58 protein-coding genes (1 of these 58 running past the window's edge) are annotated in these 56,594 nt (G+C 56.8%); 6 read left to right on the forward strand and 52 right to left on the reverse strand.

Annotated features, from left to right (window positions below):
* The 5 genes from IDH41_RS21110 to zwf all read right to left on the reverse strand — a co-directional run.
* On the reverse strand, positions 1-104 hold a 104-nt coding region (locus IDH41_RS21110), incomplete at its 3' end, for an NAD(P)-binding domain-containing protein (protein ID WP_190864562.1).
* A 16-nt stretch (positions 105-120) separates the two neighbouring features.
* On the reverse strand, positions 121-1,470 hold the full coding sequence (locus IDH41_RS21115; RefSeq protein WP_190864564.1) for a glucose-6-phosphate isomerase: 1,350 nt from the start codon (positions 1,468-1,470) through the stop codon (positions 121-123).
* A 46-nt stretch (positions 1,471-1,516) separates the two neighbouring features.
* Positions 1,517-2,182 (reverse strand): fructose-6-phosphate aldolase, encoded by a 666-nt coding sequence (gene fsa / locus IDH41_RS21120; protein WP_190864566.1) that lies wholly within the window; start codon positions 2,180-2,182, stop codon positions 1,517-1,519.
* A gap of 50 nt (positions 2,183-2,232) precedes the next feature.
* Entirely contained in the window at positions 2,233-4,227 is a 1,995-nt protein-coding gene (gene tkt, locus IDH41_RS21125) for a transketolase (RefSeq protein ID WP_190864568.1), read from the reverse strand.
* Positions 4,205-5,737, reverse strand: coding sequence for a glucose-6-phosphate dehydrogenase (gene zwf, locus IDH41_RS21130; protein ID WP_190864569.1), 1,533 nt, complete (start codon positions 5,735-5,737; stop codon positions 4,205-4,207). Before zwf ends, tkt begins: the two co-directional genes overlap by 23 nt.
* Before the next feature lie 109 nt (positions 5,738-5,846).
* On the opposite strand from zwf, the gene IDH41_RS21135 reads away from it, so the two are divergent.
* Positions 5,847-6,725, forward strand: a complete 879-nt coding sequence (locus IDH41_RS21135; protein ID WP_190864792.1) for a LysR family transcriptional regulator — start codon at positions 5,847-5,849, stop codon at positions 6,723-6,725.
* Positions 6,726-6,814: 89 nt separating this feature from the next.
* Here the strand turns inward: IDH41_RS21135 and IDH41_RS21140 are convergent, their stop codons facing one another.
* The 27 genes from IDH41_RS21140 to IDH41_RS21270 form a co-directional block, all read right to left on the reverse strand.
* A complete protein-coding gene (locus IDH41_RS21140; protein WP_190864571.1) occupies positions 6,815-7,768 on the reverse strand; it encodes a D-2-hydroxyacid dehydrogenase family protein in 954 nt (317 codons plus the stop codon).
* A gap of 1,165 nt (positions 7,769-8,933) precedes the next feature.
* Positions 8,934-9,815, reverse strand: coding sequence for a cell wall hydrolase (locus IDH41_RS21145; protein ID WP_190864572.1), 882 nt, complete (start codon positions 9,813-9,815; stop codon positions 8,934-8,936).
* Positions 9,816-9,945: 130 nt separating this feature from the next.
* Positions 9,946-10,839 carry a dihydrodipicolinate synthase family protein gene (locus tag IDH41_RS21150; protein ID WP_190864574.1) on the reverse strand — a complete coding sequence of 298 codons (894 nt, stop codon included), beginning with the start codon at positions 10,837-10,839 and terminating at the stop codon, positions 9,946-9,948.
* On the reverse strand, positions 10,836-11,771 hold the full coding sequence (rbsK, locus tag IDH41_RS21155; RefSeq protein WP_190864576.1) for a ribokinase: 936 nt from the start codon (positions 11,769-11,771) through the stop codon (positions 10,836-10,838). The genes IDH41_RS21150 and rbsK overlap by 4 nt, the downstream gene beginning before the upstream one ends.
* A gap of 22 nt (positions 11,772-11,793) precedes the next feature.
* Complete coding sequence (locus IDH41_RS21160) at positions 11,794-12,759, reverse strand: phosphoglycerate dehydrogenase (RefSeq protein ID WP_190864578.1); 966 nt, start codon at positions 12,757-12,759, stop codon at positions 11,794-11,796.
* Positions 12,759-13,592 carry a carbohydrate ABC transporter permease gene (locus IDH41_RS21165; protein ID WP_223829927.1) on the reverse strand — a complete coding sequence of 278 codons (834 nt, stop codon included), beginning with the start codon at positions 13,590-13,592 and terminating at the stop codon, positions 12,759-12,761. The genes IDH41_RS21160 and IDH41_RS21165 overlap by 1 nt, the downstream gene beginning before the upstream one ends.
* A 7-nt stretch (positions 13,593-13,599) precedes the next feature.
* Positions 13,600-14,472, reverse strand: coding sequence for a carbohydrate ABC transporter permease (locus IDH41_RS21170; RefSeq protein ID WP_190864580.1), 873 nt, complete (start codon positions 14,470-14,472; stop codon positions 13,600-13,602).
* A gap of 73 nt (positions 14,473-14,545) precedes the next feature.
* The gene (locus tag IDH41_RS21175; protein ID WP_190864582.1) at positions 14,546-15,862 is read right to left on the reverse strand and encodes an ABC transporter substrate-binding protein; all 1,317 of its coding nucleotides are present in this window, start codon (positions 15,860-15,862) and stop codon (positions 14,546-14,548) included.
* 177 nt (positions 15,863-16,039) lie between these two features.
* Positions 16,040-17,713: a response regulator gene (locus IDH41_RS21180; RefSeq protein WP_190864584.1), complete on the reverse strand. Its 1,674-nt coding sequence runs from the start codon at positions 17,711-17,713 to the stop codon at positions 16,040-16,042.
* A gap of 3 nt (positions 17,714-17,716) precedes the next feature.
* Positions 17,717-19,414 carry a sensor histidine kinase gene (locus IDH41_RS21185; RefSeq protein ID WP_190864586.1) on the reverse strand — a complete coding sequence of 566 codons (1,698 nt, stop codon included), beginning with the start codon at positions 19,412-19,414 and terminating at the stop codon, positions 17,717-17,719.
* 148 nt (positions 19,415-19,562) lie between these two features.
* Complete coding sequence (locus tag IDH41_RS21190) at positions 19,563-20,249, reverse strand: YceI family protein (protein WP_190864588.1); 687 nt, start codon at positions 20,247-20,249, stop codon at positions 19,563-19,565.
* A 131-nt stretch (positions 20,250-20,380) separates the two neighbouring features.
* Entirely contained in the window at positions 20,381-21,226 is an 846-nt protein-coding gene (locus IDH41_RS21195) for a M56 family metallopeptidase (RefSeq protein ID WP_190864589.1), read from the reverse strand.
* Between the two features lie 3 nt (positions 21,227-21,229).
* Entirely contained in the window at positions 21,230-21,640 is a 411-nt protein-coding gene (locus IDH41_RS21200; RefSeq protein WP_190864591.1) for a BlaI/MecI/CopY family transcriptional regulator, read from the reverse strand.
* 184 nt (positions 21,641-21,824) lie between these two features.
* Positions 21,825-23,501 carry a glycerol-3-phosphate dehydrogenase/oxidase gene (locus tag IDH41_RS21205; RefSeq protein ID WP_190864593.1) on the reverse strand — a complete coding sequence of 559 codons (1,677 nt, stop codon included), beginning with the start codon at positions 23,499-23,501 and terminating at the stop codon, positions 21,825-21,827.
* Positions 23,502-23,658: 157 nt separating this feature from the next.
* Positions 23,659-25,149: a glycerol kinase GlpK gene (glpK, locus tag IDH41_RS21210; protein WP_190864796.1), complete on the reverse strand. Its 1,491-nt coding sequence runs from the start codon at positions 25,147-25,149 to the stop codon at positions 23,659-23,661.
* A complete protein-coding gene (locus tag IDH41_RS21215; RefSeq protein WP_397328357.1) occupies positions 25,149-25,724 on the reverse strand; it encodes a glycerol-3-phosphate responsive antiterminator in 576 nt (191 codons plus the stop codon). The genes glpK and IDH41_RS21215 overlap by 1 nt, the downstream gene beginning before the upstream one ends.
* A gap of 211 nt (positions 25,725-25,935) precedes the next feature.
* Positions 25,936-27,159: an MFS transporter gene (locus IDH41_RS21220; RefSeq protein WP_190864595.1), complete on the reverse strand. Its 1,224-nt coding sequence runs from the start codon at positions 27,157-27,159 to the stop codon at positions 25,936-25,938.
* A gap of 32 nt (positions 27,160-27,191) precedes the next feature.
* On the reverse strand, positions 27,192-28,223 hold the full coding sequence (locus IDH41_RS21225) for an ROK family protein (protein WP_190864597.1): 1,032 nt from the start codon (positions 28,221-28,223) through the stop codon (positions 27,192-27,194).
* A 418-nt stretch (positions 28,224-28,641) separates the two neighbouring features.
* Positions 28,642-30,930, reverse strand: coding sequence for a 5-methyltetrahydropteroyltriglutamate--homocysteine S-methyltransferase (metE, locus tag IDH41_RS21230; protein WP_190864599.1), 2,289 nt, complete (start codon positions 30,928-30,930; stop codon positions 28,642-28,644).
* Positions 30,931-31,040: 110 nt separating this feature from the next.
* Entirely contained in the window at positions 31,041-31,943 is a 903-nt protein-coding gene (locus tag IDH41_RS21235) for a LysR family transcriptional regulator (protein WP_190864601.1), read from the reverse strand.
* Positions 31,944-32,074: 131 nt separating this feature from the next.
* The gene (locus IDH41_RS21240) at positions 32,075-32,434 is read right to left on the reverse strand and encodes a GIY-YIG nuclease family protein (RefSeq protein WP_190864603.1); all 360 of its coding nucleotides are present in this window, start codon (positions 32,432-32,434) and stop codon (positions 32,075-32,077) included.
* 35 nt (positions 32,435-32,469) lie between these two features.
* Positions 32,470-33,531 (reverse strand): vWA domain-containing protein, encoded by a 1,062-nt coding sequence (locus IDH41_RS21245; protein WP_190864605.1) that lies wholly within the window; start codon positions 33,529-33,531, stop codon positions 32,470-32,472.
* Positions 33,532-33,563: 32 nt separating this feature from the next.
* Positions 33,564-34,679, reverse strand: a complete 1,116-nt coding sequence (locus tag IDH41_RS21250) for an AAA family ATPase (RefSeq protein WP_190864607.1) — start codon at positions 34,677-34,679, stop codon at positions 33,564-33,566.
* A 25-nt stretch (positions 34,680-34,704) separates the two neighbouring features.
* The gene (locus IDH41_RS21255) at positions 34,705-35,184 is read right to left on the reverse strand and encodes a DUF6530 family protein (RefSeq protein ID WP_190864609.1); all 480 of its coding nucleotides are present in this window, start codon (positions 35,182-35,184) and stop codon (positions 34,705-34,707) included.
* A 212-nt stretch (positions 35,185-35,396) separates the two neighbouring features.
* A complete protein-coding gene (locus tag IDH41_RS21260; RefSeq protein ID WP_190864611.1) occupies positions 35,397-36,509 on the reverse strand; it encodes a GerAB/ArcD/ProY family transporter in 1,113 nt (370 codons plus the stop codon).
* 74 nt (positions 36,510-36,583) lie between these two features.
* Complete coding sequence (locus IDH41_RS21265) at positions 36,584-37,693, reverse strand: citrate/2-methylcitrate synthase (protein ID WP_190864613.1); 1,110 nt, start codon at positions 37,691-37,693, stop codon at positions 36,584-36,586.
* 138 nt (positions 37,694-37,831) lie between these two features.
* Positions 37,832-39,442: an alkaline phosphatase family protein gene (locus tag IDH41_RS21270; protein WP_190864615.1), complete on the reverse strand. Its 1,611-nt coding sequence runs from the start codon at positions 39,440-39,442 to the stop codon at positions 37,832-37,834.
* Between the two features lie 87 nt (positions 39,443-39,529).
* Between IDH41_RS21270 and IDH41_RS21275 the strand changes: the two genes are divergently transcribed.
* A complete protein-coding gene (locus tag IDH41_RS21275; RefSeq protein ID WP_190864617.1) occupies positions 39,530-39,670 on the forward strand; it encodes a hypothetical protein in 141 nt (46 codons plus the stop codon).
* 57 nt (positions 39,671-39,727) lie between these two features.
* On the opposite strand, the gene IDH41_RS21280 is transcribed toward IDH41_RS21275, so the two are convergent.
* From IDH41_RS21280 to IDH41_RS21320, 9 genes are all read right to left on the reverse strand, one after another.
* Complete coding sequence (locus IDH41_RS21280; RefSeq protein ID WP_190864619.1) at positions 39,728-40,240, reverse strand: acyl-CoA thioesterase; 513 nt, start codon at positions 40,238-40,240, stop codon at positions 39,728-39,730.
* A 42-nt stretch (positions 40,241-40,282) separates the two neighbouring features.
* Complete coding sequence (locus tag IDH41_RS21285; RefSeq protein WP_190864621.1) at positions 40,283-41,014, reverse strand: ZIP family metal transporter; 732 nt, start codon at positions 41,012-41,014, stop codon at positions 40,283-40,285.
* Between the two features lie 99 nt (positions 41,015-41,113).
* Positions 41,114-41,251, reverse strand: a complete 138-nt coding sequence (locus IDH41_RS21290; RefSeq protein ID WP_190864623.1) for an SRPBCC family protein — start codon at positions 41,249-41,251, stop codon at positions 41,114-41,116.
* A gap of 119 nt (positions 41,252-41,370) precedes the next feature.
* Positions 41,371-42,210, reverse strand: coding sequence for an inositol monophosphatase family protein (locus IDH41_RS21295; protein ID WP_190864625.1), 840 nt, complete (start codon positions 42,208-42,210; stop codon positions 41,371-41,373).
* A 16-nt stretch (positions 42,211-42,226) separates the two neighbouring features.
* Complete coding sequence (locus IDH41_RS21300; protein WP_190864627.1) at positions 42,227-42,583, reverse strand: glyoxalase superfamily protein; 357 nt, start codon at positions 42,581-42,583, stop codon at positions 42,227-42,229.
* Between the two features lie 175 nt (positions 42,584-42,758).
* Positions 42,759-43,769, reverse strand: coding sequence for an iron-hydroxamate ABC transporter substrate-binding protein (locus IDH41_RS21305; protein WP_397328363.1), 1,011 nt, complete (start codon positions 43,767-43,769; stop codon positions 42,759-42,761).
* Positions 43,770-43,910: 141 nt separating this feature from the next.
* Positions 43,911-44,306, reverse strand: a complete 396-nt coding sequence (locus IDH41_RS21310) for a GNAT family N-acetyltransferase (RefSeq protein ID WP_190864630.1) — start codon at positions 44,304-44,306, stop codon at positions 43,911-43,913.
* Between the two features lie 3 nt (positions 44,307-44,309).
* Positions 44,310-44,972 (reverse strand): HAD family hydrolase, encoded by a 663-nt coding sequence (locus IDH41_RS21315; RefSeq protein ID WP_317890793.1) that lies wholly within the window; start codon positions 44,970-44,972, stop codon positions 44,310-44,312.
* Entirely contained in the window at positions 44,953-45,426 is a 474-nt protein-coding gene (locus IDH41_RS21320) for a GNAT family N-acetyltransferase (RefSeq protein WP_223829928.1), read from the reverse strand. The genes IDH41_RS21315 and IDH41_RS21320 overlap by 20 nt, the downstream gene beginning before the upstream one ends.
* Before the next feature lie 183 nt (positions 45,427-45,609).
* On the opposite strand from IDH41_RS21320, the gene IDH41_RS21325 reads away from it, so the two are divergent.
* Entirely contained in the window at positions 45,610-46,959 is a 1,350-nt protein-coding gene (locus tag IDH41_RS21325; RefSeq protein ID WP_190864637.1) for a sensor histidine kinase, read from the forward strand.
* Between the two features lie 38 nt (positions 46,960-46,997).
* Here the strand turns inward: IDH41_RS21325 and IDH41_RS21330 are convergent, their stop codons facing one another.
* Genes IDH41_RS21330 through IDH41_RS21340 form a run of 3 tightly spaced genes read right to left on the reverse strand, consistent with a single transcriptional unit; the run spans position 46,998 to position 48,460 of the window.
* Entirely contained in the window at positions 46,998-47,366 is a 369-nt protein-coding gene (locus IDH41_RS21330; protein WP_190864639.1) for an MmcQ/YjbR family DNA-binding protein, read from the reverse strand.
* Positions 47,367-47,396: 30 nt separating this feature from the next.
* Positions 47,397-47,810: a hypothetical protein gene (locus IDH41_RS21335; RefSeq protein ID WP_190864641.1), complete on the reverse strand. Its 414-nt coding sequence runs from the start codon at positions 47,808-47,810 to the stop codon at positions 47,397-47,399.
* Positions 47,811-47,866: 56 nt separating this feature from the next.
* Entirely contained in the window at positions 47,867-48,460 is a 594-nt protein-coding gene (locus tag IDH41_RS21340) for a GH25 family lysozyme (RefSeq protein ID WP_317890790.1), read from the reverse strand.
* A 272-nt stretch (positions 48,461-48,732) separates the two neighbouring features.
* On the opposite strand from IDH41_RS21340, the gene IDH41_RS21345 reads away from it, so the two are divergent.
* A complete protein-coding gene (locus tag IDH41_RS21345) occupies positions 48,733-48,969 on the forward strand; it encodes a hypothetical protein (protein WP_190864645.1) in 237 nt (78 codons plus the stop codon).
* 71 nt (positions 48,970-49,040) lie between these two features.
* Entirely contained in the window at positions 49,041-49,655 is a 615-nt protein-coding gene (locus IDH41_RS21350; RefSeq protein ID WP_223829929.1) for an SRPBCC family protein, read from the forward strand.
* A 24-nt stretch (positions 49,656-49,679) separates the two neighbouring features.
* Here IDH41_RS21350 and IDH41_RS21355 read toward each other — a convergent pair whose 3' ends face one another.
* The 4 genes from IDH41_RS21355 to IDH41_RS21370 form a co-directional block, all read right to left on the reverse strand.
* Positions 49,680-50,132 carry a YdeI/OmpD-associated family protein gene (locus tag IDH41_RS21355; protein ID WP_190864647.1) on the reverse strand — a complete coding sequence of 151 codons (453 nt, stop codon included), beginning with the start codon at positions 50,130-50,132 and terminating at the stop codon, positions 49,680-49,682.
* 21 nt (positions 50,133-50,153) lie between these two features.
* On the reverse strand, positions 50,154-50,909 hold the full coding sequence (hisA, locus tag IDH41_RS21360) for a phosphoribosylformimino-5-aminoimidazole carboxamide ribotide isomerase (protein ID WP_190864649.1): 756 nt from the start codon (positions 50,907-50,909) through the stop codon (positions 50,154-50,156).
* Positions 50,910-51,172: 263 nt separating this feature from the next.
* Positions 51,173-51,721 (reverse strand): NUDIX hydrolase, encoded by a 549-nt coding sequence (locus IDH41_RS21365; RefSeq protein ID WP_190864651.1) that lies wholly within the window; start codon positions 51,719-51,721, stop codon positions 51,173-51,175.
* 132 nt (positions 51,722-51,853) lie between these two features.
* Positions 51,854-53,065 carry an oxalate decarboxylase family bicupin gene (locus tag IDH41_RS21370; RefSeq protein WP_190864653.1) on the reverse strand — a complete coding sequence of 404 codons (1,212 nt, stop codon included), beginning with the start codon at positions 53,063-53,065 and terminating at the stop codon, positions 51,854-51,856.
* Positions 53,066-53,236: 171 nt separating this feature from the next.
* Between IDH41_RS21370 and nagZ the strand changes: the two genes are divergently transcribed.
* Complete coding sequence (nagZ, locus tag IDH41_RS21375) at positions 53,237-54,517, forward strand: beta-N-acetylhexosaminidase (RefSeq protein WP_190864655.1); 1,281 nt, start codon at positions 53,237-53,239, stop codon at positions 54,515-54,517.
* A gap of 30 nt (positions 54,518-54,547) precedes the next feature.
* Here nagZ and IDH41_RS21380 read toward each other — a convergent pair whose 3' ends face one another.
* The 4 genes from IDH41_RS21380 to IDH41_RS21395 form a co-directional block, all read right to left on the reverse strand.
* Complete coding sequence (locus tag IDH41_RS21380; protein ID WP_190864657.1) at positions 54,548-54,958, reverse strand: pentapeptide repeat-containing protein; 411 nt, start codon at positions 54,956-54,958, stop codon at positions 54,548-54,550.
* A 106-nt stretch (positions 54,959-55,064) separates the two neighbouring features.
* On the reverse strand, positions 55,065-55,841 hold the full coding sequence (fabI, locus tag IDH41_RS21385) for an enoyl-ACP reductase FabI (RefSeq protein WP_190864659.1): 777 nt from the start codon (positions 55,839-55,841) through the stop codon (positions 55,065-55,067).
* Between the two features lie 203 nt (positions 55,842-56,044).
* A complete protein-coding gene (locus tag IDH41_RS21390; RefSeq protein WP_190864661.1) occupies positions 56,045-56,503 on the reverse strand; it encodes a DinB family protein in 459 nt (152 codons plus the stop codon).
* A 78-nt stretch (positions 56,504-56,581) separates the two neighbouring features.
* Positions 56,582-56,594 carry the end of an HAD family hydrolase gene (locus IDH41_RS21395; RefSeq protein ID WP_190864663.1) on the reverse strand. It continues 665 nt past the right edge of the window, so only the last 13 of its 678 coding nucleotides appear in the window; its start codon lies off the right edge, out of view; it ends in the stop codon at positions 56,582-56,584.

Raw genomic sequence — 56,594 nt, forward strand, 5'->3', positions numbered from 1 at the left:
GAACGGTTGTATACCGATACCGTGAAGCCTCTGCTTTCAATATTAAGGGCCAAATTTTTGCCCATGACGGCTAGTCCGATAACGCCGATTTGTTGTTTTTTCATGGTTTCTCTCTCCCTCTTATTCCTGTCCGGTTCCGGATAGCCGCTTCTCAAGCTCGGCTTTCTGCGCTTCGAAGCCGGGTTTGCCGAGCAGCGCGAACATATTGACCTTGTATGCTTCAACGCCAGGCTGGTCGAACGGGTTCACCCCGAGCAGCAAGCCGCTGACGCCGCATGCCTTCTCGAAGAAGTACACCATTTCGCCGTACGTGTATTCGTTCAATTCGTCCAGCTCGACGATCAGGTTCGGCACGCCGCCGTCGACATGCGCAAGACGCGTTCCTTCCGCCGCCTTCCGGTTCACTTCGTCCATCGTCATGCCCGCGAGGAAGTTAAGGCCGTCCAGATTGCCCGCATCCTTCTCGATCGAGAGCTCAACGCGCGGCTTCGCCACCGAGAGCACCGTCTCGATCAGATCGCGGCGGCCTTCCTGGACATATTGCCCCATCGAGTGAAGGTCCGTCGTGAAATCGACGGATGCGGGGTACAGTCCCTTCTGGTCCTTGCCTTCGCTTTCGCCGAACAGCTGCTTCCACCATTCGGAGACATAATGCAGAGCAGGTTCGAAGTTCGCGAGCAGCTCGATCGTTTTTCCTTTGCGGTATAGCGCATTACGAACGGCCGCGTATTGATAGCTTTCGTTCGTCGCGAGATCGGGATTGTTGTATTTCCGGGCGGCGGCCGCCGCTCCCTCCATCATACGGTCGATGTTCAGTCCGGCGACGGCAATCGGCAGCAGTCCTACCGCCGTCAGGACGGAATAGCGGCCGCCCACGTCGTCGGGAATGACGAACGTTTCGTACCCTTCCTCGTCGGCCAGCTTTTTCAAAGCGCCTTTGGAGGCGTCTGTCGTCGCGAAAATCCGTTTTTTCGCTTCTTCTTTTCCGTATTTCTTCTCCATGTAATCGCGCAAAATCCGGAAGGCGATCGCCGGCTCGGTCGTCGTTCCCGACTTGGAAATAACGTTCAACGAAACGTCCTTCCCTTCGAGCAGCTCAAGCAAATGCGTAATGTACGTCGAGCTAATGTTCTGACCGGCAAAATAAACCTGCGTATTTCCGCTCATCTGATTGTAGAACGTATGGGACAGCGCTTCGATCGCCGACCTTGCGCCCAGATACGAACCGCCGATGCCGATGACGACGAGCGCGTCGGAATTGCCGCGAATGCGCTCCGCCGCCTGCTTGATCCGGGCGAACTCTTCCTTATCGTACGCAAGCGGAAGATCGACCCAGCCCAAGTAGTCGGAACCCGGGCCTTGCTTCTCGTGGAGCATCCGGTGTGCCGTGTTCACGAACTCGCCGAAATAATCCACTTCATGCTGCTGGATGAAAGATAATGCGTTCGAATAATCGAATGTGATGGCCATCTGTTCCATCTCCCCTATGCCTTCTACTTGCCGAAGGCTTTTTTATTTATAGAACCGTTTTTTTCCAGTCTGCGGCGAACTTCTCCATGCCTTGATCCGTCAGCGGATGCTTGGAAATTTGCTCAATGACCGCGAACGGCACCGTTGCGATATGCGCGCCGGCCATCGCGACGCGGGTGACGTGATCCGGATGTCTGACGGAAGCGGCGATGATTTGCGAGTCCAGGTTATGGATGCGGAACAATTCGGCGACCTTGGTCACGAGCTGCACGCCGTCTTCCGAGATGTCGTCGAGGCGTCCAAGGAACGGGGAGACGTACGTAGCGCCCGCGCGCGCGGCAAGAAGCGCTTGGTTCACCGTGAAAATGAGCGTCACGTTCGTTTTTACGCCCTTTTCGGTCAAGTAACGGCAAGCCTCGAGCCCGGCTAGCGTCATCGGAAGCTTGATCGTGATGTTTTTGTCGTTATTGTTGATTTTGATCAATTCGTTCGCTTGCGCAATCATTTCATCGGCCGTAAGCGCGTCCGGCGTTACTTCCGCGGACACCGATTCGACGCCCGGCACGATTTTCAAAATTTCTTCGATCCGGTCTTCGAATTTCACGCCTTCCTTCGCCACCAGGGATGGGTTCGTCGTCACGCCGGACAGGACGCCGATTTTATATGCTTTTTTGATGTCTTCCACGTTTGCGGTATCGATAAAAAATTTCATTGTACACTACCTCCGATTATTGGGTTTATTTTTTGAAAAAATCGAGCTTTTTATTTCAAAAGGCCTTTTGCAAGGTCAACCACGTTGCTTACGGAGAAACCGAAATATTCCATCACCTGATTGCCCGGGCCGGATGCGCCGAACGTGTCGATCGACAAGACTTTGCCGCCAGGTCCGGCATAGCGGTCCCAGCCGAGCGAAATGCCGGCTTCGATGGCGACGCGCTTCGTTACGGCTTCGGGAAGCACAGTTTGTTTGTAGGCTTCCGGCTGGCGGTCGTACAGCTCCCGGCTCGGCATCGCCACGACGCGTACGGAGATATTCTCCTTCTCGAGCTCCGCTTTGGCGTTAACCGCAAGCGATACCTCGGATCCGGTGCCGATCAGGATGACGTCAGGTGAATCGTTCGTTTCCGCAAGGACGTAACCGCCCTTTGCTACGCCTTCTACATTCGCTTTGGTCGCTTCGTAGATCGGGAGGTTCTGCCGGCTAAGCACCAGAGCGACCGGTCCGTCGTTTTGCTGCAGCGCGTAAGCCCATGCGCTTGCCGTTTCGTTGGCGTCGGTCGGCCGGATGACGGTGAGGCCCGGAATGGTGCGCAGCGCGGCCAAATGCTCGACCGGCTCATGCGTAGGTCCGTCTTCCCCGACCGCGATCGAGTCATGGGTGAACACATAAGTGACGGGCAGCTTCTGCAGCGCGGCGAGCCGTATGGACGGGCGCAGGTAATCGCTGAAGACGAAGAACGTGCTGACGAACGGCTTGACGCCTCCGTGCAGCGCCATGCCGTTGCCGGCGGCGCCCATCGCATGCTCGCGTACGCCGAAGTAAATATTTCTTCCCGAATAGGACTCGACGGCGAATTTTTGTTCCCCTTTAATATCCGTCATCGTCGAATGCGACAGATCGGCGCTGCCCCCGAAGATCGAAGGAACGGTTTTGACGAAATGGTTGATCGCTTCGCCGCTGGCGACGCGGGTCGAGACGGTTTTGGAAGCGTCGAACGTCAGGATGTCCGCCGCATCGATCGATACTTTGCCGTCGATGACCTGCGCGAGCACTTTGCCCTGCTCCGGATATTGCGCCGTATACGAGGCGATCAGGTTGTTCCATTCCGCTTCCTTGTCCGCGCCATCGCGCTTCAGCTGCTCGAAATGCGCCCTGACATCCGCCGGAACGGCGAACTCTTCCTCGTACTGCCAGCCGTATACTTCCTTCGTCGCTTTCGCTTCTTCCTTGCCGAGCGGATTGCCGTGCACTTTGTTCGTGCCCGCCGCTTTGCTGCCGTAACCGATGATCGTCCGGATCTCGATGAGCGTAGGCTGCGAAACGTTTTGTTTGGCTGCCGCGATCGCATCGGCGATTCGAGAAATATCATTGCCGTCTTCTACCCGTAAATATTCCCAATTGGCCGATTCCGTTCTCTTCCGGATGTTTTCGCCGAAGGAAAGGTTAAGATCCCCGTCCAGGGAAATGTCGTTGGAATCGTACAATACGATTAATTTGCCCAGCTTCATATGCCCCGCCATCGACATCGCCTCGTAGGAAATGCCTTCCATCAGGCAGCCGTCCCCGACGAGCGCGTACGTATAATGATCGACGACCGGGAAGCCGTCCTGGTTGAACTTCGCGGCCAGATGGGCTTCGGCCATCGCCATGCCGACGGCATTGGCGATGCCTTGGCCGAGCGGCCCGGTCGTCGCGTCGACGCCGTCCGTATGGCCGAATTCCGGATGTCCGGGCGTTTTGCTGTTCAGCTTGCGGAATTGCTTCAGATCGTCTATCGACACCTGGTAGCCGAACAAATGCAGAAGGCTGTACAGCAGAGCCGAACCGTGGCCAGCCGACAGAACGAAGCGGTCGCGGTTGAACCACTTGGCGTGGCCCGGATTGTGGTTCAAAAATCGGGACCAAAGCGTGTACGCCATCGGCGCGGCTCCCATCGGGAGTCCCGGATGACCCGAATTGGCGCTGTTGATCGCATCGATGGACAAGGTCCGGATCGTGTCGATCGCGAGTTGATCAATGGTTTGCGTTGTAGGCATATTGTTTCCCTTCCTCTGCTTCAATTTCGTTTTGCTGCTCGGGTTCGGAATCGAACCACCAGCGGAAGCCGTCCTGCGCGAGCAGCGCGTCGGACTCGGCCGGGCCGTATGTGCCCGCCTCATAATAGCGAAGCGGAACGAGGTTTTCTTCGAAAGCGTCCAGGATCGGCTGCGCCCACGCCCAGGCCAATTCGACTTCGTCCCAGTGCGCGAAGAACGTCGGGTCGCCGCGCAGCGCGTCGTGAATCAAATTTTCGTAAGCCTCGGGAAGCTCCACCTTGTTCGGATGCAGGTCGATTTGAACGGGCTTGAACTCCCCTTTGTTCCGGGAATCCTTGGCGTTAAGCTGAAGCGTGATGCTCTCGCTCGGGCTCATCTCGATGACGAGAAGATTCGGCTCGGTCCGCTCGTCGGTCGAAGGCTGGGCCTGCAAGGCCGGTTCCTTGAATTCGATGACGATCCGCGTCGCCTTCTCTTTCATCCGTTTGCCCGTGCGGATGTAGAAAGGAACGCCCCGCCAGAAATAATCGTCGACATGCAATTTGGCGGCTATGAACGTATCGTTCATGGAGGAAGGCGCGATGCCCGGCTCGGACGTATATCCGGCCGCCGGCTTGCCTTGAATGATGCCCGCCGTGTACTGCGCGCGGATGACGCTTGCGGCGACATCCTGCTTCTGCAGCGGCTCGAGCGCCTCCATTACCATTTTTTTCTTAAAGCGAACCTTGTCCGAGCCGCTCTTGTGGGGCAGCTGAACCGCCGTCATCATAAGCAGTTGAAGCATATGGTTCTGGAACATGTCCCTGACGGCGCCTACATGGTCGTAATAGCCCGCGCGTTCCTCCACGCCGACGGTTTCGCCCGCCGTTATTTGCACGTTGGCGATATGGCGGTTGTTCCACAGCGCCTGGATGACCGGATTGGTCTGCTGCAACGATTCGAGCCGCTGCACCATCGGCTTGCCGAGATAATGGTCTATTCTGAAAATTTCGTCTTCGGTGAAGGCCTCGCTCAGCTTCCGGTTAAGCTGACGGGCGGACTGCAAATCGTGTCCGAACGGCTTCTCGATCACGAGGCGCTTCCAGCCTTGCGCGGAACCGAGCCCGCTGTCCTGGATATTCTCGGCGATCGTTTCGAAAAACTCGGGTCCTACGGACAGATAGAACATGCGATTCGGCGGGAGCTTCAGCTCCTCTTCCCGCTGTTCGATGAGCAGCAGCAGCTTCCGGTAATCTTCCTTGCGGCCGATATCGAGGACGCTGTACCGGAACGCCTGCAAAAATTCGTCGACGAGCGCGGGGTCCTTCGCTTGGCGTCTGGAAAAATCCCGAATCGACTTCCCGACGTTGTCCCGGAACGTCGCGTCGGAAAGCTCTTTTCGTCCGAGGCCAATCAAGTTAAAAGCTTGCGGCAGCTTTTTGTCGATGAACAAATTGAACAGGGCCGGGTATATTTTTCTTTTGGCTAAATCCCCTGTCGCGCCAAACAAAACAAACGTAATTGGCTCCATCTTCCTTCTCCTTCCAAAAGCTCTGGTTTCTCTTTCGTAATTCCACTATAATACGGATAGCAGCCATACAAGTAATTAATATATTTCACAGGAGCTATAGATGACGTCTATGACCAACAATTACGAGCTGTACAAAGTCTTTTATTGGGCCGCCAAAACGGGCAGCTTGACCCAAGCCGCCAAAACGTTGTATCTCACGCAGCCGAGCGTCAGCCACGCCGTCAAGCAGCTGGAGGACAGCTTCGGCATCACGCTCTTCTACCGGACGTCGAAGGGCGTCGCCCTGACGCAGGAGGGCGCCATTCTGTATTCTTATATTGAGCAATCCCATATTTTAATTTCGTTGGCCGAAGAGAAGATGGCCGCGCTCAAAAATTTGGACAGCGGCGAGCTGCGGATCGGCGGCAGCGATTCGTTGTTCAAGCATTATTTGCTGCCGTACCTGGAAGAATTTCACCAGCGGTTCCCGGGCATCCGGCTCCACCTCAACCACGGGACGACGCCGGAGATCATGGCTATTCTGAAGGAAGGCAAAATCGATCTCGGCGTCGTCCGCATGCCGATCGTCGATCCCCAGCTGGAGGTGCGCGAGAGCATTCAGCTGAAGGATTGCTTCGTGGCGGGCGAGCGCTACGCCGAGCTTAAGGACGAAGCGCTGTCGCTCGACCGGCTGCTCGAGCATCCCGTCATTCTTTTCTCGCGCAACAGCCGGGCCAGGATGGCCATTACGGAGTTGTTCCAAAGCTACGGCTACAAACTAAAGCCCGAGATCGAGGTCGGAAGCGTCGATCTGCTGATCGAGTTCGCGCGCCGGGGACTCGGCATCTCCTATGTAACCAGGGAGTTCGTTACGAAGGAGCTCGAAGAAGGCTCGCTCTTCGAAATTCATTTGGACGTGGAGCTGCCGCCTTCCCACGTCGGCATCATGACGATGCGGAACATGCCGCTATCGAGCTCGGCGACCAAATTTATCGAGCTGGTGCGCTAGCTAGGATTGCCGGACGCCAAATAACCTCGCGGCATTGAAGTGCATGATCGCTTCAATGCCGCGAGGCGGACGATTCGTTCGGCTATCCGTCAGCCGAGCACGTTCACGGGCGAGCCGTTCAAATAGGCTTCGATATCCTCGACTACCCCGCGGAAAAAACCGCGGTACGCCGCTTCCGTCACGTATCCGATATGAGGCGTCGCCAGCACGTTCGGGAGCCGGCGGAGCGGATCGTCCTCGGGAAGCGGCTCCCGCTCGAACACGTCCAGCCCGGCGCCGGCGATCGCTCCGCGGCGAAGGGCGTCGATCAGCGCGTCGCGATCGACGATCGGCGCCCGCGACGTGTTGATCAAATAAGCGGTGGGACGCATGAGTCCGAGCTCCCTTGCGCCGATCAGCCCTCTGGTTCGATCGCCGAGCACGAGATGAATCGAGACGAAGTCGCTGGCCGCGAGCAGCTCGTCCTTGGACGAAGCAAGCGCAACGCCTGCGGCCGCGGCTCTCTCCGCGGTCAAGTTCGGACTCCAGGCCGAGACCTCCATGCCGAACGCCTGTCCGATTCTGGCGACGTTGCTTCCGATATGGCCAAGACCGAGCAGGCCGAGCCGTTTGCCGCAGAGGTCGACGCCGACCGTGCTCTGCCACGGCCCGTTCTCTCGCAGCGCGCCGTTCTCCTGCGTCAGCTTCCTCGCCAGACCGAGGATGAGCAGCCAGGTCAGCTCGGTCGTCCCTTCGCCTCCCCCGCGCGTTCCGCACACCGTGACGCCTCGCTCCGCCGCGGCGGCCAGATCGACGGAGGCGTTGCGCATGCCCGTCGTCACGAGCAGCTTCAGGCGCGGCAGCCGCTCGAAGAGCGAAGCGCGGAACGGAGTCCGCTCCCTCATAATGACCACGATTTCGCAGTCGCCGATCGCGGCGGCCAGCTCTTCCTCGCATTCGAAATGTTCGTTGTACACCTGAATATCGATCCGCTCCGAGAGCGTCGACCAATCCGTCATGGACATGGCGACTCGTTGATAATCGTCCAGCACCGCGCATTTCATGCGGCATTCCCCTTTCCCGCTAACGCATAAATTGACAGTCCCATAATCGCATACCGGCCGTCGTTTGCCAAGCGTCCTGCGGCGCATGACGTCTGGGACGGCTGAAGCCAGCGGCATGCCAAGCAGCCGCCGGCCGGTATTGCGCCATATGGGTATGGGTGAATATCCATACGGGATAAACACCCAAGCAAGGATGAATACCTATGCATAATTTACAATGTACCCAAGAAACAAGGAGGTGCAAGGATCAATGTCCGGACTTGTAGGCGGTGCTCACACGAGCATCGGCGTCATTCTTGTATTGTTCATCCTGTTGGTCATCATCGCTTGTAGCTGCGGCTTCTTCTGCGGCGGTTACGGCCCTTACGGAGTTGGAGGCTTAGGCACAGGTAAAGGCTACTGATCGCCCTCCGGCAGCGTATAAACAAACAATGGAGCTGTCTCCTAGGTCGCGAAGCGGCCTGGGAGACAGCTCTGATTTTTGGTTTCGCGCCAGTTCGCTAGTTCGTCCCCGTTCGCCCGCTCGCCCCCGTTCCCTTCACTCCTTCGCGCCTGCCGCTCGCATACGCGTTTTCGATAACTTTCGACGACGACAGGCCTCTTGAAGGCGATTGTAATATCAATATTTGAAACTAAACCGATTCCAATCCCATCCTACCCCGATTTAGTTTCAATATTTGAAATTAAACAGCGCGAATTAAGCTACTCACATCGAAATTATATGGTATAGTTTCAAAATTTGAAACTAACTCCCCGGTTCATTCTGCTCCTTCGTTTCTAATTTCAATTTTTGAAATTACCCCCAGGGCGCAGCCACCATTAAACGATCGATATTGAGTTTCCGATAAGAGCGAATACATATTCATTAGAGTGGTGTTGCGTGGCAGGCTGGGCGAATGAACACGATAAGTGCGAAAATCGCGCTAATTGCGGCAAAGTAACTACAGTCAACAGCCAATAAGAGCGAAAAAGCACTTATTTTGGCGTTTGTGCGGTGTGGCAGGCCGTGCAAGACGTAGCAAGCTCTGTTCGGATACGACGAAAATAAGCTCATCAGGCGGCCGCGTGACAGATCAGGTCTATAAAATTCACCGGATCGCGCCAAGGAATAAAGCAAGAAATGACGGCGCTCCTTGGCGCCGCCATTTCTTTCCCTACAAGCACGCTATTTAGCAAAAACATGATTGCCGATAACGACGGTCACGTCTTTGGTGCGTACCCACTTGTTATCCGTTTTGTCGGGGTTGTAAAAGACGATCGCTCCCTTGCTCGGGTCTTCCCCGTCCAATGCGGCCTGCACCGCTTGCTTCGTTTCTCGGCTGGGCGTCACCTCGTAGATCCGCTTGTCGAGTACCGGCGAGTATTGATAATAGGATACGCCGTTAAACTTCGTCACTTGGAAAATCGTATCCTTAATCGTCTTCGGCCACTCCGGGCTCTTGACGCGGTTAAGGATCGATGCGGCGACGGCCGTCTTCCCTTTATAGCTTTCGCCGCCCGCTTCCGCTTCGGTAATCCGGTACAGCCATTTCAAGTCCTCCTGCGACACCGCTCCCAAGCTTACGGCGGTTTCGGCGGCGCTCTGCGTATGTAGCTTGTTCACGCCTGATGTGCTGATCGAGGTCGTTTTGGAACCCGCGTCGTATCGGACGGCAAGCCCCAGCTTTCTCGCCGTATACGCGAGCGGAACATAGACGCTGCCGCCTGCGTTCATTGTCTTGGTCATTAAGTAATCGCGCTGCCACTGCCCCGATTGCCCCGCTGCGTAATCAGCGAAGCGCTTGCCGGACGGGAAGCCGATGGTTACGCCGTTTTTGCTAACGACCGCCGAGCGGTACTTCGCGCTCCAGCCGACGCTGGCCTTCACGCTGCGAAAAAACGCGACTGGCACCAGCTGCCGGTCGTTCTGCATCGACACCGCCGTCTTTAACGGCTTGCCGTCCACGTAAATCGTCGTTTGGGAAGCGCCCGCGGCATGCAGCCCGGACGGCAGCAGCAGCATGCCCGCCAGGCAGGCCGCCAATAATTTTCCGGATAATTTCACCATCTAATCTATCGCCTCCTACCTGTCCTACTCTACTATAAGCCAAATCGTAGATTCCATGGTAATAAGAGGAAATCGACGCCGCCCTCAGCCGAGGCCGATAGATTAGGGGAGAAACGATCCGGTCATCCCGCTAGCTCCATGCCGGAAGCTCGCTTAATTTTCGCTCCAGCTCGCGTACTTCCGCCTTGTCCAAATCCAGCTGCGGCGCGCGCATGAACCCGGCGTCGATGCCTCTCAGCTTCAGCGCCTCCTTGAAATAGGACATATTGCTGCCGCTCTTTAGCACCTCGCAGTATCGGATCGCTATCCGTTGCAGCTCCCTTGCTCTTTCCAAGTCCTTGTTCATATAAGCGTTATATACGGCGACGAAAGGCTCGGGATAGACGCAGGACACGCCGGAGATAACGCCATCGCAGCCCATGGCGAGCGCCGGAAGGAACAAGCGGTCCGCTCCCTGCATGACGGAAAAATTTCCGCCGTTAATACTCAAGTACTCATTCGTCCTAAGGAAATCCGGATAGCTGTATTTGATGCCGACCACGTTGCTGCAAGCCGCTTGCACCCGCTCCGCCACTTCGGTCTTGAGATCGTTTGCGGCGCATTGCGGAATGTTGTACAAGTAAATCGGGAAATCGTCCGGAAGCGTGGAGGCGACGGTTACGTAATAACGCTCCAGCTCCAGGTCGCTCGCCCCGAGGAAGAACGGAGTGACGACGCCGATCCCGTCTGCGCCTGCGGCATGGGCGTGCAGCGCAAGCTCGACCGTGTCGGCCAATGTCGCCGCGCCGGCATGAATGAACACCGTTACCCGGCCCGCCGCCGTCCGTATGACCGTTTCGGCGACCTGCTTGCGCTCCGCTACCGACAACCGGATCATTTCGCCCGTCGTACCGAGCGGGAACAGGCCATGTACGCCATTGCCGATCAAAAACTCCGTTAATTGCTCCACCTTCTTCAAATCGACTTGCCCATCCAATGTAAACGGCGTGACCATGGCGGTCGTAACCCCAAATAATCGTTTCATGCCCGTTTCCCTGCCTTTCTTCTATTTAATTGCGAGTCTACTTCGTCCCTCGACGGCAGCGAGCTTTGCGCGCCGCGCCTCGTCACCGTAATCGACGAGGCTGCGATCGCCTGCCTGATTGCCTTGCGAACATCCCTTTCTACCGCATAGCCGGCCGCAAAACCGCCGATAAAGCTGTCGCCCGCCGCCGTCGTATCCAGCGCGTCCACTCGGATGGCGCCGAAATATTCGGAAACCGCCCCGTCCGTGTAAAAGCAGCCCTTATCCCCGAGCGTCACGACGATCGCTTTCGCTCCTTTTTCAAGCAGTTCCGCAGCGGCCGACGAAAGCCCGGCCTCGTCAAGCTCCGATTTGCCCGTCATGGCCAGCAGCTCATGCTCGTTCGGAATGAGATAATCGACGCAGCCAAGCAACTCCGCATCCAGCCGTCGGGCCGGAGCCGGATTCAGTATCGTCGTCTTGCCAAGTTGCTTCGCCAGCCTGAGCGCATAAAGCGCCGTCTCCAGCGGAATTTCCAGCTGCAGGACGACGAGGCTGCATTGTTCGAACAGCTGCCTCTGCCCCTCGATATCGGCTGCGGACAGCTCGCCGTTGGCGCCGGGCGCGACGATGATCTGATTGCTCCCCGCTTCGTCCACCGCGATGAACGCAAGCCCAGTAGCGCTCTCCGTTGCCAGGACGGCCTCGGTATTCACGCCGGACTGGCGAAGGGAGGCAAGCAAGCTGTCGCCGTTCGCGTCCGAGCCGATTCTGCCGATCATCGATACGGGCACCTCAAGCTTCCCAATCGCAGCCGCTTGATTGCCCCCTTTCCCGCCAGGCGCCTCATAGACACCGAAGCCTTGAATCGTCTCTCCCTCCTTCGGCAGCCTGTCGACATGCGCGACGATATCCATATTCAGACTGCCTACGACAACAACCTTTTCTTCCACCGGAACGCTCCCCTTCATCCGGTCATGCCCGCAGCAGATTCGCGGGGTCCTTCCCGGCGAATACATCCAGCAAGGCCCGTGCCGTCACAAGACCTACCCGGCGGTACGTTTCGGCCGTTTCGGCAGCCGTATGCGGCGTTGCCAGCAAATTGTCGAGCCGGAACAATGGGTTGTCCGCGGATACGGGTTCGACCTCGAATACGTCGATCGCCGCACCTGCGATCATTCGCTCATGCAGTGCCTTATAGAGAGCCTCTTCGTCGACGAGGGCCCCCCTCGCCGTATTAATGAAGTAAGCGGAAGACTTCATCATCGCGAACTGGGCATGGCTCATCATATGGCGCGTTTCCTTCAGGCTCGGAAGATGCATGCTCACGATGTCGCTCTCGAGCAGCACTTGGTCCGAGGACGCCAGTTCGACGCCGAGCTCGCTTGCCTTGGCTTCATTCGGGTATTTGTCGAAGGCGATCAGCCGGACCTCGAACCCTTGCAGCTTGCGGGCAACCATCTGCGCGATATGTCCGAAGCCGAGCAGCCCGACCGTCTTGCCCGCCAGCTCTTCGCCCACGCGCCGGTCCCAATGCCCGCGCTTTGCGGACTGCTGCAACGCCGGAATGTTTCGAAGCAGCGACAAAATCAACCCGACGGCGAGCTCGGCTACCGCGTTCGCGTTCCCTCCCGGAACATTGGAAACTTTGATCCCGCGCTCGGAAGCTTTCGCCAAATCGATGTTATCCACCCCTACGCCGAATCGCGCAATCGCTTTCAAATTCGGCGCAAGCCGAAAAACCTCTTCATCCCACGTGTCCACGCCTGCAATGACGCCGTGGATGTCGGTTACGAGCGGGATCAGTTCCTCGCGGGCATGAGGCCGGCCGAGCCGGTTCTCGACGATTTCGCAACCGGCTTCCTCGAGCAGCCGCTTCGCTTCCGGGCAGAGCGCCGAATAGTTCGTTGCCGTCACCAAAACCTTTTTCGTTTTTTCCATTATTTTACGCCTCCGACGGTCATCCCGCTGACCATAAATTTTGACGTGAACAGATACATGACGATGACCGGAATCGATGCGATGATCGATCCGCCCATGAGCGGTCCCCAGGCGAATACGTCGCCCACGATCATCTCGGACAAGCCGAGCGTGATCGTCTTGTCCGCGCTTTTGGTCACGACGACAAGCGCATACAAATATTCGCTCCAGCAAAGCGTAAAGGAGAAGATGAACGTTGCCGCGAGTCCGGGAGCCGCCAGCGGAAAAATGATGCTGCGCAGCGTCCGCGCCCTGCTGCAGCCGTCGATCATCGCGGCTTCTTCGATCTCGACCGGAATCGATTTAAAGTACGAAATCAGCATCCAGGTCGCATACGGAATCGTAATCGTCGGATAGATCAGCATAAGCCCGTAGACCGAGTTGCTCGCGCCGATGGCGGAAACCAGCATGTACAATGGGATGAACAATACCGCTCTCGGCATCAGATAAGCGTACAGAATGCCGCGCGAAATCAAGTTCCTGCCCTTGAAATGAAGCTTCGATATCGCATACGCCGCGAACATGCTGATGGAAATCGAGAACAGCGAAACGCTAAGCGAAACAAGCAGGCTGTTCTTGACGTTGCCGAGAAACCCTTTCTCCGAAATGAGCTTGTCGTACGCCTCCCATCCGAACGCCTTGGGCCAGAAGGTCGGCGTCAGGTTGTATATCTCGCCTTGCGATTTGAACGACGTATTGAGCATCCAGTACAGCGGGAACAAGGCGAATACCAACATGACCGCCAGCGTTCCGTAGACGAGTATTTGTTTGCCTATCGATTTATTTTCCATCATGCATCACCTAATCTCCGGATGTTAGCGAACGCTTCGTCACGTAGTTGATCAGAAGGATCAACGGCGGCATCGTCATAATGGCGATGGCGATCGCTTTGCCAAGACTCATGTTCAAAAATCCGATCGTGTAGCTGAGCGTCGACAAGACTTGCGTGCCGTTGGACGGTCCTCCGCGCGTCAGAAGCCAGATGATTTCGAAATCGTTCAGCGTCCAGATCGTCGTCATGACGGCCGCCATAATCGTCACTTCCTTCACCGAGGGCAGCGTCATATGGATGAACCGCTTGATCGCCCCGGCGCCGTCCAGCATCGCCGCTTCGTAGATGTCTTTCGATATCGTCTGCAGACCGGCCAGAATCGCGATGCCCATGAACGGAATGCCGCGCCACACGTTGACGAGGATGACCGAGAACATGGCCAGATCCGGGGTGGCCAGCCAGCCGAGCGGACGGTCGATCACATGCAATTTAAGAAGCAGAAAGTTAAGCACGCCGCCCACGTCGGAGTAAATCCATTGCCATGTGAACACCGACACGATCGTCGGAATCGTCCACGGCAGAAAGAGCAGGACGCGGAACAGGTTGCGGAACACGATTTTTTCGTTCAGCACGAGTCCCATGACCATGCCGAACACGGTTTTGAAAAACACGGCCGCCGCCGTAAAAAGAATCGTATTCCAAGTCGCCTTCCAGAACAAGGAATCCCGGACCAATTCCGCATAATTGCTGAGACCGGTAAATACCGCGGGCATGCCGACGACCTTGTTCGTGAAGCTGAGATAGAGCGCCCAGCCGAACGGAAGCACCATCACGGCAAGCAGATAGACCAGCACGGGGCTCATTAGCAGATAAGCCAGCTTGTTGTCGTATTTCGTTCTCATGACGCCTCCCGCCTTGCGAAACCGGCGAAGGATCGAACGCGCGAAGCGTTATATTCCGTCGCCGGCGTAAATTTTAATTGCCGTAAATCTCTTGCAGCTTCGCGTCCAGTTCCTTCACCGCCGCCTCCGGCGTATAGCTCGGTTCAAGCAGCAGCTTCTGAAACATGTCGTTGACGATGCGAAGGTTGAACGCTTCGCCCGCTTTCGGGTTGTACTCGCCGGGGTGGCCGAGGAAGTAGAAGCCTTCCACCGACTCGACGAACGCCTTGTTCTTCTCGTCCTGCCAGATCGGCTCCTTTGACAGCTCGGCATACACCGGCGCGGTCAGCGGCGCGCCCTTCTCGATCCAGGTTTTGTACCATTCGTCATCCAGCAAGTATTCGATCAGCGACTGCGCGAGCTCCTTGTTTTTGGAATCCTTGAAGATGCCGAGGTAATTGCTGATGCCCGGAATGAACTGCCCCTTCGGCCCCGCGGGATAAGGCGCGATCCCCGTTTTTTCGTACAGGTCGGGGTTGTCCTTCTTGAGCGAAGCGAGCACGCTTCCCGTGTTGAAGATCATCGCGGCCTGGCCGCTCAGGTACGCTTTGTTGTTTCCGCTGTCATCCCAGCCGAGCGCGCTCGGCGGCACGCTTTTGTCCGTCATGAATATATCGCGGATAAACGATGCCGCCTGCACCGTTTCCGGCGAATCGGCGATGACGTCGCTGCCGTCCTCGGTATCGACCGAGCCGCCGTACGACCATATAATGCCTCTCGTTAAAAACTCCGCGTCCGAGTTGCCTTTGCCGTAGCCCATGCCCGCGCCGTACAAACCCTTGCTCGTATCGGTCAGCGCTTTGGCCATCTCCCGGAATTCCTCCCACGTCGCGGGAGGCGCCGTGAAGCCGGCGGCTTCAAGCAGGTCCTTGCGGTAGTAGAGCACTTGCGTTTCGGTCCAGAACGGCACGCCGTATTGCTTTCCGTCGAACGTAACCGCCTTTTTCGTATTCGCGACGATCTCGCCGTTCGCGGACTCCAATTCGCTTATGGACCCGCTCAAATCCTCCAGAACGCCTTTGCCGTAAAATTGCCCGATCTCCTGATAGCCGAAGAACGATACGTCCGGCACCGACTTCGACTCGATCGCGGCCGTCCATTTCGGATAAAAATCTTCGTAAGCGATAATCTCGACGTTTACGTTCACGTTGTTCTCTTCGCCGAACTGCTTGGCGCGCTCCGCGATCATCGTGTTCTGGTCCTCGAACAGCTGCTTCTTCATCCACAGCGTCAAGGTAGGCTTTCCGCCATCGCCGGTCCCGCCGGCCGTACCGCCGTTACCGCCGCTGCAGCCCGCGGCCAGCACGGTCAGAAGCGATACCGCTACCGACTTTTTGATCCAAGTTTTCATAAGCAGGTGACCTCCGTTTGAGTAGTCGTGTTAGGTGTTGTATGGCTTGCCATACGTCTATCTTAAAGCGATTTCCGCCTTGATAACATGGCAACATCTTAATCCGGATGATACTAATTTAACAGGATACGCTTCGCCGTAAACATAAACGGCCCTGCTTAGGCAGGACCGTCCGGCTTACGCCTCTCCCCCGTTTCCTTGCTTCTGTCGGTACTCCTGAGGCGTCAGCGAATAATATTTTTTGAATACTTTGTTGAAATAATTCGGGTTTTGATACCCGAGCTTCAGCGCGATTTCGTAGCTTTTCAAGGATGGGTCGGCCAGCATCGAAGCGGCCAGCTCCATCTTGAGGCGCAGCACGTAATCGCTCAGGTTCTCTCCGGTTTCTAGCTTGAAGACGCGGGACACGTGAACCGGATGCATGTACAGGTCGTCCGCGATCGCCTGCAGGGAAACGTCGTCCACGAGATGCTTTTGCACGAACTGCTTTATTTGGTTCACGGTAATATCCCGGTCGTTCCTCGTTTCGTTCTCCATGCTCTGCCTGAGCAATTGCAAGGCTTCAAACATCCAGCCGTATAGGGACGACGCCGAGCGTCCCGGCATCAATCCGGAGACGTCGGCAAGAGCGGAGCCGATCACGTCCGCCAGCTCCCTGCCGTTTTTGTGCGCGAACGAGCTGAAGGACGCATAGACGGAGAAAAAAACTTCAAGCACGTGCTCCGGAGAATTCGCCCAATTCTGGTTCAGCTCCTCCCAAACGGCCGTCAGCTTCTCCCGGGCCAAGTCGAAATTGCCCGACTCGAGCAAATGAACGAGCATCGGCGGCTCGTGAAGCCTTTGCAGCGAACGGACCGGCGGCTGCGCCGGGTTGCCCGACACCTCCACGAACAGCTCGCTCTCGTTCCCGACCTGCCTGCGCAGCGCCATCAGCACGTCCTCGTATAGCCGTTTTACGTCATGAGGGAAAGCTCCCCACTTGTTCATCAGCACGGAAGCCGACCCTTTCAAATAATGGCTCACGCTCAGCTGAAGCTGGGCCGCCTTCTGCTGCAGCTCGCCTTCGGCCGTCCGCGCGAAATGTTCCGGCGAGCCGAACGTCTCGCGCTTCTCCTCGGGCACCGTAACGACGAAGACCAAATACCCGTGGACGCTCTTGCAATTCCAGAGACGGAACGAATCCTTGAACAGCTCCTCCGCCATGTTCGCGACCGCGTACTCCATCAGGGACAGGCTGTAGAAGTCGAGCTTCGGCAGATGGCCTTCGAGTCGCACCAGCATCAAGGCGAAGCTCTCGTCGTGGGCGATGTTTAATTTCAGCGATTCCAGCTTATCCGTCAGCCGGTCCGGCGCGTACTTCAGCCCCTGCAGCAGCTCGTTCAGGAGCTCGCCGCGCAGCTTCGGCAAGCTTTCCTGAAACGCGCGGGCCATCCGCTGCCGGAACCGCGTCTCGTCGCGCTCCTCGCTCAATGCTTTGATCGCGCCTCCGACCTTCGCCATGATCTCTTCGTCGCCGACCGGCTTCAGCAAATAATCGTACGTTTCATGGGCGATCGCCTGCTGCGCGTATGCGAATTCGGCATGCCCGGACAGCAGGATGCATTTGATTTTTTTCCAGCTCCGCCTCACGCGGGCAAGCAGCTCCAATCCGGTCATCCCCGGCATCCTAATATCCGAAATAAGAATATCGACCGGATTCGTCTTCAATATTTCCAGCGCCTCGACGCCCGAGTAAGCTTTAAATACTTTCGCGATCCCGAGCTCGTGCCAGGGCAGCGTATCGGCAAGACCGTCGACGACATTCGCTTCGTCGTCGACGAGCAGCAATTGATAATCGGCGTGTCCGCTCATCGCCTATTCCTCCTTCCGTTCCCACACCATTTCGACGCGTAAACCGTTTAACGGGGATTCCGAGAAATACAGCCCGGATTTCCCGCCGTACAAATGGATCAGCCGCTGATGGATATTCCACAAGCCGCAGCCCGACTGCTCGTCCATCGGAATCGCCACCCTCTTCTGCAGCTCATACCGCTCCTGCATCGAAAGCCCCGGGCCGTTGTCGTCGACGATGATGCGGTGGACGCCTCCTTCAGACTCCCCTTTAATCCGGATGACGCCGAATCGAAGCGAATTCTCGACGCCGTGGATGACGGCGTTTTCGGCCAGCGGCTGCAGGAGCAGCCGCGGAATTTCCAGCGCCAGCATGTCGTCTTGCACGTCGATTTCGAAGCGGAAGCGCTGGATTCTAAGCGATTGGATGTTCAAATAGTTTTCGATGAGCGCAAGCTCCTCCTTGAGCGTCGTCATCGCGTTCTCCAGGCGGGTCGTGTACCGGTAATACTCGCCGAGATTGAGCGACATGGCGACTACCGCTTCCTTGTCGCCCAAATTCGCCATATTTTTAATATAAAACAAGCAATTATAGAGAAAGTGGGGATTGATCTGCGATTGCAGCTGCTTAAGCGTCGCCTCCTTGGCGCGGAGCGATTCCTTGTACACCTTGTCGATCAGCCCCTCGATCTGCTCGGCCATCTCGTTAAAGCTGCTGAACAAAAATTCGAACTCGTTATGGGGCCTCTGCTTCAGCCTCGCCGAGAACTGGCCGTCCTTGATTCGCTGGACGCCCCGCAGCAGCAGTTGGATCGGGCGCTGCACGTTCCGGTACAGCAGCAGCGTCGCCAGCACGCCAAGCGCCATCAAGAGGCCGATCGACATATAGAACAGATTCCGGCTCGTATGAATAGGCGCGAATGCGCTTTCAAGCGGGACGACGTCCACCAAATACCATCCGATGCTCTCGGAGCGGATATAATTGACGATATACTGCTGCCGCGCGATGGTCATGTTCAGACTGCCGCTAGCGGGCAGCCGCATGCCGTCCAGCCGGGAAGCCGCTTCGTTGACCAGCTGAAAGTTTGCGTTGTAATTGAGGATCGGCGCTTGTCCGGCATTGTACAGGAAAGGCTCCCTCGCTTCTCCCTGCTGCAGGGAGCTCAGCATATTTTTCAAATTCACGTCGTTGAACCGGACCTCGACGAGCAGTCCCGGCAGGCTGGATCGCTGAACGGCCGAGAAGAGCGTGTCCTTGATGCCGAACGTCATCGTGCTTTCGTGCGTCCATTCGCCCAGCTCGCGTCCGTTTATTTTCTCCTCGTCGAACGAGGCCGAATAATCCGTCGAGACGACTTCCTTCGAATCGAGCAAGTACAGGATGATTTGATTGCTCCATGCGCTCGTCGTCGTCTGCATGTTCAGCATATCGACGATCCGCACATGCCGCTGAAGCTGCTTAAGGGAATCGCTGCCGCCGCGGCCGTTCATGTATTCCATGATACTGTAATCCCGGCTGGCCGAGATCGAATGCTTCATCAGCTGATCGATCATCATATCCATCTGGTTCACCGAGAAGGCTAGACGATTCCGGTTCTGGTCTTCGATCGTCGCTTTCACGACGTTAATGCTTACTTGATTGGAATACCCGTACAGCGCGATAATCGGAACGAGCAAAGCGATGATCAGAGCGATTACTTTCCGGTAGGTCGTCATTTTCATTCCGCACTCTCCCACGATGAAATTAACTCTAAAGATATCGCTTTATTACGCCCGATTCAACCCTAAGCCGCATCGACGCTATTTAGGCAAACGAGAAAAAAGCCGCTGGACGGGTTGCCGGCGGCTTCGTTTTGCTCGGATCCTGGTGCTATGCTTGTTCTTTATCCAAATTCAGCTGGAGCTGCACCGTGACGTCATTTTCGGTGTCCAGCATGACCGTATGCGGATTTTTCATGCCGAAATCGTCGAAGGCGACGACCGTGCTGCCTTCCATTTTGATCGTGCCCCCACTATAGAGCGCTTCGGCGTCGAACTTAACATCCTTCGAAATGCCCTTGACGGTTAGCGTCCCGTTCATCGTAAAGGCCGCAGCCGCGCCTTCCGTCCACTCCGCAGGGAAGTTCTCGAACGACGTAACCGTGAACGTCGCCTCGGGATTGGCTGCGGCGTCCAAATATTCCGCCCCTTTAATATGGCCGTCCCGCTGGCCGTTGCCCGACTGTACCGCATTCATGTCGACGACGCCCTGTCCGCTCATCTTCGTCTGGTCGCCGGTATCGACCGTCCAGCTTCCGCTGACTTCGGCTCCTTCGAAGTTGACGGTTTCCTTCGACGTCGTTACGGAGAAATACACCTTCGAATCCGGCTGTATCGTCCATTCGCCGTTCAGCTCGGACGACTCGACGGCAGCCCCTCCGGCTTGCGCCTGTGCGTCCGCGGGAATGACCTCCTCGATCGTGACGTGATTGCCGGCGAAATAATCGTAAGCGAAATATCCTCCTCCAGCCAGTACGATCAGTGCTCCTAAAGAAATTGCCGTTTTTTTCATCTTCATGAAATTGTCCTCCTAATGAAATGGTAAAGGTGTCGTCCATGCGTTTCTTGCGGTGCCGGTCGTCAGGTATGTTCGTATCAGCCTCCTTCGCAGCGTACACTACGACACGTAGTGTACATGTTCAAAAAAAATTACAGGAGCTCGCCGATCAAAAGAACGGACAATGCGGCGACCACCTGCAAGGAAAGCATCGTTCGCTTGACGGGGAGCCGGAACGCGTACTCGGCTTGCGGATCGATCAGATGTTTGATTCTGTAATTGATCGAAGATTCCGCAAAAGACGCGTAGGCGAACGGATAACGCTTGGTCCGGTTGTTGCGCAGCAGCTTCAGCAAGGCGCTCCCGAGATGTTCCGCGGAGCCCGTCGCATCGATCGCGTAAGCATCGGCGAGCACTTCCCTTGCGGCCGTATATTGCTTGCGGCTCCACTTGAGTATCGGAACGTACCATATGACGGCCGAGCATACGACCATCAGGAACGTTTTGAGCGGATCCCTATGGATTAGATGGAACTGCTCGTGCCGGATCAGCGCCTCCAGCTCGCCTTCGTCCAGCAGCTGAATGAGGCCGGTGGACAACACGATTCTCGGCCGGACGAAGCCCATCGTCAGCGCGATCGGATCCGGATGGGAAACGACGAGAATCTCGTCCTTGCCGCCGCTGTAGGCCTCGTTCAGATCGGCGGCAAGCGCCTCGTTCCGAAGCGCGGACAGCTTCCGATACGCACGGCGGGATAAATACAGCTGGTTGCCTAGAAGCGCAACGGCCAGAAGCGGCGTAGTCGCGACCAGAAGATCGACCGCGAAAGCGAGCCAAGGCATGCCGATTTTTTGCAGCAGGCTGGTGCAATGGTCGAACACGTTCCGTAGGGCGACGCCTGACAGCTTCTCGGTTACATACATCCCCATTTGGATCATAATAAACAGAGAAATCGCCGTGCTCGACATAATTAAAGCTTTCGATCGTCGTTTCCACATCTTTCATCGTCCCTTTTTGAGCGCTTTTATTTTTTGCTCCAGCTTATCGAGCAGCTCCGGATCGGCCTCGTCCAAGCCGTCGAGCATGTGGGAGACGACGAGCGGTCCGAAGTCCTCGACGAGGTTGTGGGAAATCTCTTTCGACTGGCTCTCCAGGAACCGCTCCTTCGATTCCACCGGCCGGAATATCGACGTCCGGCCCGCGGCGGACTTGGTCAGCATACCTTTGTCGACCAACCGGTTCATCACGGTCATGACGGTATTGAAGTTCAAATCCTTGTCTTGTCCAAGCCTTGCCTGCACGTCTTTGATGGACAGATCGGGGACGGTCCAAAGGATGTCCATAATTCGCGCTTCCAGCGGCCCGAAAAACAGTTCCAAGCCCCTGCCGTTAAAATTAAGCTTCTTTTTCATTCCGTCTCACCTTTCACTACTAGTTGTAGTGTAACGAGGCGGGAAGTCTTACGGCCTCTGCTTTCCCTAGTATAAGGACCTTCCCTGAACGTTATCTTAAGCTAACCTTAAAATAACATTAAGGAAATGGCAACAAAAAATCGGGCCGATCCGGAATAAAAGGATCGGCCCGGTGGGCGGCGGGCTATACGAGGGTCATCGCTTCGGCGGCCAGCGTCGCGGAAGCCAGCTCTTCGTCCAGCTCGCTTGCGTAACGGCTTGCCTCCTCGGCGCAGTAGCCGAGGCGCTCCGCCATAATGCGGACGATATCGTCCTTCCAGAGGCGGACGGCGTCGATATCGAACAGAAGCGCGCCGGTGCGCCGGATCAGAAAATCGACGGGCTTCGCAGCCATCTCCTCCTCGATGCCGTACAGAAGCGCGGCATGCCATTCCGGCGGCAGCCCTTGCCCGCCAGTGGCATTCAGAATCGCTTCGAGCCGTCCGAAGACCGCGCCGACGTTCGTGCCGTAACGCCGTGCCAGCTTGCCCGCCGCTTCGCCGGACAGCCCGAGCCGCATGCCTTCCGCCCGCATCCGTTCCACGAATGCCGGGAACCCGGCGGAACCTTCCGTATCGCCGCCGGAGATCGGCAAGTTCTTCGTTACGGATGGACCGAACGCCCGCCCGAACTCCTCTTCCAATTCCTTGGCCAGCCGATCCGTCACGGACTCCGCCATCTTCCGGTAGCCCGTCAGCTTCCCACCTGCGATCGTCAGCATGCCCGACGGCGAACGGAATATTTCGTCGCGCCGCGAAACCTCGGACGGATCTTTGCCTTCCTCGTAGATAAGCGGCCGCAGACCGGCCCAGCTCGACTCCACGTCAGCCGAGGCAAGCTTCAGCTCCGGGAACATATAAGCGATGGCGTCCAGCACGTAGTCGCGGTCCGCTTCGGTCATGCGCGGGCTTGCGATGTCGCCGGTGTAATCCGTGTCCGTCGTTCCGACATAGGTCTTGCCTTCGCGCGGGATGGCGAAGATCATGCGCCCGTCCTCCGTATCGAAATAGACCGCCTGCCGAAGCGGGAATCTCGACCCGTCGAATACGAGATGCACCCCTTTCGTCAGCCGCAGCGTTTTGCCCTGCTTCGAACGGTCCATTTCGCGAAGCCCGTCGACCCAAGGTCCGGTAGCGTTGACGACCTTGCGAGCCTTGATCGCGTACGATCCGCCGCCGATCCGATCCGTTACGTTCGCCCCGGCCATTCGGTCCCCGTCATAGATTAAAGACTCGGCCTTCGCGTAGTTGACCGCATCCGCGCCCAGCTCGGCCGCCTTCTTGATCACCTCGATCGTGAGGCGCGCGTCGTCCGTCCGGTATTCCACGTAGGTGCCGCCTCCCTTAAGACCGTCCCGTTTCAGCAGCGGCTCCTTCGCGATCGCCTCTTCCCGGGTCAGCATTTGCCGCCGCTCGCCTCGCTTCACGCCCGCCAAATAATCGTAGACGCGAAGTCCGAGCGAGGTCGAGAATGCGCCGAACGTGCCGCCTTCGTAGAATGGCAGCAGCATCCATTCCGGCTCCGTCACATGCGGACCGTTCTCGTAGACGACGGCCCTCTCCTTGCCGACCTCGGCAACCATCTTCACCTCCAGTTGCTTCAAATAGCGGAGACCGCCATGGACGAGCTTCGTCGACCGGCTTGACGTCCCCGCCGCGAAGTCCTGCATCTCGATCAGTGCCGTTTTCATCCCCCGTGTAACCGCGTCCAGCGCGATGCCGGCGCCCGTAATGCCGCCTCCGATGACGAGCACGTCGTACTCGCGGCCGGCCATTTCGTTTAATTGTGCGATTCGCTCCATGCTTGAGAAACCTTTCTTCATGCCATTTTCTTCCTTTCATGTGGCAGAAAAACAAAAAATCCGCAAACAAGTCCCGCTGCTCAAAAAGGGCAGCGAGTTCGCTCGCGGATTCTCCGATTCTCCATCCATTTATCAACTTGTCATTAGTATATCACAATTCGAGGCTAAACGTGCATGGTCATTTGAACGCCATCGCGGCTTTGACGGCTTTCTGCCAGCCCGCGTACAATCGGTCGCTTTCTTCCGCGGGGAGAACCGGCCGGAAGGCGCGGTCCAAATTCCAGTTGTCCGCGATGTCCTGGCGGTCCTTCCAGAAGCCGACGGCAAGCCCCGCCAGAAAAGCGGCTCCCAGCGCCGTCGTTTCATTGACTAGCGGACGCTCGACGGACGCGCGAAGCAGGTCGGACTGGAATTGCATCAGGAAATCGTTGCGGACGACGCCGCCGTCTACGCGCAGGCACTTCAGCCTGAGCCCGGAATCGGCCTCCATCGCATCGAGCACGTCCTTGTTCTGATAGGCGATCGCCTCGAGCGTGGCGCGGACGAAATGCTCCTTCGTCGTCCCGCGGGTCAGCCCGAACACCGCGCCGCGCACGTCGCTGTCCCAATAAGGCGTGCCGAGGCCGACGAATGCCGGCACGACGTATACGCCTTCGGACGATGCGACTTGTGTGGCGTACGATTCACTATCCGCCGCGTGCTTAAGCAAGCGGAGCCCGTCGCGCAGCCACTGAACGGCCGAGCCCGCCACGAACACGCTGCCTTCCAGCGCGTATTCGACCTCGCCGCCGATGCCCCAGGCGATCGTCGTAAGCAGGCCATGGGTCGACGCGATCGCTTCATTCCCGGTATTCATGAGCATGAAGCAGCCGGTGCCGTACGTGCTCTTCGCCATTCCCTTCTCGAAGCACGCCTGGCCGAACAAGGCTGCCTGCTGGTCGCCGGCAATGCCGGCGATCCGCGTCTGCCTGCCGAAGAAGTGATGCGACACGGTCGTCCCGTACACCTCCGAGGACGATCGCACTTCGGGGAGCATCGCGCGCGGGACGTCAAGGATGCGAAGCAGCTCCTCGTCCCAGCTAAGCTCGTGGATATTGTACAGCAGCGTTCTCGATGCGTTGGAGTAATCCGTTACATGCGCGCGCCCGCCGCTAAGCTTCCAGACGAGCCAGGTGTCGATCGTGCCGAACAGAAGCTCGCCGCGTTCGGCCTTATCCCTCGCGCCTTCGACATTGTCGAGCAGCCATTTGATTTTCGTGCCGGAGAAATAGGGGTCGATGAGCAGCCCCGTCTTTTGCCGGATTACCGCTTCGCGGCCGTCCCGCTTCAGCTCCTCGCATATTTCTGCGGATTGCCGGGATTGCCATACGAGCGCGCGATGGATCGGCTGTCCCGTATCCTTATCCCAGACTACCGTCGTTTCCCGCTGGTTCGTGATGCCGATCGCTTCGATCTGCTCGGGCCGGATGCCGCCCCGCGACAACGCTCCTGCGATGACGCCGAGGACGGATACCCAAATTTCGTTCGCGTCATGCTCGACCCAGCCCGGATTCGGATAATACTGCTTGATCTCCTGCTGGGCCGAGCAGACGATCCTTCCGCTCCGGTCGAAAATAATGGCCCGCGAGCTGGTTGTTCCTTGGTCGAGCGCCATCATGTATTGTTCCATCATCGCTTGGCCTCCTTCCCTTCATAGTGCCGCCATAGCTCCTTGTTGGACGTCGTGACGGCCGACGCGCCCGCGCCGAACGCCCGCTCCACATCGTCCGCGGTGCGGATCAGGCCGCCTGCGAACACGGGGATGCCGGTCCGATCGCGCACTTCCGCGATCATATGGGGAATGACGCCCGGCAGCACTTCGATATAATCGGGACGCGTCCTCTCCATCATGGCATAGCTCTTGTCGAGCGCTCCCGTATCGAGCAGGAACATGCGCTGTACCGCGAGCAGCCCGTTCTGCTTCGTCTTGGCGATAACGCCCGTCCGGGTGGACAACAGGCCGGCTGGCTGAATGATCTGGCACAAATATTCCGCCGCGTAGTCGTCGTTCTTCAAGCCTTCGATCAAATCCGCGTGGAGCAGCGGCTTCTTGCCCCGGGATTTCGCTAGATCGACGATCGGCTTCAGCTGGCTGAGATGGATGTCGAGGATCACGATATATTCGTACGACATCTCCATCAGCTTCTCGACGTCCTTTATCTTTCGGGCGGCAGGCAATATAAGCTGGCTCATCGGTAAAGCCATGCGTCCGCCTCCTTCGCTTCGAAATAAATAGTCGGTGCATGATGCGATTACGCTCCTCCGGACAAAAAAAGATCATACGAACAGCCCCGATAAATGGGATGGCATTCGTGTGATCTCCTTCTCTCCGTCACGCTTATTAACTTAGGTTCAATATAATGGGACGGGCGGGCAATGTCAATACAGTCGCCCAAAATAATCGGGAACCGGGCAGCTACGCCCCGATTCCCGCCTGCCGCGCTTTCATGGCGCGGTTCACGCTTTCGGAACCGAACAACATGGACAAAATAAACAGAATGACGACCGCCGGGAACCATGCGACGCTTGTCCCCGAGGCGATGACGCCGAACAGCGGAGGCAATACCGTCGTTCCCGTATACGCGACGGCCATCTGGTAGCCCATAAGCTTGGCCGATTGGTCTTTGCCGAACCGGGCAGGCGTCTCGTGAAGCAAGCACGGATAGATTGGCGCCAGCCCGAGGCCGATCAGCATAAATCCCGTCAGCGTCAGCGCGCCCGGCAGCGGGAACAGCACGATGAGCCCGCCCGCAAGCGCGAAGAGCTGGCCGATCAAGATCAGCGCGCGGTTGCTGACCGTAAGCGTCACGAATCCGGCAATGAACCTGCCGAGCGTGATGCCGCCGTAATAGAGGGATATCCAGGTCGCCGCCGTTTCGGCGGATAGGTGGCGCGCGCCGACCAGGAAGCTTGCTCCCCACAAGCCGACCGTCGATTCCGCGCCGCAATAAAATAAGAAGGCGAGCATCGTAACCTTGGCGCCTTTCATTCGAAGCGGATGCCGGCCGTCATTCGCGGGCTCCCGTCGACCCTGTTCGCCGTCAGACCCGGACTCCGCCGGAACCTGCTCCCCGGCCGAATGATGCAGCGCGGCGACGCGCTTCCATAGCGGGAGCGTAACGAACAGCAGGACGACAAGGCCGAACTGTATGAGCGCAACCGTCATATACCCGCTCCGCCACGATTGATCGCCTGCGATGTGAGCGGACATAATGATCGGCCCGAGCGTCGCGCCAACGCCCCAGAAGCAATGCAGCCAGCTCATGTGATGCGCCTTGTAGTGGGCTGCCACGTAATGATTAAGTCCCGCGTCAACGGCTCCCCCGCCTAGGCCGAGCGGAATCGCGAGAGCGATCAGCCATAACAAGGACGGCGCCAAGGAAAACCCGAGCAGTGCCCCGGCCGTCATCAAGCAGCTGACAAGCGTCAGCTTGCCCGTGCCGAGCTTGCGGATGACGCTTCCGCTAAGCAGGCTGGATACGATCGTCCCTCCCGCGATAACCATGGACAGCAGTCCCGCCGATTCGAACGGGGCCCCGATCTCGGGCTGCATGACCGGCCAGGCGACGCCAAGCAGCGAGTCCGGAATTCCCAGGCTAATAAAAGCAAGATAAATGATGAGAAGAAAAAATGTCGCCATTTCGATGTTCCTTTCTAGCCGCAGGTTCCTCGTTATCTTTTTTCAACCAGCTGAAGCGAGTAGGTCAAACTTTCCAACGTTACCGAAATCAATCCGTTTACATATTCTTGCCGGGTATCTTTTTGGATGAACAGCTCCGGCATGTGCGCCTTCGGAATCTCCTTCATCGTTTCTTCGCTTACCATTTGAAGGAGGTCCGGTCTTAACAGATCGCCGGTCAGCGCGATGGCTGCCGGGTTCAGAATCGCGATCACCGAGACGAGCGTCTTGACGACCAGCGGCACGAAACCGTCGCCCCCGCTCCGCAGCAGCTTCAATTGCTCCTCTCGCGACATCCCGAACGGAAGATAGGACACCTCGCCGCCGAAATTCGTCGTCCCGTTCAAAATCCGTCCGTCCACGATAAAGCCCGCGCCGGGGTAATGATCTTTCGGAAACGTGACGACGGCGAACGTTTTTTGTTCCTCGAAGTTTTGCCCGGTGTAGAAGCCGTACACCGTCAAGTTCATGTCGTTGTCGATCGTAATTTCGACCCCGTAACGCTCCTTGAGCCGCGGTCCGAGCGGCTTGCCGGCAAGCGCGGCCACGTCGCAAATCCCGATGCTGCCGCCCTGTACGACGCCGGGAATGCCGATGCCGATCGCCTTCACGCTGCTATGCTGCTCCACGACGGCGTCGAGAAGCCCGTATATCGTGCCTTCATCGATGCTATCGAAGAACAGCGTCTTCTCTTCCGCGACTTCGCCGATCAGATTCGCGACGGCATACGCAATCGAATGGATGCCGCCTTCCGTTCGGATGAATAAGCAGGCGACGCAGCCATAATCCGCGTTGAACCTGTACAGTTTGGCCGGGCGTCCGCCGCTTGTCTCCTCGGGATCCGATTCCGTGACCTCGCCTGTCCGGAGCAGCTCGTTTAAGATCGTGCCGCATGTAGCCACGCTGAGACCGGTCAATCGGGCTATGGACGCTTTCGTGCCGACTCCGATTGATTTGAGCGTGTTTTTCACCAACTCCACGTTCATCTTTTTCAGCTGTACCGTATTGTGCGACACGGGCTGCATGGGATGGCTCACCTCTTTCAATACTTATTAAAAGTATTATAATAACAGTTCTAATATACCGATTATAGGTGCGGCTTTAGCCAAAGTCAATCGCGCATATCATGAGAACCGCCAGATAAAACAAAAAACGCCCGGTCGGGGCGTTTCCGTCGGCTGCGGCACTGTTTCGATTCCTAACGGACACCGTTGCCGTTATTCGACCGGGATTGCGCTTTTGAGAAATGTAACGGACCTGAGCGACCTTATTCCCCTATTTGAGGCGATAAATCGGTTATTTCGTACCAATAGCGTTTCTGTCGTCCGTTACAATTAAAAAAGTGTCCGTTTCATCGAAATAAGAGCGCTCAGGTCCGTCCGACCTGACAAAAAAAGGCTTGCAAAGTCCGGTTAGACTTTGCAAGCCTCGATTCAGAGGCGATTACGCCTCCGCCGCATGCTTCGCGCGGGCGATCCGCGTCGCTTCGACCATGTTGCGAAGCGAGGCGACCGTCTCCTCGGCGCCGCGCGTCTTCAAGCCGCAGTCCGGGTTGATCCAGAACAGCTTCGGATCCAGCACGCGCAGGGCGCGGTCGATCATGCCCGTCATCTCTTCGACCCCCGGCACGCGCGGGCTGTGAATGTCGTAGACGCCGAGGCCGATGCCCAGCTTGTACGTATTCTCCTCGAAGCTGTGAATCAGCTCGCCGTGGCTCCGGGACGTCTCGATCGAGATGACGTCCGCGTCCATCGCTTCGATCGAATCGATCATGTCATGGAATTCGCAATAGCACATATGCGTATGAATTTGCGTCGCGTCCTGCACCGTGCACGTGGTCAAGCGGAACGCTTTGACCGCCCAGGCCAGATACGCCGCTTGCTCCTCCTCCTTGAGGGGCAGTCCTTCGCGAACCGCCGGCTCGTCGACCTGAATCATGCCGATGCCTGCAGCCTCGAGCGCCTCGACCTCCTGCCGGAGCGCATAGGCCAGCTGATAAGCGATTTGCTCGCGCGGAATGTCGTCGCGGACGAACGACCAGTTCATGATCGTAATCGGACCGGTCAGCATCCCTTTGACCGGCTTGCCGGTCTTCGACTGGGCATACTTCGTTTCCTCGACGGTCATCGCTCCCTCGAACGCGACGTCCCCGTAAATGATCGGCGGCTTCACGCAGCGGGAACCGTACGACTGTACCCATCCGTACTGCGTAAAGGCAAAGCCCGCTAGCTTCTCGCCGAAAAATTCGACCATGTCCGTCCGCTCGAATTCGCCGTGCACGAGCACATCGATACCGATCTCCTCCTGCAGGTTGATCCAAGTATCGATTTGATCCCGGATGAAGCCGGCATACCGATCAATGCTCCATTCTCCCTTGCGCCACAGCTGACGGGCTTTGCGAACGTCCGCCGACTGCGGGAAGCTGCCGATCGTCGTCGTCGGAAAGATCGGCAAGTTCCATTTGTTCTGCTGCGCAACGTAACGCTCGGCAAAAGGCTTGCTGCGGACGGCATCCTTCGCGCTTACCTCGGCGACGGCAAGCTGCACGTTCGCGCGATTGCGATCGTCCGATTGCTTAAGCGCTTGAAGCGCCCGCTCGCATGCCGCAAGCTCCGCTTGGATGGCCGATTTGCCCGAAGCGGCGGCTTTCGCGAGCAGCACCAGTTCGTCAAGCTTCTCGTCCGCGAAAGCGAGCGCGTCCTTCAGCTCGGCTTGGAGCTTGCTTTCGTTCTTCGCCGTGACCGGCACATGAAGAAGACTGCACGACGATTGCACGATGAGCCGCTCGGCCGGTACGAGCTCGTTCAATTCGTCAAGCAGCGCCAGCTTGTCGCCAAGCGATGCTTTCCAAATGCCGCGGCCGTCGATAACGCCTGCACCGAGCGCCTTATCCTCAGGGAAGCCGAATTTCTTGACCGACGCCAGGTTTCCGGATAAGCCGTGTACGAAATCGAGCCCGATCCCTTGGACCGGCAGCCCTACGACGTCCTCGTAGTTGCCGATCGATTCGAAGTACGTTTGCAGCATGAGGTTAACATTTGGAGCGGCGTCGGCGAACGTCGCGTAGACGGTTTGGAGCCGCCGAACGTCGTCTTCGCCCAGTTTCGTCACGAGGATCGGCTCGTCGAATTGCACCCACTGCACGCCTTCCGATTCCAGCTCCTTCAGAATCTGCACGTAGAGCGGCAGAAGGCGGTCCAGCCACGCATCGGTCTCCGCCGGACGATATCCTTTGGACAGCTTGAGGAAGGTAAGCGGCCCTACGATAACCGGCTTGCCTTCGATGCCGAGCGCCTCCTTCGCTTCCCGATACGCCGCAAGCGGCTTGTTCTCGGTAACCGCAGGCGCGGCGCCGTCGAGCTCGGGCACGATATAGTGATAGTTCGTGTTGAACCACTTGGTCATCTCGCTTGCCGCGGCGTCCTTTGTCCCGCGCGCGACCCCGTAATACACCGACAGCGGAACCGGGCCGTCCTCGTAGGCGAACCGCTTCGGAATAATGCCGAACATCGCCGCCGTGTCCAGCACGTGGTCGTAATAACTGAAATCGTTGACCGGAATGATCCCGATTCCCTTCTCCCGCTGTTTGCGCAAATGATCGAGCCGGATCCCGCGCAAGCGTTCGTGGAACGCGTCCTCCTCGAGCTTGCCCGACCAGAACGCCTCGAGCGCCTTCTTCCATTCGCGGTCCGCGCCGATGCGCGGGTAACCTAGCACACTGCTTTTAACCATCCTGCAACACTCCTATACGAATTGTTACAAGAAAGATAGCATGGATTTCTGGATATAGTGTAACTGAATTAAACTATATCCAGTCATAGCCTGCGGCTATACCGGAGATACTACCGGGCGATGGCGCGCTCCAGCGATTCGATATAGGCCGCGCCGAGCTTCGATAAAGTGCTGTTCTTATGGGAAATCCAGCCGACGTTGATCGTCTCCTCGCAGTCCAGCGGAACGGGGATGATCTCGTTGCCGTTCAGATCGGCGCTCAGCACGCCGGTCGATATCGTATAGCCGTTAAGTCCGATCAATAGGTTGAAGAGCGTCGCCCGATCGTTGACGCGGATGCTTTTTTTATGCGACAGCGTGCTCAGAATTTCCTCCGAGAAGTGAAACGAATTGTATTCGCCTTGGTCGAAGGACAAATAAGGATAATCCTGCAAATCGTCAATGGTCACGATCGATTGCTTGGCGAGCGGATTTTTGACGCTGATGAAAATATGCGGCTTCGCCGTAAACAAGCTGTTGAACTGCAAATTCGCGGACTTGAGCAGCTTGTTGATCACCTTCCCGTTGAACTCGTTCACGTACAGGATGCCGATTTCGCTTCGCAAGCTTTTGACGTCCTCGATAATTTCATAGGTTTTCGTCTCGCGCAGCATCAGCTCGTATTCGTCCTGGCCATGCTCGTTGACCAGACTGACGAATGCGTTGACCGCGAACGCGTAATGCTGGGTCGACACCGAAAAGTGCTGAGGCGACGGCTTGGCGTTCAAATACCGGCTCTCCAGCAGCTCCGCCTGTTCGACCACCTGTCTCGCGTAGCTTAAAAACTCCACCCCCTCCTTGGATAAGGAAATGCCCTTGTTCGATCGTTCGAATATCGCCAGCTGGAGCTCGTTCTCCAAATCCTTAATCGCGTTCGACAGGCTCGGCTGCGAAATGAACAGCCGCTTGGCCGCCTCGTTGATCGAGCCTCGGGTCGCCACCTCGATAACGTATTTTAATTGCTGCAAGGTCAAGATGAAGCCCCCCCTTATGAACCGTTCCGTTCTATGATCCATTATACCTCGAATCGACAATAAGCCCAGTTCCCGTCGATCGGACGAGAACCGGGCTGCCGGTCAGAGAGCGGCTAATTCGCGGCATGCCGTCATTCCTTAGGCGGCTTATTGTATCCTTTATCGCCGTATGGCTGCAGCTTCGCTAGCCAAGCTTTTTCCATTTGCTTCATTTCCCAGCGCATGTCGGTCACCTCGTCCCCTTCCTTCCGCTCCAGCACTTCGTAGGCGAACGCTTCCTTCCCCAGCTCCGTCCAATCCTTCTGCAGCTCCGCGTTCGCGAACCTGCCCATGTCCAGCTGCATCTGCAGCGTCAGCCATTTGTTCTTCAAATTCGGAAAGACGTCCAAATACATTTTGCCGCTGGCCATATTCGTAATTTGGATGACGCCCATATAGGTTTTCAATTGCTTGTACGCTTCCTGCAATTCCTTGCGCTTGCTCTTGTCCATGTTCCTCTCCCTTCCTTCTCTTCCATCGGACACCGTTATAGAAAGCGCGCGATAAGCCGGACGAGCTCCGCCCGGAACGCCTTCAAATCCGACATGTCCAAATACCGCTCGTTGCCGTAAATCCGGCAAATCACTTCCTTGTCCTGGCCGATCGCGGCCGCCAGGCATTTGACGCCTTTCCGTTCGAATTCGGCGATCGTCTGCCGCATGTCCCGAATCGCCGGCTCGCCTGCGTAATCGTCCATCGCTTTCGGCTGGCCGTCGCTAATGCTGATCAGAAGCTTCGTCTGCTGCGGGGCGGCCGCTAACCGTTCCCCCAAGATTCGGATGGCCATTCCGTCGCGGTTGTTGCTTCTGGCCTGCAGCTTCATCAGCCTGTATCGGTCGGTATCATCCGGCCGATCGAGGTCGGCATACGCATACACGGACATTTGCTCAAGCCTGGACGCATCCGCGGTATCGCCGTAGATCATGATCGGAATGCCGCAGCGCCGGCAAAAATCATAGACGGCGGCGACGGCGCGCTTCGCCGCCGCAAGCCGGCCGTGAGCGGCCATCGACGCCGACTCGTCGACCCGGAGGGCGACCGCGAGCGACGGCGCCTCCGTCGGCGGCCGTTTTTTGGCAAAGTGCCTGAAATCCAGGTTCGCAACGCTATCGGCAGCAAATCTGCCCCCGTATTGCTTCTTTCTTGCGAATTCAGCCGAAATCTCGTGCTCCAGCAGCGGGAGCGCCTTATCGGTGATTTCACGCACGACAGCTTGCAATTCCCGTCTCAAGCGATCATACTCACGCTCGTCTTCCGGCGTATAGTCCGGCCGGTGGACGATGAGCCTCACGCCTCGGTGAATGGAAGCCGCGACGGCTTCCCTTGCGTCCCGGTTCAGCTTTTTTCGAAAATCCCGTTTCGCTCGTTCCGCATCTTCGTCCAACGGGTTCGAATCGGCGGGGTGGTAGATTGGCGAACCGTCCTCCCCCAGGTCCGAGCTCCGCTTGCCGGAGGAATCGCCCGCGTTTTTCGAAGTACTGTCGTCGCTGTCGGCCGATTTCGCTAGCGCGATCCCGTCTTCCTCCGCCTTGCGGTCAGCCTCGAACAAGGCGTCGTCGATATTCCCCCATGTCCGGATTTCTAAGGACTCGTCATTTCGTTTTTTTTTACCGCGAGATCCGCTTCTTCAAACGCTGCCGCGAGGCCGCGTCGTTCCAAAGCTTCCTCCAGGCGGCGAACTTCTTCGTCGTCCGTCGTCATTTTATAGATGACTTTATGATACAGCGATTGCTTTACGGACGCCCCCTCGGCCACCGCATCCGTCCAATAGAGGAACGAGCGCATGCCTGCAACTCCTTTTATGGCATGGGCTCTGGCCGTCCGGTCCAATAAAATGACGGTTTCCGCCAGCAAGTCCAGCATCTTGAGGTCGCGGTAGCCGGTCTTCGCGGCGGCTCGCTCGATCATGACCGCTTTGGCCGGCAGGTCCATCTTCTCCGTATGCTGCATCCTGTCGCGCAGCGCTTCGTTGAGAGGCCTCGATCCGGCGTAGCTCCGGTTGGTCGTTAATACCGCGATGAAGTCGGGGTGCCTGCGAACGACTTCCGTCGGAAGGTTGATGCTGCCGTCCTGCTCTAAAGCCGAGTTGAGCGCCATGAGCACGGCCGCATCCCGTATAACGGTCGGCTCCTGGATTTCAAGCAAATAGCCGTGCCGATACGCCCTCACGATCTCGGAAGGGTAGAAGCGGTATTCCACCGTTTCGTTCGCCGTTTGTTCCGCGGCCAGCCTGAGCAGCCGCTTCATCTTTAAACCGGCATCTTCCTCCGTTAGCTCCAGCGCCTCCATCAGCAGGCCGGTTGCGCTGCGGAAGCCTTCGCTTTCGTACAAAGCCTTCAATGCAACGCGATCGGAAGCGTCCAGCTTCTCCAGCCTCTCCGGCGACAGCACCGGCAGGATGGCGCCGACAATATCCGTTTTGTCCATATCGGCAAAGCAGGTTACTTTCGTATAAGGCAGCCCGAAATGGGCCGACAATGCCTTGGCCAGCTGCGTTTTGCCCGATCCGGCGTCGCCTTCGAGCAGAAGGTTGGCGATTTTCATTTCTCCGCGATTCCAGCTTCGTTTGACTTCCTCGACGATGCGCCTTTCCTCCTCGCCGATTCGATGCGAGTCCGGCCTCTTCCAGATTGAAGCCCTTTCCTCGTCGGTCAGCCTTCTCCCCGGAGACAACCGGTAACGGTCATCGATACTCATCTTGCCTCACCCATCCCCAGCTTCCTTAGTATCCCATTTCCTTCAACAGGCGCGACAACGCTCGCAGCCGTTCGCCGATCATCTCGCCGTCGTCGCTTAACGCCTGGGCGAACAGCCTGATATCTTCGTCGATCTTCGGATTCTCGTCGCAGACGGCTACGTTCATGGCATCGCCCTGCAACCCGATGCGGTCGATCGAACCGTTCTCGGGGTCGTACAGCTTCGGAAACCGGTAAGCGTCCTGGAAATATAAGCTGCTTCGGCAGATCAAGATCGCAAGATCGAGCACGCGGTGCATCGGAAGCTCCTCCGATTGGCGGGACCATTTCTCCCCCGTATGACGCCATACCTTGGCGGAAATATCGATTTTGCCCCGGTCGTTCCACTGTGCCAGGCCCAAGGACAGCCCTTTCGCGTCCGTATTGCGGGCGTAACGGCCGTCAACCTGCTCGTAATTGTCCGATACGATGACCGGCTTATGCTTTAACGTCGTTGGAATTTTCATCGCGATCCCCACTTTTCGTTTACTAAATTACTAATTTACTAAATTACTAAATCACAAACCCATCATACCTTGCCTTCTGCCGGATGTCAATTAGGCATGTCTTCCAATGTCATGCCTTCCAATTCGTCTGCCCGACTCACGCCTAACAAAAAAAAGCCGCGAATTCGCGGCTGCCGAACGCAGACAGGGGCTTGTATTGTCCATTAGCCGTCCTATTCCTTGGGAACATCCCGTCGCCGCGTCTCCTTCTTGCCCCGGATGAGGGAAACCGCAAGCAGCAATGCAGGATAGCCGATCGTCACGATCAGGCCGATCCGGCCGAATAGCTCAATCGTGTCGTACAGCTGAACAATATTTTTGGACAACATCGCCATGACAAAGACGAATGGAAGGCAGAAGAAAGCGAACATTTTGTGATCGTCTGCCCTGAGCAGATGCTTGACCGTATGAATCGTCAAATAATAGCTGGAGAGCAGCGTCGTAAATACGGCCGTAACCCATACGGCAAGAAAGGCAGCGTCGAGCCGTTCCAATATATTGGCCGGCAGCGACGTAGCTTTGGCGAGCTCGAGCGTCGGCCACAGCAGATTTTTGACCTCTTCCGCCCCGAATACGCTGACCGCCGCGATCACGATGATGACATACAGACCTCCGGCTATGACCATGGCCCACGCGCTTGCCTTCATCGTTTTTTGCGGGTTTTTCATGGCCGGTATGACAAGCGTCAGAATAAAGCTTCCTTGGAATAGAGCGGCGACCGTCATGACGCCGGACAGAATATTATGGGGCTCATTGCCCCAAATCGGCTGCAAATTGATCACTTCCGAATTTTTAAAGGAAAGCGCGGCGATCAGGAGCACGGGTACGATCAGCGCCGGAAAGTAAAAGTGATGCAGGTAGACGAACGTATATATCGAGCATCTTGAAGATACGGCGGCGAGCAGCAGCATAATAATGACCGTTACTTCCACGGGCGTTTTCTGCAAAACCGACGTCACGACGACTTCCCCGAATTCGCGTGCCGTGAGCGACGTCAAGACGGCAAAAAAGATAAAAAGGATCACGGTGCCGAGCCGCCCAAGCCATTTGCCGATCAGATCTTCGCCGTACTGGATAATCGTTTTGTCCGGAAACCGCATGCCGAGTCTCGTCATAATAAACAAGCCAACGGCGGCGACGATCGTTCCGAGCAATGTAACGAGAGGAGCTCCGGAATCCGCCGCACGAACCGCGAACAGAGGGAGAGGGAGCACGCCGACGCCGATAATCGTGCTGATGATGACGGCGGCGGCTTGAATGACGGTAATTTTCGGTTCTTCTTGCATGCCTCTCCATCCTCCTTCCGGGATCGTATCCGATTACGATTCCCAAATCGTGGATGGATCATTCCTTATTGAGCTTAATCGCCGCTCGGCGCGGGCCCGATGTAGACGGATTGCGGACGAAAAATACGGTTGTGTTGCGATTGCTCGAGCACGTGCGCGGTCCATCCGACTACCCTTGCGGCGGTAAAGGTCGGGGTGAACAGGACCGGCGGCATTCGGACGGCGCGCATGACCGCCGCCGCATAAAATTCGACGTTCGTAAACAGCTTGCGTCCGGGCTTATATTCCTCCAGCAGCCGAATGGCCTCTCGTTCCGCGTGCTGCGCCAGATCAAGCCACGGATCGTCCTTCGCCAGTCCGGCCGTCACTTCGCGCAGCGCCTCGGCACGAGGGTCGCTCGTCTTGTAGATCCGATGCCCGAAGCCCATCAGCCGCTCGCCCCGCTCCAGCAGCGACCGCATATACGGCTCCGCGTTGTCCTTCGATCCGATCTCCTCGAGCAGCTTGATGACGCCCGACGGAGCGCCGCCGTGCAGCGGCCCTTTCATGGCGCCGATGGCCGCGCCGACCGCCGAATGAATATCCGACCCGGTCGAAGCGACGACGCGCGCCGCGAACGTGGACGCGTTCAGACCGTGCTCCATCGCGAGCACCATGTACGCGTTCATCGCGCGGACATGGGGCGCCCATGCGGGACGCCCGAAGAGCAGATGCAAATAATGGGCGACATGATCCGTCTCCGCCGCTTGTTCCGGATATTCGGTGCCGTTCTGCAGGTGGTGCCGATAAGCGACGATGACCGGCAGCACCGCGGTCAGCCGTTCGGCCTGTTCCGCGCTTGGCGGCCATGCCGTCATGCCTTCCGAGCCTTGCAGCGCCGCAACGACCGACATCGCGGCGCTCATCGGCGGCGTCTCTTCCGGGATGGCATCCATCAACCGTCTCAGCTCCGGCGTTAACTTCCGATGCTTCGCCAGCCGGGCTTTGAACGCCGTTAATTGCTCTTTCCCAGGCAGCGCTCCGTACCAGAGCAAATAAGCCGTTTCTTCGAAGCTGCGAGATACGGCAAGGCGCCTCGCGTAATGCCCCCGATAGACCAGCTGCCCGATTTCCCCGTCTACCAAGCCGATCTTCGTTTCGGCCGCCACGACGCCTTCCAATCCGCTAACGCTTGCCTGCTTCATTGCCAATTCCTCCCTGTTATAACACTTTCCATCAGCATAACAGGTCGATTCAATAAACAAAACACTAACATTTGTATCAGCTATATAAAAATAAATGATCATCATTGGAAATGTCCGCTATTCGGCCATCCCCTTGATTCAAGGCAAGAGCAGCTTTAAGACGTAATCTTTCAAATCGACGATCCTCATGGACGAAGGCTTCTCCTTCGTCCCGCCGATAAGAAGAGGCACGAGCGACTCCGTTCGGTTCATCGCGCCATGCCCTCCGCCGCCCTTGTGCGTCGGGGAAGATTGGCCGGACAGCTCATAGCCTTCCTTCGCGGCGACGACCAGATATTCGCCTTCATGCGAATGGAGGGCGCCGAACAGCCTGCGAAGCGCATCCGGATAATTGCCGTAAGCGAGGCTAGGCTCCCGCTCGTTCAGACGAACATCCAATGCCGCCGCATCCCCTTCCACCGTCCACTTTTGTCCGTAACGGTCTTTGTATCCCCCGCCGGGATGGTATCTGAAGCTTCGGCCGTCGGCGCCGGCCTGCATGACCTGAATCCAGCCGTCTTCCTTCCATGCGGTAAAATCGATTCGCGCCTCCTCGTTCAAACGGCCCGCAATATCGCGCAGCGAGTCCCCGGCGCTCAGCTTATACACATAAGCCATCGTCTCGTTCACCGCAAGGGCGATCTCCGCGCCCGCTCCCGCCGGTTGCCCCGGCGCCAGAACCGAGTATTCGTCCAGAATCGCCGTCAGATCGACGACCGGTTGCTCGGCGGCCGGCAATAACTGGCTCATGCCGCTGTCTCCGGCAACGACGATGACCGATTTCTCGAGCGCTTTTTCCTTCGAGCCGAAAGCTTGCAGCAGCGCGCCCAGCTGTCGGTCGACGCTTTGGACGCCTTCAAGGTCGGAGGGCCCCCTCCGATGAATCGTCCGGTCCATATCCGGCATATAGACGAATAGGAAATCGGGCAGCTTGTCCGATCGAATCAGCTCCGTCACAGCCTCCACCGCGTAATCGTTATTGAAGCCGAACCGCTTCGTCAACCGGTCGGTTAAGTTCGTTCTCCCCTCAAACGGATTCGAGAAAGCGCCGAATGCCAGAAAATCGGGCCCCTTCACCCGATGCTCGGCGGGCAAGGAAGCCGCTCCGGCGATCCAGCGGGGAAACGACAGCGCATGCGGAACTTTCCCCCTGTAGATTAGCCCGTTGATCGATCCGCTCGTTATCCCCGCGCGATGCAGCCGCTCGAAGATTGTTTCGACGCCGGGAGACAGATGGTTTTCGTTCAAATGGAACAGCGCGTCGCGAAGCACCGGGCCGACCCCCTGCTTCATGATTTCTGCCGGACCCGTGCCGTAGTTGATCATCTTGCCTTCTTTGGAGGATAACCATATAAGTCCCGGAATCCGATGCTCGTCGGGATGCGTCCCCGTAAGCAAGGTGCTGTCGATCGTGACGGACATCGTCGGGAACGAGCTGACGAGATCGTTGTAATATTGGCCGTGATCGATCAAGTATTGAAAGGTCGGCAGCTTCTTCTGCTTAATGCCGAGGTCGATCGATCGATGCATGAGCGAGTCGACCAGTATGAAGATGACCTTTTTGGAGCTTTTCCCGTTTCCGGCTTGCATGCGGAGCAGGTCATTTTCCTTTGGCGCCGCAGGATGGCCGGTACAGCCGACGCATAGCGTAAGGATAACCGCAACCAAGAGATATTTGCCGTCTATGCGCAATGGTTCAGCACCTCTCATTCGTAAAATTTCCATTTCATCGTTATTTTGCACGCCGAATGAAAACTTTACTCCATGCTCAAGCTATGACCGTTGGAGGTGATAATCATGACCGGAAGGAACAACAAGCCGGATAATGACGGGCCTGCGGCAAGTCCGTCGCGGCTGGACCAGTTCGGAGACAAGATGTCCGACAACTCGGGGCATGTCCCGAAGAAGCCGGACAAGACGAACCGCAACGACTGCTAATATAAAAAACGGAGTGCGCGCCGACTTGGCCCCTGCACTCCGTTTTTTATTAGCGGCTTAGTCCCATGGCTGATTAACCGATAAAAACCCGGCGAACCTCTTGCTTTCGTCTCTTCTCCGCTTGCGCATCTCCGCGCGCCCGGGAGCCGTTTCAAACAGCTTCAGCTCTTCCTCGGATTCGGGAATGACGTCCGGCACCGGAATCGGCTTGCGGTTCTCGTCCAGCGCGACGAAAGTCAAGAAGGAGGTTGCGGCAACCGTTCTCTCGCCGCTGAGCAAATCCTCTTTGATGACTTTGACGAACACCTCGACCGAGGTCCGGCCCGTCCAGGTTACGAACGACTCCAGGCTTACCGAATCCGAAGGGCGGATCGGATGAAGAAAGTCGACCGAGTCCGTCGAAGCCGTGACGACCGGCCGCCTGCAATGCTTCGTCGCGGCAATCGACGCGATGTCGTCGATGTAAGCCATCAGCTTGCCGCCGAACAGCGTGTTATGATTGTTGACGTCCGGCGGAAAAACCCTCGACGTCTTGTAGCATCTGGACTCGCGGGAATATCGTTTCTCCATGTCATCGTTCCTCTCTTATAGGCGGCACCGGCTGCACGAAGGTCAGCCGAAGAAATGACTGATATAGATCATGACCAATAACCCGATAATAAACGAATAGGTCGCCGATCGTTCGTAACCGTGGCCGTGCGTCTCCGGGATCAGCTCTTTATATACGATGAACAGCATCGCCCCCGATGCGAACGCAAGTCCGTAACCGATCAGCGCCTCGATATAGCTAGCCGCAAAATAACCGACGATAGCGGAGACGACCTCCATCAATCCCGTCAACGCGACGATCAGGAGCAGCTTCAGCTTGCTCACTTTGGAGTGGATGAGGAAGACGGCAAGTACCAGCCCCTCCGGCATATTCTGCGCCCCGATCGCGATCGCCACCATCGGCCCGAGGCCGCTGTTCGCGCTGGCGTAACTGAAGCCCGTGCTTAGCCCTTCCGGGATGTTGTGAATGAATAGCGCGAAGATAACGAGCAGCGACTTCGAGTCGAAGGAACTGATCCCCCTCTTCTGCTCGATATCGATATGGGGAATGTTCTTCTCAAGCAGGTCCAGCAGGATCACGCCGATCAATAGCCCGACCGTAAGCGGAACCAATCCCGATTCTTTGAGCGCTTGCGGCAGCAAGCCGAACGTGGACGCCGACACCATGATGCCGGCGGTGAACGCGATCAGCACGTCCTTCCATTTCTCGGACAGACTTTTGACGAAGAGCAGAGGAACCGCGCCGAGAACGGTTGCCATTGCCGAAATAAAGCTGCCGATGAGCGCTTCCGTCATGTTGTCAACTCCTTACCGGGCAGCCGGAACTTACGCGAATCTCGACTGCCTTATTTTGCTCGATTACGGCAAGTACATCCACGGCCGCCTGTATAATCCCTATGAATGTTCAGCCAAACGTTTCAGGTTCTCGTTTCGATGAGTCAAAAATCTTCTCATATAAGGCATGAGAATCAATCGTTCGACGATCCAGCCCAACCAGCCAAACGGCGCTTCGAATTGCAAAATATCTTCCATGATGGTAGCATCCCCATTCCGCTTGAACGAATGAGTATGCTTCAAGCTCTTGAATGCGCCATTTTGCATTTCATCGACGAAGAGGTACGGCTCGTTAAACTTTTATTACGACCATTCGCTCACCGCTCTCCCGCATTCGTATCCGTTAAGCCGCCCAGCCCTGATTGGACCATCTGCATAAAATACGGTTTATGCAACGGGTGGCACGCAATCAAATAAGGCTGCGGGCTCGTTCCGGCAAATGGATGGCCTTCGTAATCGAAAACGGCTGCGCCGGCCTCCTTCGCGATCAGAAGCCCGGAGTACAGATCCTCTCCTTCGGAATTGTAGACAATGATCCCGTCCAGATCGCCCCTTGCGAGCATGCACCATTGCAGGGTCGGCGCCCAAAGGCGCATCATCCGCTTCGTATTCACGTCGATGTAATGGCGCAGCGTCACTGCCCTAGGCTCGTTCTGAACGGCATGCCCTTGAATCCAGCCGACCCTAGCTTTTGCTAAAGGTTTGATTTGCCCGCGGTCCATTCGCACCGGCTTCGCGTTGCATGTCGTTCCTTCGTCGGCGCCGGCGGCATACAGCCGGTCCGTCATCGGTTCGTAGATTACGGCCATCACCGGCATTTGTTTGTGGAGCAGCGTTATCGAAATGCCGAACAGCGGCATGCCGACGGCAAAATTGTTCGTACCGTCGAGCGGATCGACCAGCCATAACCAATCGCTTCGCCGATCGTTCTCCCCGAATTCCTCGGATCGGATCCGGTGGTCCGGGAATACGCGCCCTATCTTTTGCAAAATAATCGCTTCGGCCAAATGATCGACCTCCGTCACGATATCGCCGTGATCGTCCTTCTCCTCGTAGCGGTCAAGCGTGCCGAACCTTTCCCTCGCCAGCCTTCCCGCTTCGTACGCTGCCGCGACGGCCGTCTCCCTGGCTGCGCGCAATACGGTTTCTCGCTCCATCGTAGCTCCTCCGTTCCTAATCCTTTGCGGTATAAAAATGCAGCCGGTTGCCGAACGGATCCATGACGCTCACTTGATTCCATTCCTCGTCGAAACCGGGCCTTGCGAAGGAATACGCCTTTGCAATCAGACGCTCCTGCCAAGCTTTCGCATCGGATATTTCGATCCGGACCGCCGAGCCCGGGCTGCAATCGCCGTGATGCTCGGACAGATGAATGACGCAGTCACCGTTCGAGATTTGCATGTAAAGCGGAAGCTCGGGCTCGTAACGGTGCTCCCAGTCGATGGCGAACTCGAGAAAGCCGCAATAAAACTCTTTTGCTTTGTCCACGTCGAATATGCGCAGGATCGGCACGGACCGTGTCATCTTCATCTTAAATGTTCACTCGCTTCCCATTCGAATTTACTTCCATGATTATACATGGGATTGGGCATAACCGGAAGAGGCAGCGAGGTAGGCCAGCCTCGTCGTTTCTTCACATACGCAATAAAAGCGATGCCCGCCGAAGCAAAGCTTCGGTAGACATCGCCTTTATTTCGTATCGTGATTACTTCACGATGCTTTCCAATACGTCGTCGATGATTTGCGAGTTCGCGATCGCGCCGGAGTACAGCCAGCTCGCGTCTCTTGTATATTCGTACAGGTTGCCGTTCTTGACGGCCGGAATCGACTGCCAGATCGGATCGTTCAGCGCTTTGGACCCCGAGTCCTTGTCGCTGTTCACCAAGAACAGATGATCGGCGTCGAGTTCCGCCAGTTTTTCCAGCGAAATCGCGTTCCAGTTGCCGGTGCCTGTCGCTGAAATTTCCTTTACGACTTCAGGCACTTCGAAACCAAGGTCGTGATAGAGCACGGCGCCGCTCGACAGCTTTTCGCTTACGACGAAGAAAGAATCCTGTACGAGCCAGATCGCGGCAACGGTCTGTCCGGCCGCAATACCCTGCAGCTTCTCTTTCGCTTCCGTCGCTTTCGCCTCATAGTCGTCGAGCGCCTTCTGCGCCTCCTCGCTCTTGCCGAACACTTCGCCGACCTTCAGCAGCGCTTGCCGCCAGTCGGCGTTCACTTCGTCGCCGAGCACGTATGTAGGCGCGATCTTCGCGTATTGCGCATATTTGTCGCCTTCGACCGCGGCATTGCTGCCAATGATAATGAGATCCGGGTTAAAGCTTGTGACGGCTTCGAACGGAAGATCGTAAGGAATCGTCGGCACATCCTTCAATTCGTTCTGCAAATATTGTTGAATCCCGTTCGCTACGGACCATTGCGCGGCCGGTTTGATGCCGAGCGCGACCAGATGATCCTCCAGATATGACGCGATAACGCGTTCCGGATTCGCGGGAATGGTCACTTCATTGCCAAGCGCGTCGGTCATCATGCGCTCCTTCGGCGTCTCCGCCGCGGCCGGCTCATTCGATGCCGATGCGTTGGCCGCCCCGTTATTTGCCGCGTTATTCGCCGGCGCGTTCTCGTTGCCGCCTCCGCATGCCGCCAGAATGAGCGATAAGGACATTAAACTCGTCAAAACCCATGCATACTTCTTGCCTTTCCGTGAATACAAATCCGGTTCCCCCTCGTAGGACGTATCAATTCGGTTTGAAAGGGAAAGAACGTCCGCTTTCAAAGTCTTTTAAATGATAACAATTATCATTTTCATTGTCAACCGATTAATTTTTGGGCACACAGCCCGTGAAGCGCGTGCTCAGCGTTCTCTCGGAATGAAGAAGCATTTGTCGCTGCGGGCGAACCCGAGGCGCGGATAATAGTCCACCGCGGACGGTGCCGATAGCAGCACGAGCGACACCTCGGGTCCAATCGCTTCCCTGACTCGCATCACCAGCTGTTCGCCGATGCCCTGCCGCTGATAAGCGCGATCTACCGCAAGATCGGATAGATAGCAGCAGTAGGAGAAATCGGTCACCGAGCGGGCGATTCCGACCAATCGCTTGCCATCCCGCGCGGTGATGACGAGATCGGCGTTGTCGATCATTTTCTGCAGTCTCTCCAAATCCTGAAACGGCCGTTTGATGCCCGAGCTTTCGAATAGCCCCGACAGTTCCGCCGCCGCCAGCTGCGGCTCGTTCTGATACGTGAGCATTGATTATTCCTCCCCCAGTAGATCCATCATTTCGCTTATCCGGTCGAACGCATACAGCGGCCTCGCCGTCAACCCATCGGGCCAAGGCTGATTTGCTCTGATCCAAATCGCGCCCATTCCGGCGTTCAACGCCCCTTCGATATCGTTAACAGGATGGTCTCCGACATAGATGCATTGTTCGGGTCGCAGACGCAGCTTGTTCAATGCCGTTTCGAAGATGCGCCTGTCCGGCTTCTTGCAGCCCGCTTCCTCCGAAACGAGAATGAAGTCGAATTCATCACGGATGCCGAGCCTGTCGATCTTCCCGTACTGAATCTCATTCCGACCGTTCGTGATAAGCGCCGTCTTATATTTCGCTCGCGCTCGGCGGATAACGTTTAACGCTTGCTCCATCAGCACCGATTTCGTAATATATGCTGTGCTATAGCTCCCCATAAGCTCGTCATGCTCCGGCTTATCCAGCCACGGCAGACGTTCCAGCAATTCGCGAAATAAAATCCGCCTATCCTTATAGCCGTCTTCGTCAAGCTCGATGATAAGCCGAACGATCTCATCTTGCGAATTCGAATGGCAGAAGTAACGGGCGACGAACCCCTCTGCGAAAGCTTTGAACGTATTCGTCCTGTCAAGCAGCGTATTATCCAGGTCAAATATAATCGCTTTCACGTTGTTCAAGACCTTTCCCCTCCCCTATTTTTTTAACGAATCGGCAGCCCGTCGCTTCGAATCCGGCAGACCGGTAGAACGCATGCGCGCGCTGCCGCTCCGGCCTCATTCCGCTCGTTAAATAAAGAACATGCGAGCCTTGTTCGAGCGCCCATTGTTCCGCATATCGAACAAGCGCCGATCCGATGCCCCTTCCCTCCAGCTCCTTCTTCGTCACCAATAACGAAATTTGCGTGACGCATCCGTCGTCTTCGTAGGAGAACAACCGACGAATGCCAATCATACCGGCAACCCGTTCCTCGTACACCGCGACAAAAGTGAAATAGTCCGGCATTCGTTCGATCACGTCCATTCTGCTTCTAAGACGTTCGATCGGCGAAGGATATCCAAGATCGCGCATCAACCCGGCGACCGCGGCAAGATCGTCCGCTTCAAAAGTCCTGATCCGTATCATCGTCCAGCCAACTCTCCTTCCCATGCATCGAAATGTTGCGAACCTATGAAGAAAGGGTTCTATTTCGTTGAAAAATTCCGTTGCCGCTTCCATTCCGTGTATAATGGGATTCAATTATGGAATGCGCATAGCAAAGGCGGGTGTACAAATGCCAAGATCGATCTATAATCCAGGCATACTGGAATGAGCGTCAGCCGCAAGCTGTTTCTGGCGATGGCCTCCTTTATCGTCGCAATGTGCTTCGTATTCGCCTTTATGACGCAGCTCGTTCTGAGAGACATACTGGAGGTCATGATTGGCGAGATGTCGCAGCAGGACGTAGGCGAATTAACCGAACGGCTGCTGCAATATTACGAAACAAACGGACAATCGTGGGAGGGCGTCGATTCGCTGGAAGTGCCGGACAGCGCATGGAAGCACCATCGCGAAGCCAGCTTCATCCTGCTGTCGGACGGGAAGCAATTGCTGTACCGGGCCGGCGGCGAGAAGGAGGCTTTGGTCAAACGATTCGGAGCCCGAACCTTCATCGAATCTGGCGGAAACACGGTTGGCTGGCTCTATTATTACGATCCCGACATCGGCTACTTATCCCAGCTTCGCTATGCCGTGAAAAATTCGGTTACCGTCGTTCTCGTCATGGCCGCCATCTTGTTTACGATCGTTTCGCTTCTCGTCGCGTTCTGGCTCTCTCGCCGGTTGACGGCGCCAATCCGCCGCTTGATCCCGTTCCTCGACCGTCTCGGCAAGGGAGAGCTCGGCCTACAGGCGCCCGTCGAGGGCAAGGACGAGTACGGCAAAATTACCGTTGCTTTCAATCAAATGTCCAAAGAGCTGCATCGCACCGAGGAGGTTCGCAAAAATTTGGTGGCGGACGTCGCGCACGAGCTCCGGACGCCGCTTACGATTATTCGGGGCAAGCTGGACCTGGCGCAGCAGAGCGGGCAGCCGGTCGAGCCCGAGACGCTGCTCCCGCTGCAGGACGAGCTCATCCGCTTAACCCGGCTCGTCGACGATTTGCACCAATTGTCGCTTGCCGAGGCGAGGAAGCTGCCGCTGACGCTCGCGCCGACCTCCGTCCCCGAGCTGCTTCGGCGCGTCGTAGAGCGGATCGGCCCGGATGCCGAAGACAAACAAATTGCCGTCCGGCTCTCCGCCGAGGACGAAGTTCCTCTGATCGTCGCGGATCCGAACCGGTTGACGCAAGTTTTTCTCAACCTGTTAGTCAACGCCCTGCGCTATACGCCGAGCGGCGGCGCCATCGATATCGACGTCGCGGCCTTAACCGATCCGGGCAGAGCCGGGAAGCTTCTTCAAGTTCGGATCAAGGATACCGGAATCGGCATTCCGGCCGAGCAGCTCCCTTATTTGTTCAACCGGTTTTACCGGACGGACGAGGCGCGCGCCAGAAGCAGCGGCGGCATGGGGCTTGGCCTTGCGATCGCGAAGGAATTCGTCCGCGCGCACAACGGAACGATCGAGGCGGAAAGCGTCGTCCGTCATGGCACGACGTTCACCGTCCGGCTCCCGGTCTGAAGGGCATACGCCTGGCCTAACTGGCATTCATCGGTCAGTTAGGCTTTCTTTTTTTTGGGCGCCGTCCGAAGATAGGCTTCTTCGGCCAATTGCTTTACGTGCTCCCAATCGATGTCGGCGTCCGAGGCGACGGATATCCAGCCGTGCTGGCCGACGTAAGGCGTCCTGTAGTAGGGGGCAGACTGGTCGCTAAGCACGAAAGACTGCGTTTCCTTGCTCGTTCTCAGGCTCGCGCTGTAGACGCCTTCTCTTTCTCCGACGCGTACGAACGTTTTGTCCTTCACCTTGAACGTAATATGTCCGAGTTCGTCGGGCTTTTCTTCCGCGCCGGGGAAGGATAGTCCGATCTCGCGGATCCGGTTCATAAACTCGTTGTCCTTATAGTAGACGTCGTAATGGTTAGCCATCGTTATATTGATTCCTCCCATATGTAAGCCTTATGACCTGGCGACGAACCGGGCAATCGGACCGAACAGCTCCTCGTTTTCCCACAATACCTTAAACCCTTTGAGTGCGGCGTCCGCTATCGCTTCATGGAGCGGCTCCAGAGGCCTTGCAGCATCCACGATGCCGTAGTCTGCCTCAAGCCCGCCGGCGTATTCGATGCGAATCGAGGTGAGCGGTCCCGCCTCCTCCTTCGTTGCCAGCCGCGCAGGTTCGAACGGGAATCGGCGAACGATCGCTTCCGCCGTTTTGTTCGTTCGGTCCGATACGATAAGGAAGCTGAGCGGCGAGTCTTCTTCGCTCTCGTCATCCGCGCAGGAGCCGATTAACGCGACGCCTTCGATATGCGGCTGCTCGCCGGCCCATTTGACGAATTGGTAGAGCAATTGATAGTGATCCTCTCTCATGTGGTCAAGTCTCCTGTCCGGTATGGTCTTTCTCGCATAATCCATTATACCGCAGATCAGCCTATCGGCGCCGTTCGTTTGAATCGCCGCTCGAACGCGTCCTGATCGCCATGGAAGACGTTAATGTCCACGTAAGCGTCGATGCCCTTTACTCTTCCCCTGTTGCAATATTGCCAGAGCGTCCATTCCCTGTCCGCTTTCAAAGTCGGAAATTTGACGATATCGCGGATCCAAATATCGTACGCTTCGAACCCGTCCGACGTATAAGCGTTGTAAGTCGCATAGGTGACGTATAAAATCGGCTTTTTCCCATAGACGTCCTCCAGCTTGTCCATCATCGCCTTCAGCTCGCCCTGAATCGTCCCGACGTCATGGTCGAGCGCGATCTCCAGATCGATGACCGGCGGCAGGCTCGCTTCCTCGACCGGCACGACGCTGATGAAATGATCCGCTTGCCGCGCTCCGCTACTTCTCGATGAGAAAAAATGGTAAGCGCCGACGAGCATCCCGTTTGCTTTCGCTTCGCTCCAATTGCTCTCGAACGTATCGTCGGCGAAGTCGTGGCCTTCCGTCGCTTTCATATAAACGAACTGGTAACGGCCCGACCGCGCCACTTCCCGCCAATCGACGTCCCCCTGATAATGAGACACGTCCAACCCTCTTACCTTGTAATTCATCGCGAAAATGCTGTTGTGCCAAATATACCCTTTGAATTCCAAATAACCGAGGACGACCAAAATCGCAACAAGGATAATGGCTATTTTCGTTTTTTTCGCTCGTATCGTCGTTCCTCCGTTCCAAATATCGCCTTTTTATGGGATCAGGAATATTTTACCACAACCGATTCAAAATTCGGTACCCCAATTGCCTTTGCCACCAGCAACCATCCCCCTTATACTGGATGAAGACGAGGTGAACGAAGTTGTCCAAAGCGGATCAAATGCTGGCTATTCTATGGCTGCTTAAGATGCCGGCAGGTGAAGCCGGCCTGCTGCAACGATTGGAACTGGCCGTCGACGAAGAGAAGCTGTACGGTCAAGTGCCTTGCGTGCTTCTGTCTTACGGAGGCAGCCTGCATGTGGCCGAGCCGCAAGAGCTTAGAGCCTGTCTGGCCGACCTGTCGCTCGCCCTCTACAAGCGATATCGGGACAACAAATAAACACTGCCTGCAACTGTCAGTGTTTGTCCGCTATTCTTACCGTAAATAAACTGCCACAGGAGATGATGGGAATGGCCGGAGCGTTATTCAAGAAAGATTTGGAGCAGCAAACGGGTCGTACGTGGGAAGCATGGGTCAAGCTGCTGGAGGAACAAGGCGGAAGAGACTGCACGTACGATCAGCTTGCGCGCTTCTTATCGGAAGACGCCGAGCTCGACGAGTCGTGGATTCCGATCGTCATCGGCATGTACGAGCAGCTGCTCGGCCGCAAGCCCATCGGATTGACCGCGGATGCCGGCTATCAGATCGGCGTGCGCCGGACCGTACGCGCCTCGAAGGAAACGATCTGGCGGTATTTAACTTCCGGAGAAGGCCTGAAGCTCTGGCTCGGCACGATCGCCCCTTTTCCGATTGCCGTCGGCAGCGCATTCGTCTCGGAGGAAGGCGTCTCCGGCAAGTTTGGCGTCGTCAAGTCTCCGGAGAAGCTGCGGATGAAGTGGCAGCGCAAGGATTGGGAGAACGCGTCGACATTGCAAATCTATCTGCTCTCGTCCGGCGCGGGCAAAACGACCGTTGCCTTCCATCAGGAGAAGCTGGACGATCTCTATATGCGGGAGATCATGAAGCGTCATTGGGAGCTGGCGGCGGAGACGCTGCTCCGAGAATTGACCGCCCAAGAAGCTTGACGAGGCGGGTGAAGCGCGGTGCCGCTATTCCGTCAGCGACCGGATGGCGGCCTCCATACGCTTCGCCATCGTCTCCGGCTTCTTCGCGCCGGAGATCGAATCCGCCAGCTTCTTCCGGCTCGAGTAGGACAGCGCTTCATAACGATCCCAGGCGCCGTGCTTCAGCAGCTCCTGCAGGAACGGTTCCGGAACCGTCACCTCGCGTGGCTCGTTATCCTCCGATAGCAGGACTTGAACGACGTCGCCCGGCTGCTTGCCGAGCTGCTGCCTGAGCTTCCGGGGTATGCCCAGGCAGTGCGCGTCCATGCCCATGTTCGCCAGAGAGCCGCGATATTCGGCCGCTCCGTCGAATACGGCTCTGACTTTTACCTGTCCCCTGGTTCCGAATTGTTCCTCCACATTATAAGGAAACAGAATATACGCCGCGTCCATTCCTTCGTGCTTTTGGATAACGGCTTGGAATCGATACTCCTTCACTTCAGCGCCCCCTAACGGCATTTAAGCTTGCTTGGCCTTGCTGTAAGCAACGACTTCCTTATAAGAGAGGCTGCCGCCGAAAATATCGAGCGCGCTGCCGATCGTCAGATCGAGCCGTCCGCCGGACAGGTTGTCGAACTGCTCCATGTCGGCCAGCGATCGCGCACCGCCCGCGTACGTCGTCGGAATCGACACCCAATCGGCGAGCGCGCGGACCAGGCTCTGCTGGATGCCGCTCTGCTTGCCTTCCACATCGACGGCGTGCACGAGAAATTCAACGCAATACTGCTCGAGGTAGCGGACATTGTCCGGATTCACCTCGAAGTCGCTGAACTGCTTCCATTGGTTCGTGACGACGAACCATTTGCCGTCCTTCTCCTTGCAGCTCAAATCGATGACGAGTCGGTCCTTGCCGACCTCGGCCACGATCTTCGCCAGATGATCCTCGTTCAGACGGCCGTCCTTGAAGATGTACGACGTGACGATAATATGCGACGCGCCGTGCTCCAAGTAAGTCGCGGCATTATCCGCGGTTAGGCCTCCTCCGATTTGCAGTCCGCCCGGATATTGCCGGAGCGCCCGCACGGCCGCCTCCTCGTTGCCGCCTCCAAGCATGATCACATGACCGCCGGTCAGCTCGTCCTTCTTGAACAGCTCCGCGTAATAAGCGGAATCCTGCTCGGATACGAAATTTTCGATGATTTCGGTATTCAGCGTTTCGCCGACGATTTGCTTCACTTTCCCGTCGTGCAGATCGATACATGGTCTGAACTTCAACGCGATTCCTCGATTCTGTATAGTTTCGATAGACCTAGCGGCCCTTCCTTATATGAAAATAACCGAAAGCCGCTTCTCGCGCAACCGATAAGCCCAATTCCTTCAAAAACCGGCTCGCTTGCCGTTAGTACGAACGATCTTTCAAATCTGTCCTTGCGAAGCTGACTCGCCGCGAAGACGGATCCGAGGCCGATAACGCCGATCAACGCGGCTATGGTCGCTCTTTTGAATCCGGATAAGGCCATATCCGTCACCATCCTCACTCATTTAGGCGTCCCCTGCAACGCGGCATACGCCGCGAAATACGCATCTCTGGCCGCGTCATCGAACTCCAGCTCCGGCCGGACGATGCGTGGCGCATAGCTGACTAACCGATCTCCCTCATAGACGCAATGATGGTCGTAGCAGGACGGATCCCTCAGCATCGCGAGAAGCACCTTGGGCACGTTGGAAGCGACGCCGACGTTTTGCTCGTCCAAGATCCAGCCGATTTTTTTCCAATCCAGGATGCCTTCATCGGTTTTGACGGGTGTCGGATACGGCATATCGGCCGACACTTCCGCCACATAAGCGTACATCCCGCCGAACGGCCATTCGCTGCTCGACCACGTCACCATTCCTTTAAAATGAAGCTCGTACGCTTCGATGCCCGTTTCTTCGCTTAGTTCCCGAATCATCGAAGCCCTCGGCTGCTCGCCTGGCTCCAGCTTGCCGCCGATGCCGTTCCAGCAGCCCATCCAGCTCGGCCTTTCGCGGTTCAGCATTAACACTTCCTCTCCGCGCCGAATGAAGCATATCGTATATTTAAGCATCTTGCCGCTCTCCCGTCCTTATATCGTTAAGTCTCTTAAGCTTTCCATGAACAAGGAATATTTTACCACGATGCGGCGGGAGGCATAAACATGAAAAAAAAGGCAAAGAAGCCGAGCTTCTTTGCCTCCCGCTTATTCGCCCTTTTCGCCTTTTTCCTGGTTCTCGGCTTGCTGCGGATACTTCACGACGGGCCACTTCACTTTGCGCAGCGCGTCAAGCAGCTCGGAGCCGACTCTCAGATTGCTTTGGACGAGCTGCCGCGGCGTCAGCGCCATCCATTGGTTGAGCGAGACGTCGGCGAACCGGTTGCTCTTGAACATTTCGAGAAACCAGAGCGACTGGTCGCCTGTATTTTGAATATAATGGCCGTTTGCGAACGGCACGTAGCCGACGTCGCCGGCCCGGTAATCGAACGTGCGTGCCGTGCCGTTACCGGTGAATACGGTCATCCTTCCTTTGCCCGCGAGGTAATACTGCCATTCGTCCTGATTGGGATGCCAGTGCAGCTCCCTCATGCCTCCCGGCTCGACTTCGACGAGGGCGGCGGCAATCGTCTTCGATATCGGAAAGTTCGTGGAATCGACGATTCGCACGCTGCCTCCCGGCGTCTTGAGCAGCGGCTGCGCCAATAACCGGTGGGTAAAGCTGAGCGGAACGGTTCCGTAAGGCGACTGCACCGCTTCGCTCGCGATCGGACCGGGCACGGAATCTTGATAAATGTAAACCTGATGGTTCGGAATGTATTCGAACGCGCTTTCCGGGACGCCGAAGTTGGCGGAGAGCACCTCCTTCGGCGTATGCGCGAACCAATCCGAGATCGACAGCGTATTGAGGTCGGAGAAGCTTCCGTCGTCGAAGACGAGCAAAAACTCGCAGCCGCCTTCGAGGCCTTGGATCGAATGCGGAATACCGGCCGGAAAGTACCATAAGTCGCCCTCTCCTACGTCCGCGATAAAATTGCGCCCCGCTTGATCCACCGCCGTAATCCGCGCCTTGCCGAGCAGCATGTAGGCCCACTCCGCCTGCTGATGCCAATGCAGCTCCCTCACGCCTCCGGCGGTCAGACTCATGTTAACGCCGGCCAGCGTCGTCGCGATCGGCAAATCCCTAACCGTAATTTCCCTGGACCAGCCGCCGTGATTCAGCTGCATATGCGTGTCGGAGAACGAGAATTTAAGATTCGGAACGAGCCCGGCATCCGTTTCGGGCGGTACGAGCATATCCGGATTTTCGATGTCTCGCATGACGTCGCGGGGGCCGCGGTCGACGTTTCCCGCACCGTCGCTGCGAATGGGCTGCGGCACCCGGTTCACGATGAACGGGGACCGAGGCGTATTTTCCATGCGAATTCCTCCTCTTCTCACCTTGGATGCAAGCCGATGCCTACCAAACGTTTCATTCTATGATTAGAAATTTGCAATTATTCGGGTCTTCCGGATCGAGAGGTATATAATAGCAATGGAAGTATGAAGCATCCGGTTCATGGGGATATTGCACAAAAAGGAGGATTTTCCATGAAAATAAAAACCGCTTCAGCACTCGCCATCATTGTTTTTTGCTTATTATCGGGCTGCGGCAAGGCCGCGCCGCCCGGCGGCGGGGGAAACATGCCGAGCCCGGGCGCAACGCCCGGGCAGACCGCCGAAGCGTCGCAGGCACCCGAACCTTCTCCGACCCCTACGCCGGAGCCGGCCGACCCGATCAAGGACGTCGTCGGCGGCATGTCCGTCGACGAGAAGATCGGACAGATGGTGCTTGTCGGCCTGGAAGGCACGTCCATTCAGAACGAAACGAAACAAATGATCGAACGATACCGGGTCGGCGGTTTCATCCTGTACAAAAACAACATCGAGAACGCCGAGCAGACCGTTTCTATGCTTAATCAGCTCAAGGCTGCGAACGCTTCCAACAAGACGCCGCTCTGGCTAAGCCTCGATCAGGAAGGCGGCAAGGTCAACCGGCTGCCGGAGGAGCAGTTCAAGAAGCTTCCGTCCGCGGGACTGATCGGCGGGGCGAACGATGAAGCGTATACGAAGCGCGTCGGCGAGGCGATCGGCGAAGCGGTGCGTTCGCTCGGGTTCAACATGGATTTTGCCCCCGTTCTCGACATTAATAGCAATCCCATGAATCCGGTCATCGGGGACCGTTCCTTCGGCGCCGATCCGGATACGGTCATCAGGCACGGCCTCGCGACGATGGAGGCGATTCAGTCCGAGCATGTAGCCGCTGTCGTGAAGCATTTTCCCGGACATGGCGATACGTCGGTCGACTCCCATCTCGATCTGCCGGTCGTCGGCAAAAGCTTAAGCGAGCTGGAAGCGTTCGAGCTGCTCCCGTTCGCCGAGGCGGTGAAGCGGCAGGCCGACGCGATCATGATCGCGCATTTGTTGATTCCGGCTATCGATAAGAACTATCCGGCTTCGATGTCGGGGAAGGTAATTACGGATTTGTTAAGGAATAAGCTCGCCTACGACGGCGTCGTCATAACCGACGATATGACGATGGGCGGCATTACGAAGCATTACGACATCGGAGATTCGGCCGTACGCTCGGTGCTGGCCGGCAGCGATATCATTCTGATCGGTCATGATCATGGCATGCAGGTGGAAGTGCTCGAGGCGCTTAAAAAAAGCGTGGAGGAAGGCAAGCTAACCGAAGAACGATTGGACGAAAGCGTGTACCGCATCCTGAAGCTGAAAACGAAATACGATCTGAAGGATATCGTCACGGCGGATGTCGACGTACAGGCGGTAAACCGGACGATCGAGGGAGCGCTGGCAAGCGGAAAGGGCTGACCCGAATGGGCAGCCCTTTCCGTTTTTCCCTTATCGGTTAAGCTTCTTGTACGCTTCCAGCAGCTCTTCGACCGGAATTCCGTCTATGGTCAGCCCCGTCATCGTGCAGTTCGTTAGTTCAACGCCGCTTAAGTCGCAATCGGCAATCGTGCTCCCGTTCAGCATGCAATTCTCGAACCGCAGCGGCCGCTGCGTCTTGCCCGGCTCGTAATTCGGATGGCCTTCCGGAGGGAGCCCGATATTATGGATGTATGCCCCGCCGAGCTGCGCGCCGTCGATCTCGAGGTCGCTCATGTTCGCGTCGGTAATTTTCGTGCCGGATAAATTAATGTTCTCCATATGCAGCCGTCCGGCATCCACGTTGACGAAGGTCGAGCCGGCTACGCATGCGTTCGTAACCGCAATCCGCTTCATCGCATTCGTTACATCTAATTGTTCCATCAATTAAACGCCCTCCATGAATGGGATATCGTTCCATTCATGATCATACCTCATTATGACGGGGTTTTCTATCGCAATTCTATTGCGTTTCTATGATTGGACCCGATTACATCCCCAAAACGTGGTAGCCCGCGTCGACATGGAGCACTTCGCCGGTAATGCCTCTGGACAACCGGCTGAGCAAGAACATCGTCGCGTCTCCCACCTCGTCCTGATCGATGTTGCGTCTGAGCGGCGCTTTCTCCTCGATCGTCGTCATGATGTCGTTAAAACCCGATACGCCCTTCGCCGCCAGCGTGCGGATCGGACCCGCGGACACCGCATTGACGCGAATGCCGTATTTGCCCAAATCTTCGGCCAGGTACATGACGCTCGCTTCGAGCGCCGCCTTCGCCACGCCCATGACGTTGTAATTTTTGACGACGCGTTCCGCGCCGATATACGTCTGGGTTACGATGCTGCCGCCCTCGGTCATCAGGCGCTTCGCTTCCCGCGCAACCGCGACGAGCGAATACGAGCTGGCGTTCTGCGCAAGGTTGTAGCCTTCTCTCGTCGTATCGACGTATTCGCCCTGCAGCTCGTCCTTCTCGGCGAACGCGACCGAATGGACGACGCCGTGGATGGCGCCCGTCGACCGCTCGATTTGCGTGAAAGCCTCTGCAATGCTGACATCGTCGAGCACATCGCAAGAAACCGTCTGCAGCGCAGCGATCTGGTGCTGCTCCAGCAGCTTTTGCAGCTTCTCGAGCGAACGTTCCTTCCGATATGTAAAAATGAGCTTTGCTCCCTGTTGATGGAGCGATTTCGCGACTCCCCAAGCGATGCTTCGGTCGTTCGCGACGCCCATGACGACGATGACTTTGTTCTCCATTAAGTTAGACATGCTGATCCTCCTGGTAGTAAAATGCGATTTCATTCATACCGATTAGGCCCGGTCTGCGTCGCGACGCGGTCGTACACCAAGCGCCGAACGCTCCGTTAATCCGCGCGATCATGGCTCTCGCCTTGCAGCGGCAAACGGCCCTTTCCTATACTAAACGATATCCTCTCCATCGTTCAACCTCGATTCCGCCGTTATTTCTCGTACTATCGCACGAACAGGATATAGTCCGTAATGAGGGGATCCGCTCCCTCATTCCTAAGCAGCATCGCAATTTGCCCGCGATGATAGCTTCCGTGCAGGAATACGTGGGTCAGAATATCGATGACGGACGTGCGAAATTCCGTCCCCATGCTGGTCCGGTACTCGATCGTCTCCGTTAGCCTCTCGTCTGTCAGCCGCCCGAGCAAATCGTCGTACCCTTGCTTGTTTTCGGCGAGCAGCCGCTCGCATTCCGCGAGGCCGATCTCCGGCCATACCGGATAAGGCGCCCCTTCCGATCCGTTTATTCGGCCGAGCCACACCTTCTCCGCCGCGGCGATGTGGCCGAGCAGCGACAACGGTTTGCCGCCTGTTATGCCGGCTTCCTTTAACGCGCGAACGGCTTCGTTGTCCGCCCAATGAATATGCGCGAATTGTTTGATCTGCTGGTCGATCAGCTTCATCCAAAGCGCCTCCCTATCGATTAGTCGTTATGCTTTTATTAAATCGTATACGATCGGTAACAAAAAGTGAAATTTCGGTTATGATGATTTC

It is taken from the genome of Paenibacillus arenilitoris (assembly GCF_014705655.1).
GTDB lineage: Bacteria > Bacillota > Bacilli > Paenibacillales > Paenibacillaceae > Pristimantibacillus > Pristimantibacillus arenilitoris.

Excerpts from the sequence above, each read along its gene's own strand:
- IDH41_RS21115 (WP_190864564.1), bottom strand. The coding sequence starts at position 1,470 with ATGGCCATCACATTCGATTATTCGAACGCATTATCTTTCATCCAGCAG.
- fsa (WP_190864566.1), bottom strand. The coding sequence starts at position 2,182 with ATGAAATTTTTTATCGATACCGCAAACGTGGAAGACATCAAAAAAGCA.
- tkt (WP_190864568.1), bottom strand. The coding sequence starts at position 4,227 with ATGCCTACAACGCAAACCATTGATCAACTCGCGATCGACACGATCCGG.
- zwf (WP_190864569.1), bottom strand. The coding sequence starts at position 5,737 with ATGGAGCCAATTACGTTTGTTTTGTTTGGCGCGACAGGGGATTTAGCC.
- IDH41_RS21135 (WP_190864792.1), top strand. The coding sequence starts at position 5,847 with ATGACCAACAATTACGAGCTGTACAAAGTCTTTTATTGGGCCGCCAAA.
- IDH41_RS21140 (WP_190864571.1), bottom strand. The coding sequence starts at position 7,768 with ATGAAATGCGCGGTGCTGGACGATTATCAACGAGTCGCCATGTCCATG.
- IDH41_RS21145 (WP_190864572.1), bottom strand. The coding sequence starts at position 9,815 with ATGGTGAAATTATCCGGAAAATTATTGGCGGCCTGCCTGGCGGGCATG.
- IDH41_RS21150 (WP_190864574.1), bottom strand. The coding sequence starts at position 10,839 with ATGAAACGATTATTTGGGGTTACGACCGCCATGGTCACGCCGTTTACA.
- IDH41_RS21160 (WP_190864578.1), bottom strand. The coding sequence starts at position 12,759 with ATGGAAAAAACGAAAAAGGTTTTGGTGACGGCAACGAACTATTCGGCG.
- IDH41_RS21165 (WP_223829927.1), bottom strand. The coding sequence starts at position 13,592 with ATGATGGAAAATAAATCGATAGGCAAACAAATACTCGTCTACGGAACG.
- IDH41_RS21170 (WP_190864580.1), bottom strand. The coding sequence starts at position 14,472 with ATGAGAACGAAATACGACAACAAGCTGGCTTATCTGCTAATGAGCCCC.
- IDH41_RS21175 (WP_190864582.1), bottom strand. The coding sequence starts at position 15,862 with ATGAAAACTTGGATCAAAAAGTCGGTAGCGGTATCGCTTCTGACCGTG.
- IDH41_RS21180 (WP_190864584.1), bottom strand. The coding sequence starts at position 17,713 with ATGAGCGGACACGCCGATTATCAATTGCTGCTCGTCGACGACGAAGCG.
- IDH41_RS21185 (WP_190864586.1), bottom strand. The coding sequence starts at position 19,414 with ATGAAAATGACGACCTACCGGAAAGTAATCGCTCTGATCATCGCTTTG.
- IDH41_RS21190 (WP_190864588.1), bottom strand. The coding sequence starts at position 20,249 with ATGAAGATGAAAAAAACGGCAATTTCTTTAGGAGCACTGATCGTACTG.
- IDH41_RS21195 (WP_190864589.1), bottom strand. The coding sequence starts at position 21,226 with ATGTGGAAACGACGATCGAAAGCTTTAATTATGTCGAGCACGGCGATT.
- IDH41_RS21200 (WP_190864591.1), bottom strand. The coding sequence starts at position 21,640 with ATGAAAAAGAAGCTTAATTTTAACGGCAGGGGCTTGGAACTGTTTTTC.
- IDH41_RS21205 (WP_190864593.1), bottom strand. The coding sequence starts at position 23,501 with ATGAAGAAAGGTTTCTCAAGCATGGAGCGAATCGCACAATTAAACGAA.
- glpK (WP_190864796.1), bottom strand. The coding sequence starts at position 25,149 with ATGGAACAATACATGATGGCGCTCGACCAAGGAACAACCAGCTCGCGG.
- IDH41_RS21215 (WP_397328357.1), bottom strand. The coding sequence starts at position 25,724 with ATGGCTTTACCGATGAGCCAGCTTATATTGCCTGCCGCCCGAAAGATA.
- IDH41_RS21220 (WP_190864595.1), bottom strand. The coding sequence starts at position 27,159 with ATGGCGACATTTTTTCTTCTCATCATTTATCTTGCTTTTATTAGCCTG.
- IDH41_RS21225 (WP_190864597.1), bottom strand. The coding sequence starts at position 28,223 with ATGCAGCCCGTGTCGCACAATACGGTACAGCTGAAAAAGATGAACGTG.
- metE (WP_190864599.1), bottom strand. The coding sequence starts at position 30,930 with ATGGTTAAAAGCAGTGTGCTAGGTTACCCGCGCATCGGCGCGGACCGC.
- IDH41_RS21240 (WP_190864603.1), bottom strand. The coding sequence starts at position 32,434 with ATGGACAAGAGCAAGCGCAAGGAATTGCAGGAAGCGTACAAGCAATTG.
- IDH41_RS21250 (WP_190864607.1), bottom strand. The coding sequence starts at position 34,679 with ATGAGTATCGATGACCGTTACCGGTTGTCTCCGGGGAGAAGGCTGACC.
- IDH41_RS21255 (WP_190864609.1), bottom strand. The coding sequence starts at position 35,184 with ATGAAAATTCCAACGACGTTAAAGCATAAGCCGGTCATCGTATCGGAC.
- IDH41_RS21260 (WP_190864611.1), bottom strand. The coding sequence starts at position 36,509 with ATGCAAGAAGAACCGAAAATTACCGTCATTCAAGCCGCCGCCGTCATC.
- IDH41_RS21265 (WP_190864613.1), bottom strand. The coding sequence starts at position 37,693 with ATGAAGCAGGCAAGCGTTAGCGGATTGGAAGGCGTCGTGGCGGCCGAA.
- IDH41_RS21270 (WP_190864615.1), bottom strand. The coding sequence starts at position 39,442 with ATGAGAGGTGCTGAACCATTGCGCATAGACGGCAAATATCTCTTGGTT.
- IDH41_RS21275 (WP_190864617.1), top strand. The coding sequence starts at position 39,530 with ATGACCGGAAGGAACAACAAGCCGGATAATGACGGGCCTGCGGCAAGT.
- IDH41_RS21280 (WP_190864619.1), bottom strand. The coding sequence starts at position 40,240 with ATGGAGAAACGATATTCCCGCGAGTCCAGATGCTACAAGACGTCGAGG.
- IDH41_RS21285 (WP_190864621.1), bottom strand. The coding sequence starts at position 41,014 with ATGACGGAAGCGCTCATCGGCAGCTTTATTTCGGCAATGGCAACCGTT.
- IDH41_RS21290 (WP_190864623.1), bottom strand. The coding sequence starts at position 41,251 with ATGGAAGATATTTTGCAATTCGAAGCGCCGTTTGGCTGGTTGGGCTGG.
- IDH41_RS21295 (WP_190864625.1), bottom strand. The coding sequence starts at position 42,210 with ATGGAGCGAGAAACCGTATTGCGCGCAGCCAGGGAGACGGCCGTCGCG.
- IDH41_RS21300 (WP_190864627.1), bottom strand. The coding sequence starts at position 42,583 with ATGAAGATGACACGGTCCGTGCCGATCCTGCGCATATTCGACGTGGAC.
- IDH41_RS21310 (WP_190864630.1), bottom strand. The coding sequence starts at position 44,306 with ATGCTCACGTATCAGAACGAGCCGCAGCTGGCGGCGGCGGAACTGTCG.
- IDH41_RS21320 (WP_223829928.1), bottom strand. The coding sequence starts at position 45,426 with ATGATACGGATCAGGACTTTTGAAGCGGACGATCTTGCCGCGGTCGCC.
- IDH41_RS21325 (WP_190864637.1), top strand. The coding sequence starts at position 45,610 with ATGAGCGTCAGCCGCAAGCTGTTTCTGGCGATGGCCTCCTTTATCGTC.
- IDH41_RS21330 (WP_190864639.1), bottom strand. The coding sequence starts at position 47,366 with ATGGCTAACCATTACGACGTCTACTATAAGGACAACGAGTTTATGAAC.
- IDH41_RS21335 (WP_190864641.1), bottom strand. The coding sequence starts at position 47,810 with ATGAGAGAGGATCACTATCAATTGCTCTACCAATTCGTCAAATGGGCC.
- IDH41_RS21350 (WP_223829929.1), top strand. The coding sequence starts at position 49,041 with ATGGCCGGAGCGTTATTCAAGAAAGATTTGGAGCAGCAAACGGGTCGT.
- IDH41_RS21365 (WP_190864651.1), bottom strand. The coding sequence starts at position 51,721 with ATGCTTAAATATACGATATGCTTCATTCGGCGCGGAGAGGAAGTGTTA.
- IDH41_RS21370 (WP_190864653.1), bottom strand. The coding sequence starts at position 53,065 with ATGGAAAATACGCCTCGGTCCCCGTTCATCGTGAACCGGGTGCCGCAG.
- nagZ (WP_190864655.1), top strand. The coding sequence starts at position 53,237 with ATGAAAATAAAAACCGCTTCAGCACTCGCCATCATTGTTTTTTGCTTA.
- IDH41_RS21380 (WP_190864657.1), bottom strand. The coding sequence starts at position 54,958 with ATGGAACAATTAGATGTAACGAATGCGATGAAGCGGATTGCGGTTACG.
- fabI (WP_190864659.1), bottom strand. The coding sequence starts at position 55,841 with ATGTCTAACTTAATGGAGAACAAAGTCATCGTCGTCATGGGCGTCGCG.
- IDH41_RS21390 (WP_190864661.1), bottom strand. The coding sequence starts at position 56,503 with ATGAAGCTGATCGACCAGCAGATCAAACAATTCGCGCATATTCATTGG.